At 62.9% G+C, this 54,146-nt stretch carries 58 protein-coding genes, 1 tRNA gene and 2 pseudogenes (2 of these 61 only partly in view); 16 read left to right on the plus strand and 45 right to left on the minus strand.

The genetic code is table 11. The annotated features are described in order from the left end of the window. The 3 genes in view from AC1D02_RS08910 to AC1D02_RS08920 are tightly spaced (each overlapping or abutting the next) and all read right to left on the minus strand, a layout consistent with a single transcriptional unit that may run on beyond the window. Positions 1 to 453, minus strand: partial view of an MBL fold metallo-hydrolase gene (locus AC1D02_RS08910; protein ID WP_477315850.1) — the 5' end (the start) only. It extends 459 nt beyond the left edge of the window; only the first 453 of its 912 coding nucleotides appear in the window; its start codon is at positions 451 to 453; the stop codon falls past the left edge of the window. Next, positions 450 to 893 (minus strand): hypothetical protein, encoded by a 444-nt coding sequence (locus AC1D02_RS08915; RefSeq protein WP_477315852.1) that lies wholly within the window; start codon positions 891 to 893, stop codon positions 450 to 452. Before AC1D02_RS08915 ends, AC1D02_RS08910 begins: the two co-directional genes overlap by 4 nt. Beyond that, positions 894 to 1,064, minus strand: a complete 171-nt coding sequence (locus AC1D02_RS08920; RefSeq protein ID WP_477315854.1) for a DUF1289 domain-containing protein — start codon at positions 1,062 to 1,064, stop codon at positions 894 to 896. 144 nt (positions 1,065 to 1,208) lie between these two features. Between AC1D02_RS08920 and AC1D02_RS08925 the strand changes: the two genes are divergently transcribed. Then, positions 1,209 to 1,613, plus strand: coding sequence for a CopG family transcriptional regulator (locus AC1D02_RS08925; RefSeq protein ID WP_477315856.1), 405 nt, complete (start codon positions 1,209 to 1,211; stop codon positions 1,611 to 1,613). A 23-nt stretch (positions 1,614 to 1,636) separates the two neighbouring features. Further along, positions 1,637 to 2,854 carry an extracellular catalytic domain type 1 short-chain-length polyhydroxyalkanoate depolymerase gene (locus AC1D02_RS08930; protein WP_477315858.1) on the plus strand — a complete coding sequence of 406 codons (1,218 nt, stop codon included), beginning with the start codon at positions 1,637 to 1,639 and terminating at the stop codon, positions 2,852 to 2,854. Positions 2,855 to 2,990: 136 nt separating this feature from the next. Here AC1D02_RS08930 and AC1D02_RS08935 read toward each other — a convergent pair whose 3' ends face one another. Genes AC1D02_RS08935 through AC1D02_RS08950 form a run of 4 tightly spaced genes read right to left on the minus strand, consistent with a single transcriptional unit; the run spans position 2,991 to position 4,220 of the window. After that, complete coding sequence (locus AC1D02_RS08935; RefSeq protein ID WP_477315860.1) at positions 2,991 to 3,257, minus strand: SemiSWEET transporter; 267 nt, start codon at positions 3,255 to 3,257, stop codon at positions 2,991 to 2,993. Then, a complete protein-coding gene (locus AC1D02_RS08940; protein WP_477315862.1) occupies positions 3,254 to 3,529 on the minus strand; it encodes a cysteine-rich CWC family protein in 276 nt (91 codons plus the stop codon). The genes AC1D02_RS08935 and AC1D02_RS08940 overlap by 4 nt, the downstream gene beginning before the upstream one ends. After that, a complete protein-coding gene (locus tag AC1D02_RS08945) occupies positions 3,448 to 3,645 on the minus strand; it encodes a zf-HC2 domain-containing protein (protein ID WP_477315864.1) in 198 nt (65 codons plus the stop codon). The genes AC1D02_RS08940 and AC1D02_RS08945 overlap by 82 nt, the downstream gene beginning before the upstream one ends. Positions 3,646 to 3,656: 11 nt before the next feature. Continuing rightward, complete coding sequence (locus AC1D02_RS08950) at positions 3,657 to 4,220, minus strand: sigma-70 family RNA polymerase sigma factor (RefSeq protein ID WP_477315866.1); 564 nt, start codon at positions 4,218 to 4,220, stop codon at positions 3,657 to 3,659. Between the two features lie 113 nt (positions 4,221 to 4,333). On the opposite strand from AC1D02_RS08950, the gene argB reads away from it, so the two are divergent. Together argB and AC1D02_RS08960 are read left to right on the plus strand one after the other, a co-directional pair. After that, complete coding sequence (gene argB / locus AC1D02_RS08955; protein WP_305507212.1) at positions 4,334 to 5,260, plus strand: acetylglutamate kinase; 927 nt, start codon at positions 4,334 to 4,336, stop codon at positions 5,258 to 5,260. Positions 5,261 to 5,295: 35 nt separating this feature from the next. Continuing rightward, positions 5,296 to 5,370 (plus strand) — tRNA-Thr (locus tag AC1D02_RS08960). 22 nt (positions 5,371 to 5,392) lie between these two features. On the opposite strand, the gene AC1D02_RS08965 is transcribed toward AC1D02_RS08960, so the two are convergent. Continuing rightward, positions 5,393 to 6,262 carry a TraB/GumN family protein gene (locus AC1D02_RS08965; RefSeq protein ID WP_477315868.1) on the minus strand — a complete coding sequence of 290 codons (870 nt, stop codon included), beginning with the start codon at positions 6,260 to 6,262 and terminating at the stop codon, positions 5,393 to 5,395. Between the two features lie 34 nt (positions 6,263 to 6,296). Here AC1D02_RS08965 and AC1D02_RS08970 point away from each other — a divergent pair, with 34 nt between their 5' ends. From AC1D02_RS08970 to pabB, 3 genes are all read left to right on the plus strand, one after another. Continuing rightward, the gene (locus tag AC1D02_RS08970) at positions 6,297 to 7,025 is read left to right on the plus strand and encodes a pyrimidine 5'-nucleotidase (RefSeq protein ID WP_477315870.1); all 729 of its coding nucleotides are present in this window, start codon (positions 6,297 to 6,299) and stop codon (positions 7,023 to 7,025) included. A gap of 32 nt (positions 7,026 to 7,057) precedes the next feature. After that, positions 7,058 to 7,636 (plus strand): nucleoid occlusion factor SlmA, encoded by a 579-nt coding sequence (gene slmA, locus AC1D02_RS08975; RefSeq protein ID WP_477315872.1) that lies wholly within the window; start codon positions 7,058 to 7,060, stop codon positions 7,634 to 7,636. A gap of 107 nt (positions 7,637 to 7,743) precedes the next feature. After that, positions 7,744 to 9,561, plus strand: coding sequence for an aminodeoxychorismate synthase component I (gene pabB / locus AC1D02_RS08980; RefSeq protein ID WP_477315874.1), 1,818 nt, complete (start codon positions 7,744 to 7,746; stop codon positions 9,559 to 9,561). Between the two features lie 26 nt (positions 9,562 to 9,587). On the opposite strand, the gene AC1D02_RS08985 is transcribed toward pabB, so the two are convergent. Continuing rightward, a complete protein-coding gene (locus AC1D02_RS08985) occupies positions 9,588 to 10,178 on the minus strand; it encodes a glutathione peroxidase (protein ID WP_477315876.1) in 591 nt (196 codons plus the stop codon). Between the two features lie 130 nt (positions 10,179 to 10,308). On the opposite strand from AC1D02_RS08985, the gene AC1D02_RS08990 reads away from it, so the two are divergent. Further along, positions 10,309 to 11,664 (plus strand): HD-GYP domain-containing protein, encoded by a 1,356-nt coding sequence (locus tag AC1D02_RS08990; RefSeq protein ID WP_477315878.1) that lies wholly within the window; start codon positions 10,309 to 10,311, stop codon positions 11,662 to 11,664. A 98-nt stretch (positions 11,665 to 11,762) separates the two neighbouring features. Here the strand turns inward: AC1D02_RS08990 and AC1D02_RS08995 are convergent, their stop codons facing one another. The 4 genes from AC1D02_RS08995 to AC1D02_RS09010 all read right to left on the minus strand — a co-directional run bounded on the left by AC1D02_RS08995 (position 11,763) and on the right by AC1D02_RS09010 (position 15,884). Next, positions 11,763 to 12,593, minus strand: coding sequence for a PPK2 family polyphosphate kinase (locus AC1D02_RS08995; protein ID WP_477315880.1), 831 nt, complete (start codon positions 12,591 to 12,593; stop codon positions 11,763 to 11,765). Continuing rightward, a complete protein-coding gene (locus tag AC1D02_RS09000) occupies positions 12,590 to 13,021 on the minus strand; it encodes a CoA-binding protein (protein WP_477315882.1) in 432 nt (143 codons plus the stop codon). Before AC1D02_RS09000 ends, AC1D02_RS08995 begins: the two co-directional genes overlap by 4 nt. Positions 13,022 to 13,128: 107 nt before the next feature. Beyond that, positions 13,129 to 14,808: a serine hydrolase gene (locus AC1D02_RS09005; protein WP_477315884.1), complete on the minus strand. Its 1,680-nt coding sequence runs from the start codon at positions 14,806 to 14,808 to the stop codon at positions 13,129 to 13,131. Between the two features lie 41 nt (positions 14,809 to 14,849). Continuing rightward, positions 14,850 to 15,884, minus strand: a complete 1,035-nt coding sequence (locus AC1D02_RS09010; RefSeq protein ID WP_477315886.1) for a S41 family peptidase — start codon at positions 15,882 to 15,884, stop codon at positions 14,850 to 14,852. 175 nt (positions 15,885 to 16,059) lie between these two features. Here AC1D02_RS09010 and AC1D02_RS09015 point away from each other — a divergent pair, with 175 nt between their 5' ends. Continuing rightward, positions 16,060 to 16,674: a peptidoglycan recognition protein family protein gene (locus AC1D02_RS09015; RefSeq protein WP_477315888.1), complete on the plus strand. Its 615-nt coding sequence runs from the start codon at positions 16,060 to 16,062 to the stop codon at positions 16,672 to 16,674. A 106-nt stretch (positions 16,675 to 16,780) separates the two neighbouring features. Here AC1D02_RS09015 and AC1D02_RS09020 read toward each other — a convergent pair whose 3' ends face one another. The 14 genes from AC1D02_RS09020 to AC1D02_RS09085 all read right to left on the minus strand — a co-directional run bounded on the left by AC1D02_RS09020 (position 16,781) and on the right by AC1D02_RS09085 (position 29,419). Next, complete coding sequence (locus AC1D02_RS09020; RefSeq protein WP_477315890.1) at positions 16,781 to 17,203, minus strand: F0F1 ATP synthase subunit epsilon; 423 nt, start codon at positions 17,201 to 17,203, stop codon at positions 16,781 to 16,783. Positions 17,204 to 17,233: 30 nt separating this feature from the next. Continuing rightward, entirely contained in the window at positions 17,234 to 18,634 is a 1,401-nt protein-coding gene (atpD, locus tag AC1D02_RS09025) for a F0F1 ATP synthase subunit beta (RefSeq protein ID WP_477315892.1), read from the minus strand. Positions 18,635 to 18,666: 32 nt separating this feature from the next. Beyond that, on the minus strand, positions 18,667 to 19,542 hold the full coding sequence (gene atpG, locus AC1D02_RS09030) for a F0F1 ATP synthase subunit gamma (protein ID WP_477315894.1): 876 nt from the start codon (positions 19,540 to 19,542) through the stop codon (positions 18,667 to 18,669). A 59-nt stretch (positions 19,543 to 19,601) separates the two neighbouring features. Then, positions 19,602 to 21,143, minus strand: a complete 1,542-nt coding sequence (atpA, locus tag AC1D02_RS09035; protein ID WP_477315896.1) for a F0F1 ATP synthase subunit alpha — start codon at positions 21,141 to 21,143, stop codon at positions 19,602 to 19,604. A gap of 62 nt (positions 21,144 to 21,205) precedes the next feature. Beyond that, positions 21,206 to 21,739: a F0F1 ATP synthase subunit delta gene (locus AC1D02_RS09040; RefSeq protein WP_477315898.1), complete on the minus strand. Its 534-nt coding sequence runs from the start codon at positions 21,737 to 21,739 to the stop codon at positions 21,206 to 21,208. Positions 21,740 to 21,741: 2 nt separating this feature from the next. Beyond that, entirely contained in the window at positions 21,742 to 22,212 is a 471-nt protein-coding gene (locus AC1D02_RS09045; RefSeq protein WP_477315900.1) for a F0F1 ATP synthase subunit B, read from the minus strand. Positions 22,213 to 22,284: 72 nt separating this feature from the next. Beyond that, the gene (atpE, locus tag AC1D02_RS09050) at positions 22,285 to 22,527 is read right to left on the minus strand and encodes a F0F1 ATP synthase subunit C (RefSeq protein ID WP_305507232.1); all 243 of its coding nucleotides are present in this window, start codon (positions 22,525 to 22,527) and stop codon (positions 22,285 to 22,287) included. A gap of 69 nt (positions 22,528 to 22,596) precedes the next feature. After that, positions 22,597 to 23,481: a F0F1 ATP synthase subunit A gene (gene atpB, locus AC1D02_RS09055; protein WP_477315902.1), complete on the minus strand. Its 885-nt coding sequence runs from the start codon at positions 23,479 to 23,481 to the stop codon at positions 22,597 to 22,599. 2 nt (positions 23,482 to 23,483) lie between these two features. Continuing rightward, positions 23,484 to 23,822, minus strand: coding sequence for an ATP synthase subunit I (locus AC1D02_RS09060; RefSeq protein ID WP_477315904.1), 339 nt, complete (start codon positions 23,820 to 23,822; stop codon positions 23,484 to 23,486). A gap of 282 nt (positions 23,823 to 24,104) precedes the next feature. Continuing rightward, positions 24,105 to 24,989, minus strand: coding sequence for a ParB/RepB/Spo0J family partition protein (locus tag AC1D02_RS09065; protein WP_477315906.1), 885 nt, complete (start codon positions 24,987 to 24,989; stop codon positions 24,105 to 24,107). A gap of 30 nt (positions 24,990 to 25,019) precedes the next feature. Continuing rightward, positions 25,020 to 25,790 (minus strand): ParA family protein, encoded by a 771-nt coding sequence (locus AC1D02_RS09070; RefSeq protein ID WP_477315908.1) that lies wholly within the window; start codon positions 25,788 to 25,790, stop codon positions 25,020 to 25,022. A gap of 114 nt (positions 25,791 to 25,904) precedes the next feature. After that, a complete protein-coding gene (gene rsmG / locus AC1D02_RS09075; RefSeq protein WP_477315910.1) occupies positions 25,905 to 26,561 on the minus strand; it encodes a 16S rRNA (guanine(527)-N(7))-methyltransferase RsmG in 657 nt (218 codons plus the stop codon). Next, positions 26,558 to 28,489, minus strand: coding sequence for a tRNA uridine-5-carboxymethylaminomethyl(34) synthesis enzyme MnmG (gene mnmG, locus AC1D02_RS09080; RefSeq protein WP_477315912.1), 1,932 nt, complete (start codon positions 28,487 to 28,489; stop codon positions 26,558 to 26,560). The genes rsmG and mnmG overlap by 4 nt, the downstream gene beginning before the upstream one ends. A 159-nt stretch (positions 28,490 to 28,648) precedes the next feature. Beyond that, the gene (locus AC1D02_RS09085) at positions 28,649 to 29,419 is read right to left on the minus strand and encodes a sulfite exporter TauE/SafE family protein (protein ID WP_477315914.1); all 771 of its coding nucleotides are present in this window, start codon (positions 29,417 to 29,419) and stop codon (positions 28,649 to 28,651) included. Between the two features lie 105 nt (positions 29,420 to 29,524). Here AC1D02_RS09085 and AC1D02_RS09090 point away from each other — a divergent pair, with 105 nt between their 5' ends. Further along, the gene (locus AC1D02_RS09090) at positions 29,525 to 30,682 is read left to right on the plus strand and encodes an iron-containing alcohol dehydrogenase (RefSeq protein ID WP_477315916.1); all 1,158 of its coding nucleotides are present in this window, start codon (positions 29,525 to 29,527) and stop codon (positions 30,680 to 30,682) included. 171 nt (positions 30,683 to 30,853) lie between these two features. Here the strand turns inward: AC1D02_RS09090 and AC1D02_RS09095 are convergent, their stop codons facing one another. The 8 genes from AC1D02_RS09095 to AC1D02_RS09130 form a co-directional block, all read right to left on the minus strand. Further along, complete coding sequence (locus tag AC1D02_RS09095) at positions 30,854 to 30,958, minus strand: DUF1272 domain-containing protein (protein ID WP_477315918.1); 105 nt, start codon at positions 30,956 to 30,958, stop codon at positions 30,854 to 30,856. A 170-nt stretch (positions 30,959 to 31,128) separates the two neighbouring features. Further along, the gene (locus AC1D02_RS09100) at positions 31,129 to 32,112 is read right to left on the minus strand and encodes a branched-chain amino acid ABC transporter permease (RefSeq protein WP_477315920.1); all 984 of its coding nucleotides are present in this window, start codon (positions 32,110 to 32,112) and stop codon (positions 31,129 to 31,131) included. Between the two features lie 21 nt (positions 32,113 to 32,133). After that, positions 32,134 to 33,018, minus strand: coding sequence for a branched-chain amino acid ABC transporter permease (locus tag AC1D02_RS09105; protein WP_477315922.1), 885 nt, complete (start codon positions 33,016 to 33,018; stop codon positions 32,134 to 32,136). Positions 33,019 to 33,215: 197 nt separating this feature from the next. Further along, positions 33,216 to 34,424, minus strand: coding sequence for an ABC transporter substrate-binding protein (locus AC1D02_RS09110; protein ID WP_477315924.1), 1,209 nt, complete (start codon positions 34,422 to 34,424; stop codon positions 33,216 to 33,218). A 45-nt stretch (positions 34,425 to 34,469) separates the two neighbouring features. After that, entirely contained in the window at positions 34,470 to 35,177 is a 708-nt protein-coding gene (locus tag AC1D02_RS09115) for an ABC transporter ATP-binding protein (protein ID WP_477315926.1), read from the minus strand. Further along, positions 35,177 to 35,947 carry an ABC transporter ATP-binding protein gene (locus AC1D02_RS09120; RefSeq protein ID WP_477315928.1) on the minus strand — a complete coding sequence of 257 codons (771 nt, stop codon included), beginning with the start codon at positions 35,945 to 35,947 and terminating at the stop codon, positions 35,177 to 35,179. Before AC1D02_RS09120 ends, AC1D02_RS09115 begins: the two co-directional genes overlap by 1 nt. A 97-nt stretch (positions 35,948 to 36,044) precedes the next feature. Next, positions 36,045 to 37,682, minus strand: a complete 1,638-nt coding sequence (locus AC1D02_RS09125; RefSeq protein WP_477315930.1) for a GMC family oxidoreductase — start codon at positions 37,680 to 37,682, stop codon at positions 36,045 to 36,047. A gap of 12 nt (positions 37,683 to 37,694) precedes the next feature. Further along, positions 37,695 to 38,732, minus strand: coding sequence for an NAD(P)H-dependent flavin oxidoreductase (locus tag AC1D02_RS09130; protein ID WP_477315932.1), 1,038 nt, complete (start codon positions 38,730 to 38,732; stop codon positions 37,695 to 37,697). 687 nt (positions 38,733 to 39,419) lie between these two features. On the opposite strand from AC1D02_RS09130, the gene AC1D02_RS09135 reads away from it, so the two are divergent. Continuing rightward, a complete protein-coding gene (locus AC1D02_RS09135; protein WP_477315934.1) occupies positions 39,420 to 40,202 on the plus strand; it encodes a 5'-methylthioadenosine/adenosylhomocysteine nucleosidase in 783 nt (260 codons plus the stop codon). 91 nt (positions 40,203 to 40,293) lie between these two features. Here the strand turns inward: AC1D02_RS09135 and ald are convergent, their stop codons facing one another. Together ald and putA are read right to left on the minus strand one after the other, a co-directional pair. Further along, on the minus strand, positions 40,294 to 41,409 hold the full coding sequence (gene ald / locus AC1D02_RS09140; RefSeq protein WP_477315936.1) for an alanine dehydrogenase: 1,116 nt from the start codon (positions 41,407 to 41,409) through the stop codon (positions 40,294 to 40,296). A 36-nt stretch (positions 41,410 to 41,445) separates the two neighbouring features. Further along, the gene (gene putA, locus AC1D02_RS09145) at positions 41,446 to 45,093 is read right to left on the minus strand and encodes a trifunctional transcriptional regulator/proline dehydrogenase/L-glutamate gamma-semialdehyde dehydrogenase (protein ID WP_477315938.1); all 3,648 of its coding nucleotides are present in this window, start codon (positions 45,091 to 45,093) and stop codon (positions 41,446 to 41,448) included. Positions 45,094 to 45,313: 220 nt separating this feature from the next. Here putA and AC1D02_RS09150 point away from each other — a divergent pair, with 220 nt between their 5' ends. Continuing rightward, a complete protein-coding gene (locus AC1D02_RS09150; protein ID WP_305507256.1) occupies positions 45,314 to 45,769 on the plus strand; it encodes an Lrp/AsnC ligand binding domain-containing protein in 456 nt (151 codons plus the stop codon). Between the two features lie 510 nt (positions 45,770 to 46,279). After that, positions 46,280 to 46,945, plus strand: a complete 666-nt coding sequence (locus AC1D02_RS09155; protein WP_477315941.1) for a PEP-CTERM sorting domain-containing protein — start codon at positions 46,280 to 46,282, stop codon at positions 46,943 to 46,945. A 250-nt stretch (positions 46,946 to 47,195) separates the two neighbouring features. Here AC1D02_RS09155 and AC1D02_RS09160 read toward each other — a convergent pair. Continuing rightward, positions 47,196 to 47,333 (minus strand): annotated as a pseudogene (locus AC1D02_RS09160) (LysR family transcriptional regulator); the annotation flags it as partial. Between AC1D02_RS09160 and AC1D02_RS09165 the strand changes: the two are divergent. Beyond that, positions 47,331 to 47,426: pseudogene (locus tag AC1D02_RS09165) on the plus strand (ArsR family transcriptional regulator); the annotation flags it as partial. The pseudogenes AC1D02_RS09160 and AC1D02_RS09165 sit on opposite strands and share 3 nt — an antisense overlap. 43 nt (positions 47,427 to 47,469) lie before the next feature. Here the strand turns inward: AC1D02_RS09165 and AC1D02_RS09170 are convergent. Both AC1D02_RS09170 and AC1D02_RS09175 read right to left on the minus strand, forming a co-directional pair. Next, positions 47,470 to 47,901: a hypothetical protein gene (locus tag AC1D02_RS09170; protein WP_477315943.1), complete on the minus strand. Its 432-nt coding sequence runs from the start codon at positions 47,899 to 47,901 to the stop codon at positions 47,470 to 47,472. A gap of 188 nt (positions 47,902 to 48,089) precedes the next feature. Next, the gene (locus tag AC1D02_RS09175) at positions 48,090 to 49,034 is read right to left on the minus strand and encodes a LysR family transcriptional regulator (protein ID WP_477315945.1); all 945 of its coding nucleotides are present in this window, start codon (positions 49,032 to 49,034) and stop codon (positions 48,090 to 48,092) included. A 193-nt stretch (positions 49,035 to 49,227) separates the two neighbouring features. On the opposite strand from AC1D02_RS09175, the gene AC1D02_RS09180 reads away from it, so the two are divergent. Further along, positions 49,228 to 49,467, plus strand: coding sequence for a hypothetical protein (locus AC1D02_RS09180; protein ID WP_477315947.1), 240 nt, complete (start codon positions 49,228 to 49,230; stop codon positions 49,465 to 49,467). 145 nt (positions 49,468 to 49,612) lie between these two features. Here AC1D02_RS09180 and AC1D02_RS09185 read toward each other — a convergent pair whose 3' ends face one another. The 5 genes from AC1D02_RS09185 to AC1D02_RS09205 form a co-directional block, all read right to left on the minus strand. Beyond that, a complete protein-coding gene (locus AC1D02_RS09185) occupies positions 49,613 to 50,203 on the minus strand; it encodes a chalcone isomerase family protein (RefSeq protein ID WP_477315949.1) in 591 nt (196 codons plus the stop codon). An 88-nt stretch (positions 50,204 to 50,291) separates the two neighbouring features. Next, entirely contained in the window at positions 50,292 to 50,546 is a 255-nt protein-coding gene (locus AC1D02_RS09190; RefSeq protein ID WP_477315951.1) for a YfhL family 4Fe-4S dicluster ferredoxin, read from the minus strand. A 12-nt stretch (positions 50,547 to 50,558) separates the two neighbouring features. Further along, positions 50,559 to 51,059, minus strand: coding sequence for a pantetheine-phosphate adenylyltransferase (gene coaD, locus AC1D02_RS09195; RefSeq protein WP_305507264.1), 501 nt, complete (start codon positions 51,057 to 51,059; stop codon positions 50,559 to 50,561). A 134-nt stretch (positions 51,060 to 51,193) separates the two neighbouring features. Beyond that, entirely contained in the window at positions 51,194 to 51,826 is a 633-nt protein-coding gene (gene rsmD, locus AC1D02_RS09200) for a 16S rRNA (guanine(966)-N(2))-methyltransferase RsmD (protein WP_477315953.1), read from the minus strand. Between the two features lie 22 nt (positions 51,827 to 51,848). After that, positions 51,849 to 52,748, minus strand: coding sequence for a DUF6279 family lipoprotein (locus tag AC1D02_RS09205; protein WP_477315955.1), 900 nt, complete (start codon positions 52,746 to 52,748; stop codon positions 51,849 to 51,851). 26 nt (positions 52,749 to 52,774) lie between these two features. Here AC1D02_RS09205 and glmU point away from each other — a divergent pair, with 26 nt between their 5' ends. Next, positions 52,775 to 54,146 carry the 5' portion of a bifunctional UDP-N-acetylglucosamine diphosphorylase/glucosamine-1-phosphate N-acetyltransferase GlmU gene (glmU, locus tag AC1D02_RS09210; protein WP_477315957.1) on the plus strand. 5 nt of this gene lie beyond the right edge of the window, so 1,372 of the gene's 1,377 nt are visible here — the first part of the coding sequence; the start codon lies at positions 52,775 to 52,777; its stop codon lies off the right edge, out of view.

Below are 54,146 nucleotides of genomic sequence, written 5' to 3' on the forward strand. Positions count from 1 at the left end.
CTCGGCGCACCAGAAGATCAGCGAGCGCGGATCGTGGCCGGGCGCGGCGAGCGCCTGCCAGCGCAGGTCGCCCAATATCAGTTCATCGCCGGGCGCGATGGTGCGCTCGAAGCCGAAGCGGGCGCATTGCTGGCCGGTGGCCTGGTAGCTGAGGGCATCCTCTTCCCAGGCTCGCACCGCATCGGCTTCGGCGTGCGGGATCGCGGTGACGCAGCCGTAGTGCGCCTGCAGCGCCGCGTTGCCGCCGCAGTGATCCGAATGCAGGTGGGTGTTGACCAGCAGGTCGAGCTTGCGCCCGCCCAGCGCGTGGCGCACCAGCGCCAGCGTCTGCGGCGCATGCGTGACGTAGCCGCTGTCGACCAGCGCGGTCTCGTCGCGGCCGACGAACAGGATGTTGTTGGCGGAGAGCCAGCCGCGCTCGAAGACGCGCATCGAAGGCGGCAGCTGGCTCATTTCTTCATCTGGAAGGCGATCGAGATCTTCGCGAATTCCACCAGCAGGTCGCGCGAGCCGCCGTTGAAGGTGGTGAAGGAGTTACCCGTCCTGACGATCATCCGCGGCGGGAACAGCCAGCTCATATACGGGATGCCGATCATCTTCGCGCCACGCACTTCGGACCACGCGACCTGCTTGTCCATCACCCAGCTCTGGCGGATGCCGGCGGCGTCGATGGTGGTGCGCGAGCGCAGGAACCAGTAATAACTGAGCAGCAGCAGCGATGTCGCGCCGACCAGCAGCACCTTCACGCCGAAGCCGTAGCCGAACAAGGGGAAGCGCAGCGCAACGCTGGCGCCGTACCCGAGCAGCACCACCGTGATGAAGGTGGCGATGATCTTGAAGCCGCCGCCGTAGGCCGGGCCGGCGACCGGGACGGCCGGTTGGTAAAACTGCATCTAGCGGAACTCCATGTTGGCTTCGCGGCGGCGGATTTCGGCCCACACCGCGCGTTTGTAATCGTCGCCGGCGCCGCCCCACTTCACGATCTCGTCGATCGTGCGCAGGCAGCCGCGGCACAGGCCCGTGTCGGGCGCCATCTCGCACAGGCTGATGCAAGGCGATGGCACGGGGGTTTGTTGTTCTGGCAATTCTGAATTCATGGTCGCCAGATTAGCGCATTCAATCGAATCGCGCTTGACCTGAGATATTACCAGCGTAGAATACCATCCACACAGATGGTCAATGGATGCCACAAGGATGATATGGGGACAATGGACGATTTCAAACCGAAACAAGATTCGGAAAAAATTACGATTAATCTCGGCCTGATCGATTTGGGTCAAATCGACTTGCTGGTGAACGAGGGCTTTTATTCGAACCGGACGGACTTGATCCGCACCGCGATTCGAAACCAGCTCAACACCCATGCCGATGTGGTGAGGCAGACCGTGGCGCGCAAGAGTCTCGTGCTGGGGATGCATCACTACACCAAAGCGGACCTGGAAACCGCGCTCGCCGCCGGCGAGAAGCTGCACATCCAGGTGCTCGGCTTGGCAAATATCGCCAGCGACGTGACGGCCGAACTGGCCGTGGCGACGATCGAATCGATTTACGTGCTTGGCTCTCTACACGCCAGCAAGGCGGTAAAGGCAGCACTGGCCGGACGCATTCTTTGATGCGACGACAATAAGGAACACTAATGAAACTGAACGACAAACTTTTTGCCGGCATGCGCCTGGCAACCCGCACCCTGCTGGCGCAGGGACCGGCCGTAGCGACGTCGGCGATTCAGAAGGTGTTGAAAGGCGGCGCCGCCAAGGCCGCGAGCAAAGCCCCGACTATGCGGGACATCAATCCGCCGCCGGCTTCGAGCAAGGCTGCGGCGCCACCTCCACCTCCTCCACCGCAGGCGGCCACGCCCGACGTCGCGGCGATGATGCGCGACCTGGTGCCGGAGATGATGGCGAACCTGGACCGCGCCGGCGGCGCTGGCGTCGCGGCATTCAAGATGCCGAACTTCGAGATGCCCTCGTTCGACCTGGCGGGCGCGATGGGCGGACGGGCGCCGGCCGAAGCGCTGCCGGGCCAATTCATCGACGGCAGCCATACCAACGCGGCCGGCACGCGCAGCTACAAGCTGTATGTCCCGAGCAGCTACACCGGCAAGCACGCAGTGCCGCTGGTGGTCATGCTGCACGGCTGCACCCAGGATCCGGTCGATTTCGCCAGCGGCACGCAGATGAACCACCTGGCCGAGGAAATGGGCTGCCTGGTGGTGTATCCGGCGCAGTCGCAGCAGGCCAATGCGCAGCGCTGCTGGAACTGGTTCTCCGCGGTCGACCAGACCCGCGATCAAGGCGAACCGTCGATCATCGCCGGCATCACGCGCGACGTGATGGCCAGCCACCAGGTCGACGACAGCCAGGTGTATGTGGCGGGCCTGTCGGCCGGCGGCGCGATGGCGACCATCATGGGCACGCTGTACCCGGAGCTGTATGCGGCGGTCGGCGTGCATTCGGGGCTGCCGTTCGCGTCGGCCCACGATTTGCCGTCGGCGCTGGCGGCCATGAAGGGCCGGTTCGGCAAGCCGCAGGCGCCTGGGACGGCGATTCCGATCATCGTGTTTCACGGCGACCGCGATACGACGGTGCATCCGGCCAATGGCGATGAATTGATCGCGCGCGGGAAGCACCAGGCGGCGAAGAAGGTGGAAGTCGAGCCGGGCAAGGTGCCGGACGGGCATGCGTACACGCGCACGGTGCACAAGCATCCGGATGGGACGCCGCACGCGGAGCAGTGGCTGATTCACGGCGCGGGCCATGCGTGGTCGGGCGGCAGCGCGCGCGGCAGCTACACCGATGGCAAGGGGCCGGATGCGAGCCGCGAGATGATGCGATTCTTCCAGACCAAGCGCTAACCCGCCGTCGTTCCCGCCACTGGCGGAAACGACTTGCAGCGAAGGCTGGAACCATACTGAGTCTTCAGACTGAGAAAGCTTGCGTAGTCAAGTATATTCAGCATGGGTTCCAGCCTTCGCTGGAACGACAACCGGTTTATTTGCGGCTCTCGAAGTACCACTTCATGCCGAGGATGCTCATCGCGAGCATCAACGTGACACCGTTGGCCAGCACGATCGGCCAGGCGCCCAGCGACAGCCCATACACGAACCACAGCGCGATGCCGATGATGAAGGTCAGGTACATCCCCGTCGATATGCCCGGCGCCCCGCGCTGGCGCCACACCATCAGCACTTGCGGCACGAACGAAACAGTAGTCAGCGTGGCCGCCGCAAAGCCGATGTAGTCGATATTAAAGTTCATTCATGATCCGGTGAGTCGCGCCGTTCTCGTTCGAGTTCGGCGATGTGTTGTTTGAGGCAGGCCGGGCACCAGCATGCAGCGGGCTGCCCGGGCACAGGAATCGCGGCCGGCAGTTCGGTGCACCAGCACGGGTGGTCGCCGCCGTCGGCCATCGCGCAGCCGAACGTGGCGCCGCAACGCGCGCAGGTGCTCACCGCGGCGGCCCGTGCCGCATCGCGCGGCGCAGCAGGTTCATCTGGCCGCTGAAGCGCGTGCAGGCCACGCACACCCACAGGTGCAAGCGCACGCGGGTGCGCTCGACCAGCGACAAGTCGCGGTCCAGTCCTTCCGACACCAGCCGGTGCACTTCGCGGCAGGTCGGCTTCCAGCCGGTTGGTTCCTTTTCCATTGTCTTTCCGTTCACGTGGCGCCGCCGAACCAGTTCAGGTCCAGGCATTCGCGCAGGCGCAACCTCGCACGGTACAGGATCACCCACACATTAGACGCGCTGACCGACAATTCCTTACATATTTCGTCGGTGTCGAACTCGAGCCATTCGCGCATCATGAATACCCGCGCGGCCTGCGCCGGCAGCTTGTCCAGGCAGGCTTCGAGCACGCGGAAGAAATCCTTCTGCGCCAGCGCGCCGTCCGGGTCGCCCCAGTCGCGCGGCATCTCGCGGGTGTGGCCGTCGGCGGCGAACAGCGCGTCGACCAGCTCCTCGCCCGCGTCGTCCACATCGAACTGGCGCTCGCGCCCGCCCTGGCGCATCAAGTCGATGATCTTGAATTTCAAGATGCCCGTCACGTAGGTGCGCAGCGACGAGTCGCCGCGGAAGGCATGGGGCTTTTCCAGCACCGCGACCAGCGCGTCCTGCACCGCATCCTCGGCCTGCGCTTCGTTACGAAGTTGCAACTGTGCGAACCTCACAAGTTGGGGCCGCAGCGCTTCCAGCTGTGCGTGGAGTGTGAGGGTGGCGCTCATATCCGGCTTACATTAGCGGATCGGGAATTAAAATACAACAAGATCGCCATATAATGGCCCCAGTCCCGGCTCGCTTGCCTGTAAAATCTCGTCAAATTAAATTTGGACCCGCCATGACCGCTGCCCTTCCTCCTCTCACCACCGAACAGCAAAACGACCTCGCTGCGGTTTCGCCGCAGATCAAGGCGCAAATCCTGGCCGAAGCGCTGCCGTACATCCGCAATTTCCATGGCAAGACCATCGTCATCAAATACGGCGGCAATGCAATGACCGACGAGCGCCTGAAGCACGGCTTCGCGCGCGACGTGATTCTGCTGAAACTGGTGGGCATGAATCCGGTCGTGGTGCACGGCGGCGGACCGCAGATCGACAACGCGCTGAAAAAAATCGGCAAGCAGGGCACCTTCGTGCAGGGCATGCGCATCACCGACGAAGAGACCATGGAAGTGGTCGAGTGGGTGCTGGGCGGCGAAGTCCAGCAGGATATCGTCATGCTGATCAATCACTACGGCGGCCAGGCTGTCGGACTGACCGGCAAGGACGGCGGCTTGATCCGCGCGCGCCGCATGTCGATGCCGGACCGCGAGAAGCCGGGCGAATTCCTCGACATCGGCTTCGTCGGCGAGATCGACGCGATCAACCCGGCGGTGGTCAAGGCGCTGCAGGACGACGCCTTCATTCCGATCATCTCGCCGATCGGCTTCGGCCAGGATGGCCAGGCGTACAACATCAACGCCGACGTCGTCGCCGGCAAGATCGCGGAAATCCTGAAAGCCGAAAAGCTGATCATGATGACCAACATCGCCGGCGTGCAGGACAAGAAGGGCAACCTCGTGACCGACCTGTCGGCGCGCGAGATCGACGAGATGTTCGCCGACGGGACCATCTCCGGCGGCATGCTGCCTAAAATTTCATCGGCGCTGGACGCTGCCAAGTCGGGCGTGAACACGGTTCACATCATCGACGGCCGCATCGAGCACTCCTTGCTGCTGGAAGTCTTGACCGAACAGGCTTTTGGCACTATGATCCGGTCGCACTAAATAATTTTGGCGGGTTCTCCCGCCATTATTTTTCAGCCCTTTTAGCTCAGTGGTAGAGCACTCCCTTGGTAAGGGAGAGGCCACGTGTTCAATCCACGTAAAGGGCACCACTTCCCGCAGCACCCTCCCCCTTCAGTACACCCGCTCGACGTCGATTCCGCGCGCGCGCAGCAGTTCCGGCACGCCTCGCTTGCCCAGCAGGTGCAGAACGCCGATCGCCGCGACCGCCTTGTCTTCCTTCGCCAGCAGCAGCTGCAGCTTGTCGGCCAGCGCGCCGTTGCGCCCGTCGAGCAGCACCTCGCGCATGAAGCGGCCCGAGAAGGTGTTGTCGGTTTCGACACTGCGCGCCAGCGCTTCCAGCGCCGGCTGGTCGGCATGGCTCCACGCCGCCGCCAGCTGGCGTGCCTCGCCGGCGCTCTTGCCCGATTCGATCATCGCCACGGTCTCCTCCAGGAAGCGCCACTGCTCTTTTTCGGGCAAGCTGTCGAACAGCGCCATCTGCGCTTCGAGCGATTCCAGTTCGACCACTTTCGCCTTGCCGGCGCGCGCCATCTTCGCCAGTTCGGAGTCCACCGCGAGGTCGGCGCGGTAGCCAAGCTTGCCGAATTCGTGCAGCCCCAGGATGGTCGCGATCATCCACGGCTTGAGCGGCGCGACGGAGGCGGGGTCGATGCCATCCTTCCTGAGGATCTTCGCCAGACGCTTGGCCAGCGCCGGCGGCGCCACGCTGCCTTCACGCGCCAGTCCGTATTTCTGCATCGCGCGCGCGGCCGCTGCGGGTTCGATCGCGGGATCGATCTCCAGCGCCAGCGTCGGCGTCGCGGCGACGGCATCGGCGATGCGCGCTTCGAGCGGATAAAACTCGGGCAGGCCGGCGTGCATGGTGCCAAACAGGTACATCGAATGCCCGCCTGCGCTCACCTTGAACAGCGCGCCGCGGTCGGCCGCCGACGCGGCCAGGCAGAACAGACCGAGGAAGACCACTATAATCAGACGACGCATTAGATTTTCTCCCATCGATACACTGAAGCTGCCCGTGCCGAATATTACCCGTTCCCCCCTCGTGTGGCTGTTCGATCTCGACAACACGCTGCATGACGCATCGCATGCGATCTTCCCGATGATCAGCGCGAACATGAACACCTACATCGCGCGGGTGCTGGGCGACGGCGTTACGCCGGCAACCGCGGAGCAGGTCAACGCCGCGCGCCTGGGCTACTGGAAGCGCTACGGCGCCACCTTGCTCGGCATGATCCGGCACCACCAGGTCAGCCCGGCCGACTTCCTGCGCGAGACCCACGACCTGGCCGGCCTGCGCGAGATGATCCGCGCCGAACGCGGGCTGGCACGCATGCTGCGCGCGCTCCCGGGCCGCAAGATCCTGCTGACCAATGCGCCGCAGCGCTATTCGCGCGACGTGATGCGCCATCTCGGGCTGCAGCGCCACTTCTCGCACCACGTGGCGATCGAAGACATGCACGTGCACGGCCAGCTGCGGCCCAAGCCGTCGAAGCTGATGCTGCGCCGCCTGCTGCGCCGGCATGGCGTCGCGGCGCACCGCTGCGTGCTGGTCGAAGATACGCTGGCCAACCTGCGCACCGCCAGCCAGCTTGGCGTGCGCACGGTGTGGATCACCCAGTACCTGCGCATGAGCGACCCGATCGGCACGGCGCCGCTGCCGCGCATGCTAAAACGCCCCGCTTACGTCGATGTCAAAGTAAAATCTGTACGTCAGCTGCCCGCCCGCCTGCACCGGCTGCGCTGAACCGCGTTCCAACCAACCTTCATCGGGATCACATGGCAAGCACCAAGCCGGGCCAGCGCAAACTGCAAATCCTCCAGGCCCTGGCCGGGATGCTCGAACAGCCGAAAGGCGACAAGATCACCACGGCGGCGCTGGCGGCGCGGCTCGAGGTGTCGGAGGCGGCGCTGTATCGCCACTTCGCCAGCAAGGCGCAGATGTTCGAAGGGCTGATCGAATTCATCGAGTCGAGCGTGTTTGGCCTGATCAACCAGATCTCCGAACGCGAGGAAAGCGGCGTCGGGCAGGCCCACGCGATCCTGCAGATGCTGCTCGGTTTCGGCGCGAACAACCCGGGCATGACGCGGGTGCTGATCGGCGACGCGCTGGTGGGCGAGGACGACCGCCTGCAGCTGCGCATGAACCAGTTCTACGACAAGGTCGAACTGGCGTGCAAGCAGTCGCTGCGCCTGGCGGTCACGCAGGGCCACGGCACCGAGGCCGACGTGGCCGCGCGCGCCAGCCTGCTGGTGAGCTACGTGGTCGGACGCTGGCACCGTTTCGCCAAGAGCGGCTTCAAGCTGAATCCGACCGAGGGCACCGCCCTGCAAATCTCGCTGCTGCTGGCAGCGTAAAGTTTGTCGTTCCACCGTAGGCTGGAACCCATGCTGAACACGAATGCCAGCGCAGTATAGGTTCCAGCCTTCGCTGGAACGACAAGCAAAAACCTAGACGTTGCATCATGAATTTCGATCACTGTTTCGCCCTGCTTGACGACGCCAGCGCCGCTGATCCGGCCGCGGCGCGCTCGCGCCTGTACACCGGACTGGCCAACATCCTCGAATGCAGCGACGCAGCTTCCTGGCAACAGGTGCTCGATCAGATGCAGGAAGCGCTGGCGCACGGCCTGTACGCGGTGCCGCTGCTCACGTACGAACTTGGCGGCCGCCTGCTCGGCATCGATGCGCACCCGGTCCCCGGCGCGCTGGCGCGCGTGCTGCTGTTCAAGCGCTGCGAGCACCTGTCGGCGCAGCAGGTGCATGACTGGCTGCAGGAGCGCGCAGGCGAAGGCCCGGCCGGCATCGCCGGCGTGCGCGCCAACGTAGATGAAGCCACTTTCACGGCGGCGCTGAACCGCATCCACGAGCTGATCTCCGCCGGCGACACCTATCAGGTCAATTACACCTACCGCCTGCGCTTCGACGCGTTCGGCAGCGTGCACGCGCTGTACGCCCGCCTGCGCGCGCGCCAGCCGGTGCCGTATGGCGCGCTGGTGGCGCTGCCGGACGGCGGCGCCCTGCTCTCGCTGTCGCCCGAACTGTTCATCCGCCACGCCGGCGGCGAGCTGATGGCGCGGCCGATGAAGGGCACGGCGCCTGCCGCGGCGGACGACGCGGAGAATGCGCGCCGCGCAGGCGCGCTGGCCGCCGACACCAAGAACCGCGCCGAAAACCTGATGATCGTCGACCTGCTGCGCAACGACCTGGGACGGGTTGCGCAGACCGGCAGCGTGGAAGTGTCGGCGCTGTTCGACGTGCAGCGCTACAGCAGCGTGCTGCAGATGACGTCGACGGTGAAGGCGCAATTGCGCGGCGATGCAACGCTGGCCGAAATCTTCACGGCGCTGTACCCGTGCGGCTCGATCACCGGCGCCCCCAAACGGCGCACGATGGAGATCATCCGCGAAATCGAGCCGGCGCCGCGCGGCATCTACACCGGCGCGATCGGCTGGTTCGATCCGCCGGCGGCGGGCCAGGCGTTCGGCGACTTCTGCATGTCGGTGCCGATCCGCACCCTGACCTTGCAGCCGGAAGCCGGCGGCGTGCGCGCGGGCGAGATGGGCGTGGGCGCCGGCATCGTGTACGACAGCGACCCGGTCGAGGAATACGCCGAGTGCCAGCTGAAGGCGCGCTTCCTCACCGGCCTGGCCAACGAGTTCGAGATTTTCGAGACGATGCGCGCCGACCACGACGACGGCGTGCGCCATCCCGATCTTCACCTGGCGCGGATGGCCGCGTCGGCGCGCTACTTCGGCTTTCCGTTCGACGAACAGGCGGCGACCGCCGCACTGGACGCGGCCTGCGCCGGCTTCCAGCCCGGACTGCGCTACCGCCTGCGGCTTGCGCTCGGCCAGGCCGGCCAGTTTACGGTGCTGTCGGGGCCCCTGACCGCGCTGTCAGAGCCGGTAGGCCTGCTGGTGGCGGACGAGGCGGTGCGCGCCGACGACCTGTTTGCGCGCCACAAGACCAGCATCCGTTCGCGTTACGACGCGGCGTGGCGCGAGGCGGAGGCCGAGGGCGGCTTCGACACCCTGTTTTTCAACGAGCGCGGCGAGCTTGCCGAAGGCGGCCGGTCGAACGTGTTCGTGCGCGTGAACGGGCGCTGGCTGACGCCGCCGCTGGCGTGCGGCGTGCTGCCCGGCGTGATGCGGTCGGTGCTGCTGGAGGCGCCGGCGTGGAAGGCCAGCGAATCCGTCATCACGCGCGCGATGCTGGAAAGCGCCGAGGACATCATGGTGTGCAACGCGCTGCGCGGGCCGCTGCGCGCTTACCTGATGTAGCCGAAAACGGTCAGGTCGCTGCCGCGTCAGGAGCCGAGCGCGGCTTCGATCTTGCTGACCAGCTGCTTGTCTTCCGGCGTCACTTTGCTCGGGAAGTATTCGATCACGTTGCCCTTGCGGTCGATCAGGTACTTGGTGAAGTTCCACTTCGGCTCTTTGCCGGTGGCCTTGATCAGGCTGGCGTGCAGCGGATTGGCTTCGGCGCCCTTCACCGACGACTTGGCGAACATCGGGAACTTCACGCCGTAGGTGTTGTAGCAGAAGTCGGCGATTTCCTTCGAGCTGCCCGGTTCCTGCTTGCCGAAGTCGTTCGACGGGAAGCCGAGCACCACCAGGCCTTGCTTGCTGTACTTGGCGTACAGCTTCTCCAGGCCTTCGTACTGGTTGGTGAAGCCGCAGTAGCTGGCCGTGTTCACCACCAGCACCACCTTGCCGGAATATTGGCACAGGTCCTGCGGCGCCTCGTCCTGCAGGCGGTTGAACGATTGATGCAGGATGGCCGGGCAGCTCGCCGCGGCCGGCGCGACGGCGGGCGCCTGCGCAAAAGCGACGGCGGGCGCGCCCGACAGCATGACGGCGGCGAGGGACAGCGCGGCAATGGCGGAGGTCTTGAACATGTTCTTTTCCATACGGTGGGGTTGGCGGGAGTTCATTCTATGTCAATTTCGCCCGCCGTTCTTGTTGCGCACTCACATGATGCTATAAGGCAACTTTGGTAGAATACAGTTTTCCTCCAAAGCGCCTCCAATGTCGTCCGTCCGCTTGGCCACCGCCGTCAACAAACACCTGCTGCGCAAGCTGGCGCAGCTGGCCCGGACGCGGCGCATCACGGCGACCCAGGATATTGTCGACGTGCATGGCGCGGTGCTGGCGGCGAACGGCGTGCATCTGCAGGCCGAGCATTTCGACGCGCTGGCCGGCCGCAAGCTGAAGAAGACCATCGAATCGTCGCTGCGGGTCGAGAATGCGGTCGACACCGGCCTGGTGGTGCGGACGGCCACGCGCATCATCGACACCAGCGTGCCGGTCAGACGCATCCTGCGCGCGGCCGGCGCCACGGCGCCGCTGGAGCTGTTGGCCGCGATGACATTCAACGATCCGATGCGCATGCTGCTGACGCTGGTGGACCACGAGAGCCCGCAGGCACTCGAGCACGCCGTCAGCGTCAGCCTGCTGTCGCTGGCGATGGCCGCCACACTGGGCCTGCCGGCCGCCGAGCAGCGCGCCGCGGGCCTGGCCGGACTGCTGCACGATATCGGCGAGCTGTACATCGCGCCGGCCTGGCTGGAGCCGGGCAAGCGCCTCGCGCCCCACGAGTGGGCGCAACTGGTGGTCCATCCGCGCCTCGGCCAGATGCTGGTCGCCGAGCTGGCCGATTATCCGCCCTCGGTGGCGCGCGCGATCGCCGAGCACCATGAACGCTGCGACGGCACTGGCTATCCGCGCCGGACGCCAGGCAAGCGCATCAGCGCGGCCGGACAGGCGGTGCTGGTGGCCGAGATGATCGCAGGCGTGCTGGGCAAGGACCATCCGCTCGAACGCGCCGAACTGGCGCTCAAGATCGTGCCGGGCGAGCATGCGCGCGAGCTGGTGTCGGCCATTTCCGGCGCGCTGCGCCAGGACGTGCGCCATGCGCCCGCCGCACAAGAAGAACTCAACGGGGTCGAGGGGCCGCAGCGGCTGCACCGCCGCATCGCCGCCGCGCTCGACCTGGGAGAGGAAGTGCTGGCAGGCCCGGGCGCCAAGTCGCCGCACTCGGTGGACATGCTGGGCCAGATGCTGGCGCGCATCGAATCGATCCAGCGCGCCTTCATCAGCACCGGGCTGAGCCACGACATCGGCCTGATCGACGACGGCGTGCTGCTGTTCGAAAAATCGGTGGCTACGCGCGAGATCCAGTGGCGCCTGCGCGACATCGCGCGCGACCTGGCGCTGCATTCGGCCGGCTCGCCGGACGAGAAGGCGCTGTTCGCCGGATTGATCGGGCTGCTCGACGACGACTCGGACGGCCCGCTGGCGCACGAGGCCAAGGATGCGCCGATGCCGAAGCTGTCGGCGCGCCTGCCGGCGTCGTTTGCCGGCAGTCTTGCCTACGTCAGCTAGCCTGTCGTACCAGCGCAGGCTGGTACCCATGCTGAGCAAGCAGTGTCGCTGGAGCGAATTCACCATAGGCTCCCGCCTTCGCAGGAAGACCAGCCTTGCTACTCCACCTTCAGCTTGGCCAAGGCCGGGTCGGCCTTCGGGAACGACAGGTTCAAGTCCTGCAGCACTTCCAGCAGCAAAGTCGAAATCAGCAGGTTGCGGTGGGTCTTGGAGTTGGCAGGAATCACGTACCACGGCGCGTGGTCGGTGTCGGTCGCCGCGATCGCCCTCTGGTAGGCGTTTTGGTACTCGTCCCATTTCTTGCGCTGCACCAGGTCGTTCGGATCGAATTTCCATTGCTTGTCCGGATCATCCAGTCGCTCCTGCAGGCGCTGCCGCTGCTCCTCCTTCGAAATGTGCAGGAACACTTTGACGATCAAGGTGCCCGATTCGGCCAGCATGCGCTCGAAGTCGAGAATCTGCTGGTAGCGCCGCTTGCATTCCTTGTCGTCGATGATGCCCTGCACCACGGTGACCAGCACGTCCTCGTAATGGCTGCGGTTGAAGATGGTGATCTCGCCCCAGCCGGGAACGTAGGGATGGATGCGCCACAGGAAATCGTGCGCCAGTTCGGCCTGGGTCGGCGCCTTGAAGCCGACCGCGTTCAGGCCCATCGGGTTGATGCGGCTGAACAGCGCGCGGATGGTGCCGTCCTTGCCGGAGGTGTCCATGCCTTGCAGCACCAGCAGCAGCTTGTGCTTGCGCTGCGCGTACAGCATCTCCTGCAGCACGGCGATCTTGTCGGTCAGCTGCTCGGTCAGTTCGCGCTCGTCCTGCTTGATCTCGCTTTTGGAGTCGCCGTTGCCGTCGTCGCGCAAGGGCTTGTCGTCGGCGTCTTCCTCGCGGACCTTGAAGTTCTTGCCTGCGCGCAGGCGTTCGCGTGTTTTCATGATGGCTCCGCTGTATCGCTCAGTTTGAGGTGCTCGAGTTTCATGCAGTGGTTCATCACCACGTCGAGGCCGGCCGCGCCGGCGAGGTCGGCCGCTTCCTGGTTCTCGATGCCGAGCTGCATCCACAGGCAGCCGGCGCCAATCGCGACGGCGTCGCGTGCGATGGGCAGGATGTCCTCGGACTTGCGGAAGCATTCGACGACGTCGATGCGCGTGCCGGCCAGCGCAGTGGCGGCCGAGCGCAAATCGGGATAGACCGTCTCGCCGAGGATCTGGCGGCCGGCGTAGGACGGATTAACCGGGACGATGCGGTAGCCGTGGCGCTGCAAGTAAGTGGCCACTTCCAGGCTGGGGCGCTCGGGCTTTGAAGACAGGCCGACGACGGCGATGGTGCGGGCTTGCTGCAGAATCTGGGGAATCGATTTCATGACGGCGAGTTTCTGCGATGTGGGGAAGTCCCAAGCGTAGCAGTTCGTCAAGAAATGGGGCGCGACGCTGAGAGGAAGACCGGGACGCCGAGTCCCCATCGTGCCGATCAGTTGAGCTTCTTGCCGGGCATGTTGCGGCCGTTCTGGCTCAGCACCAGCTGCGGCGAGCCGTCGTCGGCCTTGCCGAAGCGCACCTGCGCATCGACCTCGCGCACGAAAAACAGCGTGTCGCTCATGGCGAACAGTTCGAACGCCGGCTGGCCCTGCGCTTGGCCGTACAGCCGGTCGCCATCGCGCGAAATGTTGATCACCATCTGCGGCGTCACCTGGTAGCGCCCGATGTAGCCGTCCAGCACCGCCGGCGCCACCTTGACCATCTGCGGATCCGCCGGCACCGCCCCTACCCGCGGCTGCACGTTGACCGTGTCGCCGCTGTACTGCGTCAGCCCGGTTACGGCGCCGGTCGCGTCGCGCTCGAACTCGAAATAATCGTGCAGCTTCGGAATGAACACGCCTTTGGCCGAATACGGCAGCACTTCCATGCTGCTGCGGCCGCTGCGCTGCATGATCAGCTTGCCGCCATCGACGCGGAAAATGCGCGTCTCCTTGTCGTTGATCTTGTAGGCGCCAGTGAATGCTTCCAGCGCCTTCGGATCGAGCTGGATCGCCGAAAACTGCGGGAACGGCTTGCCGATCGCGTGGGCCGCGGCCTTTTCCGCAATCACGTCCGGCGTCATCAGGCCAGAATCCGAATTGCTCAGGACCGCAACGTAGACATGCTCGCTCGGGACGCGCATCGCGAAGGTCTTGAAGCCGTTGATGCTGCCGCCGTGGTGGATGGTCGGCACGCCGCGCAGCGTGCCGGTCTGCCAGCCGTAGCCGTAATTGGTCGGCGCGCCGCCAGGAATGATGGCGGGCGTGAACGCCTGCTGCCAGCTGGCCGCTTTCAGCAGCTTGCCGGACGACACCGCCGCGTCCCAGCGCGCCAGGTCGTCGACCGTCGAGACCAGGGCACCGGCCGCGTATGGCTGGGTCATGCTGACCACGAGATTCGGCCCGAACTGCTTGCCGGAGGCGGTGTAGCCGGCCGCTTTGGGCGCCGTGCCAGGCTCATAGCCCTCGTAGGCGGTGTTATCCATGTGGAGGGGAACGAAAATACGCTGCTCGATGAAGCGCGCGTACGGCATGCCCGACACTTTCTCGATGATCGCGCCCAGCAGGAAGTAGCCGGAATTGTTGTATTTCCACTTCGAGCCCGGCTCGAAATCGAGCGGATCGTTCTTGAACGAGTCGATCATCTCGGTCACGGTCATGTCCTTGCCGATGTTCTCGATGAAGCTGCGCTTGCTGGTGTAGCTGACGATGCCGGACGTGTGGTTCAGCAGGTGCTCGATGGTGATTTTCTTGCCGTTGGTCGGGTAGCCCGGCAGGTATTTGCCGATCTCGTCGGACACCGACAGCTTTCCTTCCTCGGCGAGCATCAGGATCGCGGTGGAGGTGAACTGCTTGGTGATCGAGCCGAGGCGCAGCACGGTGTCGGGCGTCAGCGGCACGCGTTTCGCCGTGTTGGCCATGCCGTAGGCCTTGCGGAACACCGTCTTGCCGTCCTTGGTGACGATCACGGTGACGCCCGGCTCGTCGGCCTTGAAGTAAGGCGCGATGCCGGCGTCGATGCGGGCGGCCAGCGACTGGTCGACGACGGCCGCGGCCGGCGCGGCCTGGGCGGCGCAGTACGGTGTTTGCAACAGGATCAGTGCGGCGATGCAGGTGCTGGTGAGTTTGAACATGGACTGCTCCTTCAGGGTTGTCTGTCTGTTTTTGAAACGAATCACCTGCCGCCGGCCGCCGCGAGCTTCTCCTTGGCCATTTTTTGCGCCACCGCCAGGGCGTCGGCCGCGGTTACCTGCACGTGCGGCGTCACACCTGTGTGCTCCCAGTTGGTTTTGGTGATCGGGTTGATGGCGCGGCCGCCCGGTATGAACGCGCTGAAATACGGGGTCAGTTGGCGGCTGCCGCCGGGATTGGCGCCGCCGCCGGTGGTTTCGCCGATCAGGGTTGCGCGCTGGAGCACCTTGAGGTTGTTGCTGAACTCTTCGCCGCCGGAAAAGGTCTTCGCGCTGGTCAGCACATACACCGGCTTGCGCTGGCCGAACTTCTTGCCCGGCACGTCGGTGCGGGTCCAGAACTCCTCGGTGCGGTCGCCCTCGCGCCAGTACAGGTCGTTGAGATGAGTGCGCGCGTCGAACAGGTAGCTGCTCAGCAAGGCGACGCCGGCTGGGTCGCCGCCGCCATTGCGGCGCAGGTCGAAGATCAGGGCATCGCAATCGGCCAGCTGCGTCATCGCGTCGGCGAACGCCTGTTCGGTATATTTCGCGGGGGCGAAGCCGCGCACCTCCAGGTATCCGATATTGCCGGGCAACTTTTCGACGGCGCCCAGTCCGTAGTTCACCTCTTTCATGCGCGCCAGCATGCGCGCCTCGTCGGGCTGAGGGCCGGCCTTATCGCCGGCTGGCTCGGGCGGCATCGGCGTCTCGCTGGCGCGTACGCGCAGGTGGAGGTCGTTGGCGACGGCGCGCACGTCGGCGGTCAGCGCCTCCGCCAAGTCCTGCGCGCGCACCAGGGCGTCATAGCCGCCGCGCTGCTGCTTGGCGCGCAGTGCGACCTCGACCTTGGCGGCGACGTCCGGAAACACATAGTAGGCATTCATCTGGCGCGCCAGCGCATCGATGACCTGGGCGCGCGCGGCGGCGTCCATCGCCGGCGCATGGGCGGCGGCATCGGCGGCCGGCGCGTCCTGGGCGAAAATGGCCGGCGCCAGCACCAGGCTCAGCGTGGCGATGCAGATTGCGGAAAGTTTGAACACGGGCGTCTCCTTCGAATGGATGGGGAAGAGCCTGACTATAGATGAGTCTTTTTTGTAAATATTAAAAATGCGACAGGATGCGCTTTTGGCGGGTTTAATGGCCAAAATGCGGGGAGCAATGGCGGCGGCGGCCGAAACGTGAAAAGATAGCGGCCTCTGACAGGAGCCTTACCCAATGACACCGATTTCCCATCTCTCCCGCGCGCTGTTCGGCGCCCTGCTGCTTCCCGCCGTCGCCTTCGCGGCGCCGACCCTGGCCGAGGTCCAGCAGCGCATCGTGCCGGTCGCAGCGTGGGGCGGCACGCCGGCCGATCCGGCGCTGGCGCGCAAGCAGGACATCACCCACATCACGCTGCATCACCAGGGCGAGCCGTTCCCGCAGGGGAAGGACCCGGTCGCCTACCTGCGCAACCTGCAAACCTGGTCGCGCGCCACCAAGCACTGGCTCGATATTCCGTACCACTACATCATCGACCTGGACGGCAAGATCTACGAAGGCCGCAAGCTGGAGTATGCGGGCGACACCAACACGGAATACGACCCCAAGGGCCATGCGCTGATCGAGGTGGTGGGCAATTTCGAGGAAGTGCAGCCGAACCAGAAGCAGCTCGATGCCGTGGTCGACCTGATGGCGCTGCTGGCTAAGAAGTATGACGTGTCGATCGACAAGATCGCCGGACACAAGGATTTTTCGGCGCAGACGGTGTGCCCGGGCGTCAACCTGTACGCCTACCTGCAAAGCGGTTACTTCCGTCAGAAGGTGGCGCTGCGGCTGGCCCAGAGCCGCTGACGAAGGACTGGGGTCAGGTCCGACGGACCTGACCCCGGGGTTGACGCGCACGCCCCAAAACGAAAAAAGGCAGCCGAAGCTGCCTTTCTTTTTGCGTGCGCGACAATTACTTCTTGTGGCGCAGCTTGGCGATCGCGGCCAGCTGAGCGATGGCGGTTGCCAGCTCAGCCTGCGCTTTCGCGTAGTCGATCTTCGAGTCCTTGTTGACCATCAGCTCTTCGGCCATCTTCTTGGCTTCCAGCGCTTTTGCTTCGTCAAGGTCATGCCCGCGAATCGCGGTATCGGCCAGGACCGTCACCGCGTTCGGCTGCACTTCCAGGAGGCCGCCCGCGACGAAGACGAACTCTTCTTCTTCGCGGCCGACTACCTTGATCCGTACAGCACCCGGCTTGATGCGCGTGATCAGCGGGGTGTGCTTGGGATAAATCCCCAGCTCACCCGCTTCACCCGGCAACGCGACGAACTCGGCTTCGCCCGAAAAAATCAGGGCTTCGGCCGATACAACGTCAACGTGAATAGTGTTTGCCATGTGTTGTCCTATCGCTGTGAAGGAGCCGAATTAACCGAGCTTCTTGGCTTTTTCGATTGCTTCTTCGATCGTGCCAACCATGTAGAACGCTTGCTCCGGCAGGTGGTCCAGCTCGCCCGACGCGATCATCTTGAAGCCCTTGATCGTGTCTTTCAGCGAAACGTACTTGCCTGGCGAACCGGTAAACACTTCAGCGACGTGGAATGGCTGCGACAGGAAACGCTGCATCTTACGTGCACGTGCGACCAGCAGCTTGTCTTCAGGAGCCAGCTCGTCCATGCCCAGAATCGCGATGATGTCGCGCAGTTCCTTGTAGCGCTGCAGGGTACCCTGGACAGCGCGCGCGGTGTCGTAGTGTTCCTGGCCGACGACCAATGGATCCAGCTGGCGCGAGGTCGAGTCGAGCGGATCGACCGCAGGGTAGATACCCAGCGAGGCGATGTCACGCGACAGGGCAACGGTCGAGTCCAGGTGAGCGAAGGTGGTTGCTGGCGATGGATCGGTGTAATCGTCCGCTGGCACGTACACGGCCTGGATCGAGGTGATCGAACCGGTCTTGGTCGAGGTGATGCGCTCTTGCAGGCGGCCCATCTCTTCGGCCAGGGTAGGCTGGTAACCCACTGCGGAAGGCATACGGCCCAGCAGTGCGGATACTTCGGTACCGGCCAGCGTGAAGCGGTAGATGTTGTCCACGAAGAACAGAACGTCTTTGCCTTCGTCACGGAACGATTCGGCGATCGTCAGGCCGGTCAGCGCGACGCGCAGACGGTTACCTGGCGGCTCGTTCATCTGGCCGTAGACCATCGACACTTTCGAATTCTCCGGGTTCTCGAGGTCGACCACTTTGGCATCGGCCATCTCGTGGTAGAAGTCGTTACCTTCGCGGGTACGCTCACCGACGCCGGCAAACACGGACACGCCCGAGTGTGCCTTGGCGATGTTGTTGATCAGTTCCATCATGTTGACGGTCTTGCCCACGCCGGCGCCGCCGAACAGGCCGACTTTACCGCCCTTGGCGAACGGGCACACCAGGTCGATCACCTTGATGCCGGTTTCCAGCAGGTCTTGCGACGGCGACAGTTCGTCGTACGCAGGAGCGACGCGGTGGATCGATGCGGTCTGCTCGTGCGACACAGGGCCGCACTCGTCGATCGGATTGCCCAGCACGTCCAGAATGCGGCCCAGCGTTGCTTTGCCGACCGGTACCATGATTGGCTTGCCGGTGTTCTGGATTGCCATGCCGCGACGCAGACCGTCGGAGCTACCCAGCGCAATGGTACGGACAATGCCGTCGCCCAGCTGCTGTTGTACTTCCAGGGTCAGTTCGGAGCCTGCCATTTTCAGTGCGTCGAAGACTTTCGGCATTGCATTGCGTGGGAACTCAACGTCCACCACAGCGCCGATACACTGAACGATTTTGCCATCAGCCATGTTCGTTCCTTCAATATTTAATTAATTCGGGTTTAGACCGCTGCCGCACCGGCGACGATCTCGGAGAGTTCTTTGGTAATCGCTGCCTGGCGGGTCTTGTTGTAGACCAGTTTCAGCTCGCCAATGACGCTACCGGCATTGTCGCTTGCCGCTTTCATCGCGACCATTCGCGCCGACTGCTCGGATGCGAGGTTTTCAGCGACCGCCTGGTACACCAGCGCTTCTACATAGCGCACCAGCAGTTCATCGATCACGGTTTGCGCTTCCGGCTCGTAGATGTAGTCCCAAGAGTGATTACCCTTGTCGCCTTCGAGCTTGTCGGCCGACAGCGGCAGCAACTGCTCCACCATTGGCTCCTGCTTCATCGTGTTAATGAACTTGGTGTAGCACAGGTAGACGGCGTCGAGCTTGCCTTCCTGGTACTCGTCGAGCATGACCTTGACCGGTCCGATCAACTTTTCCAGGTGCGGCGTGTCGCCGATCTGGATCGCATGCGACACGACCCGGATCCCTACCCGATTCAAAAAACCCAAACCCTTGTTGCCAATGGCAACCGCTTCAATCTTGTTGCCAGCTGCTTCCAGCTCGCGCGTTTTCTGCGTCATCATCCGCAGCACGTTGGTGTTCATGCCGCCGCACAGACCCTTGTCGGTCGTGACGACGATGAAGCCAACTGCCTTCGCCTCGCCGCCCTTGGCTTGCGCCATGAACGGGTGGGTGTATTCCGGATTCGCAGAGGCCAGGTTGGCGGCGATGTTCCGAATCTTGTCACTGTAGGGACGGGCGGCCCGCATACGATCCTGCGCCTTGCGCATTTTCGATGCGGCGACCATTTCCATCGCCTTGGTGATCTTCTTCGTATTCTCTACGCTCTTGATCTTGCCTCGAATCTCTTTGCCTGATGCCATGAGTCCTTACTCCTTTTGCGCTATCCGGCGCCGCCGACTACTCAGCGCCGGAAAACCAATTAATATGCGCCGGATTTCTTGAAGTCAGCAACCGCGGCAGCCATGGCAGCTTCGCCATCCTTGTCCAGTTGCTTGGTCTCTTCGATCTTGGCCAGGAGGGCAGCTTGCTTGGTCTTCATGTAGCCGTGCAGGCCGGCTTCGAAGGCCAGAACCTTGTTGACGGCGACGTCGTCGAAGAAGCCCTTGTTCACGGCGAACAGCGACACGGCCATCAGCGAGATCGACAGCGGCGAGTACTGAGCCTGCTTGAGCAGTTCGGTGACGCGCGCGCCACGGTCGAGCTGCTTGCGGGTCGACTCGTCCAGGTCCGAAGCAAACTGCGCGAACGCCGCCAGTTCACGGTACTGGGCAAGGTCGGTACGGATACCGCCGGACAGGTTCTTGATGACCTTGGTCTGGGCGGCGCCACCGACGCGCGACACCGAAATACCGGCGTTAATCGCAGGACGGATACCCGAGTTGAACAGCGAGGTGTCCAGGAAGATCTGGCCGTCGGTAATCGAGATCACGTTGGTCGGAACGAAGGCGGAGACGTCGCCAGCCTGGGTTTCGATGATCGGCAGTGCGGTCAGCGAACCGGTCTTGCCGGTCACGGCGCCGTTGGTGAACTTCTCGACGTAGTCCGGGTTCACGCGTGCTGCGCGCTCGAGCAGGCGGCTGTGCAGGTAGAACACGTCGCCAGGGTAGGCTTCGCGGCCTGGTGGACGGCGCAGCAGCAGCGAAATCTGGCGGTAAGCGACGGCTTGCTTCGACAGGTCGTCGTAGACGATCAGTGCGTCTTCGCCGCGGTCGCGGAAGTATTCGCCCATGGCGCAACCCGAGTACGGACTGATGTACTGCATCGCTGCCGACTCGGAAGCCGATGCGGCGACGACGATGGTGTATTCCATCGCGCCGTGCGTCTCGAGCGAGCGCACGATGTTCTTGATGGTCGATGCCTTCTGGCCGATCGCGACGTAGATACACGTCATGTTCTGGCCCTTCTGGTTGATGATCGCATCGATCGCGACAGCCGATTTACCGGTCTGGCGGTCGCCGATGATCAGTTCGCGCTGGCCGCGGCCGATAGGTACCATCGAGTCGATCGACTTCAGGCCGGTCTGCATAGGCTGCGACACGGACTGGCGGGCGATCACGCCCGGGGCGATCTTTTCGATCGGCGCGGTCATCTGCGCGTTGACAGGACCCTTGCCGTCGATCGGCTGGCCCAGCGCGTTGACCACGCGGCCCTTCAGTTCAGGACCGATCGGCACTTCCAGGATGCGGCCGGTGGTCTTGACGGTGTCGCCTTCCGAGATGTGCTCGTAAGCACCCAGAATCACGGCGCCGACCGAGTCGCGCTCGAGGTTCATCGCCAGGCCGAAGGTGTTGCCCGGGAATTCCAGCATCTCGCCCTGCATCACGTCCGACAGACCATGGATACGGCAGATACCGTCGGCCACGGAGATAACCGTGCCTTGATTACGAACTTCAGCGGAACCTTCGAGGCCCTGGATCCGGCTCTTGATCAGTTCGCTGATTTCAGATGGGTTAAGTTGCATGCTAACTCCTAATAGTTTCTTGATGCGTAGGGCAAGAGGCGAGGCGCCGGTGTGTGCGAGCGTTACGACGCCAGCGCAACATTCATCTGTTGCAGCTTGGCGCGTACCGAGGTATCGAGCACTTCATCACCGACGACCACGCGCACACCACCGATCAGCGATGGATCCACTGTCACCGTTGGGTTGAGCTTGCGGCCAAATTTCTTTTCCAGCGTGGCGACCAGGTCGCTGACCTGGGCGCTCGACATGTCGAACGCGCTGATGATGCTGGCGTCGGCGGCGCCTTCCTGGGCGTTTTTCAGCACAGCGAATTGCGCGGCGATCTCCGGCAGCAGCGATACGCGGCGGTTTTCGATCAGCATGGCGATGAAGTTTTTGGCTTCAGCGCCCAGCGGCGACTTGACCAGCGACGCGAACGTGTCGTTGACCTGGGCCGGCGTCACGTTCGGATTGCGGGCGAAAGCCTGCACATCCGCATTGACGCCGATGTTGCCCAGTTCGGACACGAGACCGGACCACGCTGCCATGTCGCCGGTTTGGGCGACGCGGAACAGCGCTTCGGCGTAGGGACGGGCGACGGTTGCGAGTTCTGCCATGATTACAGCTCGGTAGCCAGTTGCGACAGCAGGTCGGCGTGGGCCGATGCGTTCACTTCGCGCTTGAGGATCTGCTCGGCGCCCTTGACGGCGAGGCCGGCAACTTGCGCGCGCAGTTCTTCGCGGGCCTTGGTCACTTGCTGCTCGGCGTCGGCCTTGGCTTGCGCAATGATGCGCGCCGCTTCGGCGTTGGCGTTGGCCTTGATCTCGTCGGCCACCATCTGTGCGCGCTTCTCGGCGTCGGCGATGCGTTTCTGGCCTTCGTCGCGGGCGCCGGCCAGTTCGGCGGCGACACGCTTCTCGGCGGCAGCCATGGCCAGTTTGCCCTGGTCGGCGGCGGCGAGGCCTTCAGCGATTTTTTTCGCACGTGCATCGAGCGCGCCCATGATCGGCGGCCACACGAATTTGGCGATCGAAAATGCCAGGATCAGGAAGACGATCGCCTGGACAAACATTGTCGAATTTAAGTTCACAGCATTTTCCTTCTCAGAATGACGTATGCCGGGCCCGCGCAAGCGCAAAGCCCGGCCCTTGAGAACTACCGCTTACGCAGGGAATGGGCTGGAGAACGCAAACATCATCGCGATACCAACGCCGATCAGGAACGCAGCGTCGATCAGACCAGCCAGCAGGAACATCTTGGTCTGCAGGGTGTTCATCAGTTCTGGCTGACGTGCCGAAGCTTCGATGAACTTACCGCCCATGATGCCGATACCGATACATGCACCGATAGCACCCAAACCAATGATCAAGCCGCAAGCCAGTGCTACGAAAGCGATGTTAGTCATCAAAAACTCCTTAAATAATCAAAAAAAGTAAAACGTTAAGATAAAAAAACTAGGACCTACAATTAAAACTTAATGCCCTTCATGCGCCTGGCCGATGTACACCAGCGTCAGCATCATGAAAATGAACGCTTGCAGCGGCACGATCAGCAGGTGGAACAGCGCCCAGCCCGTGCCCAGCAAGACCTGCAGGCCGGCCAGCGCGACGCTCTGGGTAGTGAAACCGACCCAGGTGGCGCCAAGCAGGGCGATCAGCAGGAACAGCAATTCGCCGGCAAACATGTTGCCGAAAAGTCGCATCGACAGCGAAACGGTCTTGGCCGCGTATTCGATCAGGTTCAGGCCGAAGTTGAAAATCCACAGCGCCGGGTGCTTGCCGAACGGCGCGGTGAACAGCTCGTGCACGAAGCCGCCGCCGCCCTTGATCTTGACGCCGTAGTAAATCATGCAGGCGAATACCACCAGGCCCATGCCGAAGGTGCCGTTCAGGTCGGCGGTCGGTACCACGCGGAAGAAGGGCTCGTGGCCCTCGGCGTTATGGATGCCCATGGAGCGGAAGATCGAGGCGAACAGGTCGACCGGCAGGAAGTCCATCGAATTCATCAGGATGACCCAGACCAGCACGGTCAACGCCAGCGGGGCGATGAAGCTGCGGTCGCCGTGGACGATGGCTTTCGACTGGTCCTCGACCAGCTCGACCAGCGATTCGATCGCGGCCTGGAAGCGGGTCGGCACGCCGGACGTGGCGCGCGTTGCGGCCATGCGCAGCAGGGCGAAGGCCAGCACGGCCATCAGCACGGACCACAGGATGGTGTCGTAGTTGATGACGTGGAAATCGATGATGCCGGGTTGGGGCGCCGAGCGCAGGTGCCCCAGGTGGTGGGTGATGTATTGCCCTGCAGTGAGCGTATGCTCGGCTGCCGGGTGTGCTGCTGCCGCCACGGTTTCAGTAGTCATGTCTAGCGCCTAAACAATAAGATGATGTAACTTTTCAGTGCCACGATGAAGCCGCAAATCAGTGCGAGCCAGTTCAAATCGCGGTACAGCCATGCGGTCGCGCCAAGCAGCGCCACCGTCAATGCAATCTTGATAAATTCACCGATCATGAACGTCATCGGGTTCGCCCCGCCCGGTTTGCGGGCATTGGCGAACAGGCGCAATGCAAACAGACCGTTGGGAACGACACAGCAAAACCCGCCCAGCATTGCAGAAAACATCGCAGGCCAGCCCGCCAGTAGCCAGGCGATGGCGCCGGCGACTACTGTTGCCATCAATTGCAGGGAAACTATGCGCAACATTTTTTGTTCTTTTTTCAGCGTCGAAAAGCTGCGTTGCGTGTGGCGGAATTGCGTGAATCAGCGGGATTATAAGGTTTATGCACATACGCGTCAAACGTTGACGCACTTGAAAGATGCGTAAAACACCTCAAATACCACGGTTGAACCGTTGCGGTGCGAACAAGATTGGGCAATGTTCCGGAAAGGCACAATCTTGCCCGGGGTCAATGACGCGGAGCAGCAGAATGGGGTTGGGGAAATGAAAATGGGGTCTGGTCCTGCGGACCTGGCCCCGTTTTGAACTTAAGCGCGCAGGCGGGCGAGGACGCCGTCGAGAATGTCGAGGTCGGCAAAGTCGATGATCATCTGCCCGCGGCCCTTCGTGCCCATCTTGAACAGCACCGGCGTGGCCAGCTTGTCGGACAGCTCTTCTTCCAGGCGCGTGATGTCGCCCGACTTCTCTTTGTTGCGCGGCGTCGGCGGATTCACCGCTTCCTCCATCGTGCGGGTCACCAGCTTCTCGGTCTCGCGCACCGACAGCCGTTTCGCAACGACCTGGCTCGCCAGGCTGATCTGGGTGGCCGCATCGACTGCCAGCAGCGCGCGCGCGTGGCCCATGTCGATGTCGCCGGCCATCAGCATGGTTTGCACCGGTTGCGCCAGGTTCATCAGGCGCAGCAGGTTCGACACCGCCGAACGCGAACGCCCGACCGCGTGCGCGGCCTGCTCGTGGGTGAAATGGAAATCGTCGATCAGGCGATGAATGCCCTGCGCCTCTTCCAGCGGATTCAAATCTTCGCGCTGGATGTTTTCGATCAGCGCCATCGCCGCGGCGGCCTGGTCGTCGACTTCGCGCACCAGCACCGGGATGGTCTCGAGGCCCGCCAGCTGCGCCGCGCGGAAGCGGCGCTCGCCGGCAATGATCTCGTAGCGCATCACGCTGCCGTCGTTGCCGACCGGGCGCACCAGCACCGGCTGCATGATGCCCTGGCTCTTGATCGACGCCGCCAGTTCGTTCAGCGCGCCTTCGTCCATGCGTGTGCGCGGCTGGTACTTACCGGCCTGCAGCTGCGACACCGGCAGCGAGGACGGCGAGCCGGCGTCGGCCGGCTGCTGGGTGAAATCGCCATCGCCGCCGAGCAGCGCTTCGAGGCCGCGGCCGAGGCCCTTGAGTTTTTTGGTCGCCATGATTCGTGTTTCTCTCTTACATTCTGTGGATTACATTGATTTGATGCGGTCGACCATCTCGGCGCCGAAGGCCACGTACGCCTGCGCGCCTTTCGAGGACGGGTCGAACACCACGCCAGGCACGCCGTACGACGGCGCCTCCGCCAGGCGCACGTTGCGCGGGATGATGGTCTTGAATACCTTGTCGCCGAAGTGCTGCTCGAGCTGCGCCGACACCTGCTGCGACAGCGTCATGCGGGGATCGAACATCACCCGCAGCAGTCCGATGATCTTCAAATCGTGATTCAGGTTCGCGTGCACCTTCTTGATCGTGTTAACCAGGTCGGACAGGCCTTCGAGCGCGTAGTACTCGCACTGCATCGGAATGATCACGCCGTGCGCGGCGCACAGGCCGTTCAGCGTCAGCATCGACAGCGCGGGCGGGCAGTCGACCAGGATGAAGTCGTACTCCGCGTCGACCACGGCCAGCGCGTCCTTCAGGCGCCGCTCGCGCTGCTCCAGTTCGACCATCTCGACTTCGGCGCCGGCCAGCTCGCGGTTCGACGGCAGCACGTCGAAGCGGCCCGACTCGGAACGCTGGCGCGCCGTGTCGACATCGGCCTCGCCCAGCAGCACTTCATACGTCGACGCCTTCAGGCCGGCCTTGTTGATGCCGGCGCCCATCGTCGCATTGCCCTGCGGGTCGAGGTCGACCAGCAGCACCCGTTGATCCAGCTTCGCCAGCCCCGCCGCCAGGTTGACGCTGGTAGTGGTCTTGCCTACTCCGCCCTTCTGGTTTGCTACGCAAAAAATTTTGGCCATGTATGTTCTTATAGTCGACGCAAGAAAATCGATTTATACCATTTATACTATCAAAATCGTATTAACGATTTATTCGGTATATCTGGTATAAACCATTTATACGGTTTATATGATTTATCCGGTTTGGCCGGACCGATCGATGAATACCAGGTGCCGCTCCGCATTTAGCCCCGGCACCTGCAAAGGCCGCAATTCGCTTACTTTCCACTCGCCTGGCAGCCGCTCCTGCTCGTCCGGCGGCGCCACCCCTTTGAGGGCGATGAATTTCCCGCCCTCGGCCAGGTGATGCCCCGACCAGTTGACGAAATCGGACAGGTCGGCGAAGGCGCGCGAAGTGATCACGTCGAACTGCTGCGGCACCTGCACTTCCTGTACCTTGGCCGTGTACACCGTGACGTTGGCCAGGCCCAGTTCGGCCTTCACTTGCTTGAGGAATGCAGTTTTCTTGTGCACCGTGTCGATCAGCGACACCTTCATGCCCGGCCTGGCGATGGCCAGCACGATGCCCGGCAAGCCGCCCCCTGCCCCGACGTCGAGCACGTTCCGCGCGCCGTCGAAGGCCGGCACCGCGGCCAGCGAATCGAGCAGGTGGTGCGTGACCATCTGCATCGGGTCGCGCACCGAGGTCAGGTTATAGACTGAATTCCACTTGAACAGCAGCGCCAAGTAATCGAGCAGCTGTTCGTGCTGTTTCTCATCCAGGTCCAGCTTTAAATCTTTGATGCCGTCTGCTAATGCTTTTGAAAGGACTGCGCGGTCGAAAAACTTCATTGAGCCAGCTCCTCGTTGAGGGTGGTAAATCCTTTGGCACCGCGTTTCTTCAAATGTACCAGCAAAAGCGAGATCGCGGCAGGTGTCACCCCGGAAATTCTTGATGCCTGGCCCAATGTTTCCGGACGCTGCTTGTCGAGCTTCTGGCGCACTTCGATCGACAGGGCGCCGATGTCGAGGTAGTTGAAGTCGGCCGGCAGCTTCAGGTTTTCGTAGTGATCGTGGCGTTGGACCTCTTTCGCCTGGCGGTCGATGTATCCGGCATACTTCAGCTGGATCTCGATCTGCTCGCGCACGGCGGCGTCAATGACGCCCGGGCCGGCCAGCGCCTGGCCATCGACGCCGGTCATTCCCATCAGCTTGTCGTACTCCACGCCCGGGCGGCGCAGCAGGTCGGCGAGCGAATATTCGCGCTCGATGGCCTGGCCGATCACGCGCTCGGATTCCGCAGCGGCGAGGATGCGCGGATTCACCCAAGTCGAGCGCAGGCGTTCCAGTTCGCGCGCAACGGCCTCGCGCTTGGCCTCGAACGCAGCCCACTGGGCATCGCCCACCACGCCCAGTTCGCGGCCGATTTCGGTCAGGCGCATGTCGGCATTGTCTTCACGCAGGCTCAGGCGGAACTCCGCGCGGCTGGTGAACATGCGGTAGGGCTCGGCCACGCCCTGGGTGGTCAGGTCGTCGACCAGCACGCCCAGGTAGGCCTCGGAGCGGCCCGGTACCCAGGCGTCGCGGCCCTGGGTCAGGCGCGCCGCGTTGATTCCGGCGAGCATGCCCTGCGCCGCCGCTTCCTCGTAGCCGGTGGTGCCGTTGATCTGGCCGGCGAAGAACAGGCCGCCGATCGCCTTGGTTTCCAGCGATGTTTTCAGGCCGCGCGGGTCGAAATAATCGTATTCGATGGCGTAGCCGGGACGCAGGATGAAAGCGTTCTCCATGCCCTTCATCGAGCGCACCAGGTCGATCTGGACGTCGAACGGCAGGCTGGTCGAGATCCCGTTCGGGTAGAACTCGTGGGTGGTCAGGCCTTCCGGCTCGAGGAAAATCTGGTGCGAGTCCTTGCCGGCGAAGCGGTGGATCTTGTCTTCGATCGATGGGCAATAGCGCGGCCCCACCCCTTCGATGACGCCGGTGTACATCGGGCTGCGGTCGAGGCCGGCACGGATGATGTCATGGGTGCACGCGTTGGTGTGCGTCATCCAGCAAGGGATCTGCTTCGGATGCATCGCGGCGTTACCCATCACCGAGAACACCGGCACCGGGTCGAGGTCGCCCGGCTGCTCGCTCATGACCGAGAAATCGATCGAGCGGCCGTCGATGCGCGGCGGCGTGCCGGTCTTCAGACGGCCCTGCCCCAGCTTCAGCTCCTTCAGGCGCGCCGACAGCGAGATCGCAGGCGGGTCGCCCGCGCGGCCGGCCGAGTGCGACTGCAGGCCGACGTGGATCTTTCCGTCGAGGAAAGTTCCGGCCGTCAGCACCACGGCGCGCGCGCGGAACTTGAGGCCGATCTGGGTGACGGCGCCGACCACGCGGTCGCCTTCGATCATCAGGTCGTCCACCGCCTGCTGGAACAGCCACAGGTTCGGCTGGTTTTCCAGGCGAGCACGGATCGCCGCCTTGTACAGGATGCGGTCGGCCTGGGCCCGCGTGGCGCGCACGGCAGGACCCTTGGACGAGTTGAGGATACGGAACTGGATGCCCGCCTCGTCCGTTGCAATCGCCATCGCCCCGCCCATCGCATCGACTTCCTTGACCAGGTGGCCCTTGCCGATGCCGCCGATCGACGGGTTGCAGGACATCTGGCCCAGCGTCTCAATGTTATGCGTGAGCAACAAAGTCTTCTGACCCATACGGGCAGAAGCGAGGGCGGCTTCGGTGCCGGCGTGACCGCCGCCGACGACGATCACGTCGAATTCAGTTGGAAATAGCATGTTGGAAGCGTAAAGCGAGGGAGTGTGAGGCCAGATTATAGAGTCTTTTTGCCTCGACGACTCTTTCGCCGCCAGATTAGCGATACGGGGAACAACGATGTTCCACGTGGAACAATCGAAAACCGCGTGGCGGCGATTGTTTCACGTGGAACAAATGGGTCACAACGACCAGCGCTTTATGGCGTCGAAGCCCGTTTTGAGGATCAATAGAGTGACGACAACGAGGAACAATTTGCGCACGAATACGCTGCCGTGACGGATCGCCAGCCACGTTCCGCACAGCGAACCGGCGACCTGGCACACCGCCATCAGCAAGCCGAGTTGCCATAACAGATGGCCGCTGTAACCGAACCACATCAGCGCCGAGATGTTGCAGGCGACGTTGACGACCTTTGCCGCAGCCGACGCGCTGAGGAAATCGAAGCCGAAGAAGCGCACGAACAGGAACATCAGGAAACTGCCGGTGCCGGGGCCGAAGAAACCGTCGTAGAAACCGATGCACGCCCCCATCCCCACCGCCACCAGTTTCTCGGTCATGCCGCTGTGGACCGGCGCATGAACGGCGCCGAAGTCCTTTTTGCGGAAGGTGTAGATCGCGACGGCAAGAAGGACCAGCGGCAGCAGCGAACGGACAAAGTCTCCCGGCACCCTTGTCACCGTCCAGGCGCCGGCGAAGGACAGCGCAAAAGCGGCAAGGGCTGCGGGGGCGGCGGCGCTCCAGGCAACCTTGACGCGGCGCGCGTAATTGACCGCGGCAGCGCTGGTGCCGAACACGCCGGCAAGCTTGCTGGTGCCGAGCAAGGTCGCCGGAACCTCTTTAGGGAACACCGAGAACAACACCGGGATCTGGATCAGACCGCCCCCACCCACCACCGCATCGACCAGGCCAGCCAGGAATGCGGCGCCGCCCAGCAACAGAAAATCGACCATCACCATCCTTGAAAAGAATCCATCCGATATTGTACGGAAGAAACAGAGCAACCGCAGCCGGCCTTGGTGTAAGCTTGACGTATCGACCACTGGACCTTCCCGACCATGAATCCGTTTAACTTCAGCACCGTCCCTCATCTTATTTCCGCACCCGGCGCGGCGGCCCAGCTGGGCCAGCATGTGCGCTCGCACTTCCCGTCCGCCCGGCGCGCGATGATCGTCACCGATCCCGGGTTCCTGCGCACCGGCCTGGTGGACGCGCCGAAGCATGACCTCGAGCAGCAGAACCTGCTGGCGCTGGTGTATTCCGACGTCGTGGCGGATCCGCCGGAACAGGTGGTGCTCAATGCGGTGGAATTCGCGCGCCAGCATGCGGTCGACATCGTCATCGGCATCGGCGGCGGCAGCTCGATGGACGTGGCCAAGCTGATCGCCGTGCTGGCCGGCAGCGAGCAATCGATCGGGCAAATCTACGGGATCGGCAACGTCACCGGCAAGCGCCTGCCGCTGGTGCAGGTGCCGACCACCGCGGGCACCGGATCGGAAGTGACCAACATCGCGATCGTGACGACCGGCGAGACCACCAAGATGGGAGTGGTCGCGCCGCAGCTGTACGCCGACCTGGCGATCCTCGACGCCGAACTGACATTGGGCCTGCCGCCGATGGTGACTGCTGCCACCGGCATCGACGCGATGGTGCATGCGATCGAAGCGTTCACCAGCAAGCACAAAAAGAACCCGATGTCGGATATGCTGGCGCGCCACGCGCTGTCGCTGCTGTCGGGCAATCTGCTGAAAGCCTGCGAAAACGGCGGCGATCTGGAAGCGCGCCAAGCCATGCTGCTCGGCGCCTATTTTGCCGGCCAGGCTTTCTCGAACTCGCCGGTGGCGGCGGTGCACGCGCTGGCGTATCCGATCGGCGGCATTTTCCACGTGCCGCACGGGCTGTCGAATTCGCTGGTGCTGCCGCATGTGCTGCGGTTCAACATGCCGGAAGCGATGGAGCATTACGCCGAGATGGCCGGTATCGTCGCCCCGCATGTCGGAGGCAGTTCGGAAGCGCGTGCGGAAGCATTGATTGTTGCGATGCAGCAAATCGCCAAGATGACGGGGATCGAAACGACGCTGCAGCAGGTAGGGATCTCTGAGGCGGACCTGGACCGCCTGGCGGACGACGCGATGAAGCAGACTCGCCTGCTCGGCAACAACCCGCGCGAGATGACACGCGAGCATGCGCGGGCAATTTACGCCGCGGCGCTGTAGCTCGCGCCGCGGTCAACTTCGGGGTCAGCGACTCAAAAAGGACCACTGGCCCTTCTCCACAGCTTAAACACAAGCTGTACACCCGCTGTGCACAGCGTTATCCACAAGGTTATTCAGCGCGCCCCTGGCGGCGCATCCCTCAACGCCGCCAGCAGCGGCGCGAACTCCGACTTATCCACCGGTTTTTAAGTGAGTGGGCCGAATTGGTCGCGGAACGAAATTCCCTCCACAGTTTGGACACACGTTATGCACAATGTTGTCCACACAATCAGGCATGCCGTACTATCGCTATCTTAAGAACCGTCATTCCTGCGGAGGCAGGAATCCCTGCAGAGCCGATCCAGCACGGCTTCCTGCCTTCGCAAAAACGACACCCTAATCCGATAGCAATTTCCATAGAAAAACGCCCCAGGAGCGTTTTAATGCGTCCTGGGGCGTCTTTGAAGTCAGGCGACTTTCTTTCTTCGGCTGGCGGCAGCGATTGCCGCGCCGATCTCGCCGACGATCCCTCGCCGGAACAGCAGCACGCAGGCAATGAAGATCAGGCCCGTGACCATGCCGACCGACTCGCCCAGGGTCGAGAACCACTCGATGTGCGTCGTGGCCGCCAGGAAGGTGCCCAGGTCGCCCAGCTTGTTCTCCAGCGCGATGATGATGAAGGCGCCCAGGATCGGGCCGACCAGCGTGCCCATGCCGCCTACCAGCGTCATCAGGATCACCAGGCCGGACATGCTCCAGTGCACGTCGGTGAGGGTCTCGAAGCCCAGCACCAGCGTCTTGGTGGCGCCCGCCAGGCCGGCCAGCGCGGCCGACAGCACGAAAGCGGTCAGCTTGTAGCGGTCGACGTCGTAGCCGAGCGAAATGGCGCGCGGCTCGTTTTCCTTGATGGCCTTGAGCACCTGGCCGAACGGCGAGTGCACCGTGCGTACGATCAGCGCGAAGCCGGCAATCGCGATCGCCAGCACGACGAAGTACAGCGTGGTGTCATTGGCCAGGTCGATCACGCCGAACAGCTTGCCGCGCGGGACGCCCTGCAAGCCATCTTCGCCGTGCGTGAACGGCGAACGCAGCATGGCGAAATACACCATCTGCGCCAGCGCCAGCGTGATCATCGAAAAGTAGATGCCCTGGCGGCGGATCGCCAGCAGGCCCATCACCAGGCCGATCGCGGCAGCCGCGGCCACGCCCAGCAGGATGCCCAGCTCGACCGGCAAGCCGAGCGCCGACAAGGCGTAGCCGGTGATGTAGCCGGCGCTGCCGAAGAAGGCAGCGTGGCCGAACGACAGCAGGCCCGTGTAGCCGATCAGCAGGTTGAAGGCGCAGGCGAACAGCCCGAAGCACATCAACTTCATCAGGAACACGGGATAGCCGATAAACGGGGCGGCCAGCGCAATGGCGAAGGCGATCAGGTAGCCGATTTTTTTGTTCAAAATATGCTCCGTTATGAAATATTATTTCTCTTTGCCGAACAAGCCGGCAGGACGGATCATCAGCACGATCACCATCACGACGAACACCACCACTTCCGACCCCTCGGGATAGAACACCCGGGTGAAGCCCTCGATGATGCCCAGGCCCAGGCCGGTCAGGATCGAACCCATGATCGAACCCATGCCGCCGATCACGACCACGGCGAACACGACGATGATCAGGTGCGAGCCCATCAGTGGCGTGACGTTGATGATCGGCGCCGCCAGCACGCCCGCGAAGCCGGCCAGCGCGACGCCGAAGCCGTAGGTCAAGGTGACCATCAGCGGCACGTTGATGCCGAACGCCTCGACCAGTTTCGGGTTCTCGGTGCCGGCGCGCAGGTAGGAGCCGAGCTTGGTTTTTTCGATCACAAACCAGGTCGCCAGGCAGACGCTGAGCGAGGCCACCACGACGAAGGCGCGGTAGTTCGGCATCATCATGAAGCCGAGGTTGGTCGCGCCAGAGAGCAGTTCGGGCACGTCGATCGACTGGCCGGACACCCCGAAGAAGGAGCGGAACACGCCTTCGAGCAGCAGGGTGATGCCGAAGGTGAGCAGCAAACCGTACAGGTGGTCGAGCTTGTAGAGCCAGCGCAGCATCGACTTTTCGACCAGGATGCCAAAGATGCCGACGACCAGCGGGGCGATCACCAGCATCGCCCAGTACGGCAGGCCGAAGGTGGTGACGCCGATAAACGCGAGGAAGGCGCCCATCATGTACAGGGCGCCGTGCGAGAAATTGATGACATTGAGCAGGCCGAAGATGACGGCCAGGCCAAGCGAGAGCATCGCGTAGAACGAGCCATTGACCAGTCCCAGCAGAAGCTGGCTCATCATGGCTGGGAGAGGAACGCCGAAAATTTCCATGGCATCACAGTACAAAAAGGACTAATAAAAAAGGCCATGTCGAGGGACACGCGCCGCGGACCAAAGGCTGGGGTCGGGTCCGCCGGACCTGACCCCGGGTTTGTCGGCGCCGCATGAACTTGCCGCGGCATCGACATCCCCATTACAAAAGAAGCGGGTACGCGACCCGCTTCGTCATGCAAAAACAACCAGCTAGATTACTTCCAGAGCGCGCACTTGCTCTCGGCCTTGGTGGCGTAAGCCTGGGCGCCAGGGATGGTCGCGACGACCTTGTAGTAATCCCATGGATACTTCGACTCCGACTGTTCCTTCACCTGCATCAGGTACATGTCGTGGACCATGCGGCCGTCCGGACGAATCACGCCGCCCTTGGCGAACATGTCGTTGATCGGGGTCTTCTTCATGTGCGCCATGATCTTGTCGGCGTCGTCGGTGCCGGTGGCCTTGACCGCCGCCAGGTAGTTCATGGTGGCCGAGTAGTCGGCCGCCTGCAGCATCGAAGGCTCTTTCTTCATCTTGGCGAAGTAGCGCTTCGACCAGGCGCGGGTTTCCGCGTTCTGGTCCCAGTACCAGCCGTCGGTCAGGTACATGCCGTGGGTCAGCTTCAGGCCCAGCGAGTGCACGTCGTTAATGAACATCAGCAGGCCGGCCAGCTTCATGGTCTTGGTGATGCCGAACTCGTTGGCCGCCTTGATGGTGTTGATGGTGTCGCCGCCGGCGTTGGCCAGGCCCAGGATCTGTGCCTTCGAATTCTGCGCCTGCAGCAGGAAGGACGAGAAGTCCGACGCCGCCAGCGGGTGCTTCGAGCTGCCCAGCACGGTGCCGCCTGCCGGCTTGATGACGTCGGTGGTGTCCTTCTCGAGCGACTGGCCGAACGCGTAGTCGGCGGTCAGGAAGTACCACGACTTGCCGCCCTGCTTGACGATGGTCGAGCCGGTGCCGCGCGCCAGCGCGATGGTGTCGTAAGCATAGTGGATCGTGTACGGGGTGCACTCTTCATTGGTCAGGCGGGCCGAACCGGCGCCGATCGAGATGAAGACTTTTTTCTTTTCCGCGGCGATCTTGGCCATTGCCAGGTTGGTGCCGGAGTTGGTGCCGCCGATCAGCATGTCGACGCCTTCGCGGTCGAACCACTCGCGCGCCTTGCTGGCGGCGATGTCGGCCTTGTTCTGGTGGTCGGCCACGACGAATTCGACTTTCTTGCCGTTGACCATGCCGCCCATGTCGGCGATCGCCATCTTGACCGCTTCGGCGCCGCCGTTGCCGTCGATGTCCGAATAGGTGCCGGACAGGTCGGTGATCAGGCCGATCTTGATGACGTCGCCCGACACTTGCGCCTGGGCGGAAAAGGACAACCCGAGGGCGCACACGGCGCTGGCTGCGAGGGCAATTGCTTTCAGTTTCATTTTGTCTCCGTGAAGGATAGTTATTTGTGGATCAACGAATGCACATTACACGCCGAGAAGTTCGGTCAAAACCGGCATCTTGGCGTTCAACTCAGACGAAGCGAAGGTCTCGACGATCTGACCGTGCTCCACCACGTAAAACCGATCCGCCAGCGGTGCGGCGAAGCGGAAATTCTGTTCCACCATGACGATGGTGTAGCCCTTGGCCTTGAGCGTCGTGATCATGCGGGCCAGGCCCTGCACGATGACCGGCGCCAGGCCTTCGGAAATTTCGTCCAGCAGCAGCAGGCGCGCGCCGGTGCGCAGGATCCGCGCCACCGCCAGCATCTGCTGCTCGCCCCCCGACAGCCGGGTGCCCTGGCTGTTGCGGCGCTCGTACAGGTTGGGGAACATCTGGTAGATCTCCTGCACCGACATGCCCTTTTCCGCGCCGTTCAGTTGCGGCGGCAGCATCAGGTTTTCCTCGGTCGACAGCGACGAAAAGATGCCGCGCTCTTCCGGGCAGTAGCCGATGCCGAGGTGGGCGATCTTGTGGGTCGGCATGCCGATCGACTCGACGCCGTTGACCTTGATCGAGCCGCTGCGCTTGCCGGTCAGGCCCATGATCGCGCGCAGGGTGGTGGTGCGGCCGGCGCCGTTGCGCCCGAGCAGGGTGACGACTTCGCCCTGGTTCACCGTCAGGTTGACGTTGTGCAGGATGTGCGATTCGCCGTACCAGGCTTGCAGGTTGGTGATTTCGAGTGCGGCGGCCATCAATGCGCTCCTTCCAGGTCGGCGTTGACGGTGCCCATGTAGGCTTCCATGACTTGCGGGTTTTGCGATACTTCGGCGTAGCTGCCTTCGGCCAGCATGGCCCCGCGCTGCAGCACCGAAATCTTGTCGCAGATGCCGGCGACCACGCTCATATTGTGTTCGACCATCAGGATGGTGCGGCCGACCGAGACCTTCTTGATCAGCTCGGTGACGCGGTGCACGTCCTCGTGGCCCATGCCCTGGGTCGGCTCGTCGAGCAGCATCAGCTCGGGATCCATCGCCAGCGTGGTGGCGATCTCGAGCGCACGCTTGCGGCCGTAGGGCATGTCGACGGTGACGGTGTCGGCGAATTCGGTCAGGTCCACTTCGGCCAGCAATTCCATGGCGCGCGCGTCCAGTTCCGACAGCGAGCGCTCACTCTTCCAGAAATGGTAGGACGTGCCGAGCTGCCGCTGCAGGCCGATGCGCACGTTCTGCAGCACGGTCAGGTGCGGGAACACGGCCGAAATCTGGAACGAACGGATGATGCCCATGCGCGCGATCTGCGCCGGCTGGGCCGCCGTGATGTCCTTGCCGTTGAACAGGATCTGGCCCGAGGTCGGGACCAGGAACTTGGTCAGCAGGTTGAAGCAGGTCGTCTTGCCGGCGCCGTTCGGGCCGATCAGCGCGTGGATATGGCCGCGCTGGACGCTCAGGTTCACGTCATTGACCGCGGTGAAACCCTTGAACTCTTTGGTAAGGTTCCTGGTCTCTAAGATGACTTCCGCCATTGAGTCTCCCAAATATTTTTATAATTACTAAGATGTAATTTTCTTACGATAATACACACAATAAAATTTCGTCACAATACGGTATAACTACCATTGGCTATGCACTTATTCGGTGCGAAGCGGCGGTGATGAGGCCGGCGGCCTTTTCGGCGATCATCAGGGTCGGCGAATTCGTGTTGCCGGACGTGATGTTCGGCATCACCGATGCATCGATAACGCGTAACCCTGCGACACCGATGACACGCAGCTCGCTGTCGACCACCGCCATCGGATCGTCCGCCTTGCCCATCTTGCAGGTCCCGACCGGATGGAAAATGGTGGTGCCGATCTGCCCGGCCGCTTCAGCCAGCTCCTCCTCCGTGCGGAAATGCACGCCCGGCTTGAACTCCTCCGGCGCGTATTTGGCCATCGCCGGCGCCGCGACGATCTTGCGCGTCAGGGTCAGCGCATCGGCCGCGGTCTTGCGGTCTTCCGGCGTGCTCAGGTAGTTGGGCGTGATTTTCGGCGCGGCGTAGCTGTCCTTGCTGGCGATCCGCACGTGGCCGCGCGAAGTCGGGCGCAGGTTGCACACGCTGGCGGTGAACGCCGAGAACGGATGCAGCGGATCGCCGAACTTCTCCAGCGACAGCGGCTGGACGTGGTATTGCAGGTTGGCCGATGGCTGCGACGGGTCGGACTTGGCGAACGCGCCCAGCTGCGATGGCGCCATCGACATCGGGCCGCTCTGCATCAGGGTGTACTCGATGCCGATTTTCATCTTGCCGAACCAGCCGGCGGCGCTGGTGTTGAGCGTTTTCGCGTTGTTGACCTTGTAAATCATGCGCAGTTGCAGGTGATCCTGCAGGTTTTCGCCGACGCCGGGGCGGTCGGCCAGCGGCGCGATGCCGTGGCTGTGCAGCGCCGCGGCCGGGCCGATGCCCGACAGCTGCAGGATCTGCGGCGAACCGATCGAACCGGCCGCCAGCAAGGTTTCGCGCCTGGCGTCGGCGCGCCAGGCCTTTCCGCCGCCGGTGAACTCGACGCCGCGGCAAACCGGCCCCTGCTCGGTCTGCTCAATAATCAGGCGCTCGACGTGGCAGCCGGTCATGATGGTCAGGTTCGGGCGCCCGGCGATCGGCCGAAGGAAGGCTTTGGCCGTATTCCAGCGGATGCCGCGTTTCTGGTTGACCTCGAAATAGGCGCAGCCTTCGTTGTCGCCGCGGTTGAAATCGTCGACTTTCGGGATGCCCACCTGGTCCGCCGCCTCGCGGAAGGAATCGAGAATCTGCCAGGACAGGCGCTGCTTTTCGACGCGCCATTCGCCGCCGCTGCCGTGGCTCGCGCTGGCGCCGCCGTGGTGGTCTTCGCTTTTCATGAACAGCGGCAGCACCTTGTCCCAGGCCCAGGAATCGTCGCCCGTTAGCTCGGCCCAGCGGTCGTAGTCGCCGGACTGGCCGCGCATGTAGATCATGCCGTTGATCGACGAACTGCCGCCCAGCACTTTGCCGCGCGGATAAATCAGAGAGCGTCCGCCCAGGCCGGCATCCGGCTCGGTCTTGAACAGCCAGTCGGTGCGCGGATTGCCGATGCAGTGCAGATAGCCGACCGGAATGTGAATCCACAGGTAATCGTCCTTGCCGCCCGCTTCGATCAGCAGGACGTTGACGTTCTTGTTGCGGGTCAGGCGGTTCGCCAGCAGGCAGCCCGAGGTACCCGCTCCCACGATGATGTAGTCGTAATCTCCCGCCGATTCCAATCAAGGCTCCTTTCAGGTTGGACGCATCTCCGCCACCAGGGTCTGCATCAGCTGCGCCACCGACAGCGCGCGCGAGCGCCCCACTTCGGCGCCGGCCCACATCGACATCAGCTCGATGTCGCCGCGCTCGGCTGCAGCAGCACGAATACCGGCGGTTAATGCATTTTGGACAGGATACGCTGGAACTTGCGACTCGACACTCTCCATTTGTTGCATGAAGCGATTTTCGACGCCGCGGGCGAGCCGGCCGGAGAAGGCCCGGGTCAGCCGGGTGCGCAAATGGGCGCCCGACAGCAGGTGCTGCTTGTAGGCTGGATGGATGCCCGACTCGTCCGTGACCAGGAAGGCGGTACCCATCTGCACCGCGCTGGCGCCGAGTGCGAGCGCATCCTTGATATCGACGCCGGTCATGATGCCGCCGGCGGCGATCACGGGAATCTGCACGGCGTCCGACACCCAGGACCACAATTCGCGGGCAGGAAGCGTCGCGTCTTCCTGCGGGCCGAGGAAAGTTCCGCGATGGCCGCCCGCCTCCACGCCGGACGCGACCACCGCGTCGGCGCCCACGTTTTCCCAGGCCAGCGCCTCGTCGACGGTGGTGACGGTGCCGACCACGGCGATGCCGGCCGAGTGCAGCCGCTCGACCTGGCTTTCGGTCAGGATGTCGAAGGTGAAACTGGCGACTGCCGGCTTAAGTGCCACCAGCTCGTCGAACTGGGCCTCGAAGTCCTGGCACCATTGCTTGGGCACAGCCAGTTCGGACCAGCCGAGCGTTTGCCAGACCGGGCGCAGCAGCTCGATTCCGTGCCGGACTTCGGCCTCGGTCGGATGCGGCGTCGGCTGGACGAAGAAATTCATCAGGAAAGGCCGGTCGGTCAGGGAGCGGATCTGGCCGACCTGCTCGCGGATCGCTGCCGGGGACAGCAGGGAACCAGGAAAACTGCCGAGGCCGCCGGCATTCGAGACCCCAGCCACCAGCGCCGGCGTGCACGAACCGCCTGCCATCGGGCCCTGGATGATGGGGAATTCCATCAGCGACAACACATCCATACAGCCTCCTGTGGATAAGTCTATGAATATCCACAGGTACCGTTTGTGGATAAACGTCATTTTATTCACACCCCAATTTTTGTCCAGAATTGCTACCAGTCACATACAGACTCGTTAACAAGTTTGTACAGCTCGCAAGTTGTTGTTTACGTGGAATTTTTAGGGCTTATCCACAGAAAACATGGCGCGTTAACAACTACTACTAACCTTGTATACATACTTATATAAGTAAACAAGCAAACGAAAGTTCGCGCGTCGAAGAACCCCGAAACCCGCTTCGTTCAAAAAGGAGGACGTCGAAAAACCGATTTTTTTGCAAGCTTGTTTGAATTTCAAAAAAATTGGTTTACGCCAACATGCAAAAAACGACGCAAAAAAGTCTGCACGTCCTAAAGGTCATAACCAGCACCTGTGGATAAGGTCTTGGATATCCACAGCATCGTTTGTGCAGAACCGCTCTCTTTTTCCACAGCCAAATTTTTATCCAACAACGATCCCAACTGGATACAATCCTTTTCAGGCTACTTGTAAATGCTGTAAAACGTTGAGCCTGTTGATAAAAACCGACTTATCCACAAAAAATTCGTCGTTTACTATCTACTACTATATTTGTATACATACCTTTATATAAAACAGTAAACCAGCGCGAACAGCGGGGACAACCCCGCAAACCGTCTTCCAGGAAGCATGAACCATCACAAAATCAAGCGCTTAGGCATCATCAGCGCCCTTCATGAAGAACAGGAAGGGCTCGTGCAGGCCATGGAAGGGCTCGCCACGGCCACGCACGGCATGCGTGACTACGCCACCGGCCGCTTGTGGGGAATCGACGCTGTGTGCGTCCTGTCGCGTATTGGGAAGGTCGCCGCAGCGATGACGGCGACCATGCTTGTGGAGAAGTTCGGAGTTACCCACATCCTGTTTACCGGTGTAGCGGGCTCTGCAGGCCCCCTGGTGGCTGTTGGCGACATTGTCGTGGCCGAGTCCCTGGTTCAGCACGATATGGACGCCAGCCCCCTGTTCCCGCGGTTTGAGGTGCCATTGACTGGGCTGGCGCACTTCGCATCCGACGCCAGCCTGTCGGCGCACTTGGCTGGCGCCGCGCACGACTTCGTTGCCGGCGACTTCCTGGATGTGATCGAACAGGAGGAACGGCAGGTTTTTCGACTGCAGCGTCCAAGCGTGCACCGCGGCCTGATTGCCAGTGGCGACCAGTTTGTCAGCAGCCGTGATCACATCGGGCGTTTGGGAAATTCCCATCCGGGTTTGCTGGCGGTCGAAATGGAGGGGGCGGCGGTGGCCCAGGTGTGTTTCGAGCTCGGCGTGCCGTTTGCCGTGATCCGGACCATTTCGGACAACGCCAACGAAGACGCCGCGCACGACTTCATGCGATTCGTGAAATCCGTCGCTGCGCGCTACGCCTTCCATATCGTCAGGCGTTTTTGCCAGCAGGGCCAGCCCAGCGCATAGAGCCACTTGCAAAAGCGGCGCCAGCTGAATTGTCGGCGCAAGAAAAAAACGGCCCACCGAAGTGGGCCAAGTTTCCAGCTTGTTCCTGGAATTACCCCAGCATCGAGTCCGCAGGCACGTAGTCGTACTTCAGTGCCTCCGCCACGGCTTGGTAAGTGACCTTTCCTTCGCACACGTTCAGGCCGTTCTTCAGGTGCGCATCGTCGCGCATCGCCTGGCGCCAGCCTTTGGTCGCCAGGGCAACCGCGTGGCCGATGGTGGCGTTGTTCAGCGCGAAGGTCGAGGTGCGCGCGACCGCGCCCGGCATGTTCGCCACGCAGTAGTGCACCACGCCATCGACGACGTAGGTCGGCTCGGCATGGGTCGTCGCATGCGAGGTTTCGAAGCAGCCGCCCTGGTCGATCGCGACGTCGACGACCACCGCGCCCGGCTTCATCTTCGAGATCATGTCGCGCGTGACCAGCTTCGGCGCCGCGGCGCCAGGCACCAGCACGCCGCCGATCACCAGGTCGGCCGACAGCACCGCCTCCTCGATCGAATGCGCGTTGGAATACTGGGTCGAGATGCGATTGCCGAAAATCAGGTCGAGCTGGCGCAGGCGCTCCATGCTCTTGTCGAGCACGGTGACGCGCGCGCCTGTGCCGACCGCCATCTGCAAGGCATTGGTGCCGACCACGCCGGCGCCGATGATCACGATGTGACCGGCGGCCACGCCCGGCACGCCGCCCAGCAACAAGCCCATGCCGCCCTTCGATTTCTCGAGGTGGGCGGCGCCGGCCTGGATCGCCATGCGCCCCGCCACTTCGCTCATTGGCGCAAGCAGCGGCAGGCCGCCGCCGGCGCCGGTGATGGTTTCGTAGGCGATGCAGACCGCGCCCGAACGCACCAGCGCGGCGGTCTGTTCAGGATCCGGCGCCAGGTGCAGGTAGGTGTAGAGCACCTGGCCAGGGCGCAGCATCGCGCACTCCACCGGCTGCGGTTCCTTGACCTTCACGATCATCTCGGCACGCGCAAAGATTTCCTTTGCGGTATCGACGATGGCCGCGCCGGCCGCAACGTACTGTTCATCGGGCAAGCCGATCTCGAGGCCGGCACTTTTCTGCACCAGCACCTGATGGCCGCGCGAGGTGAGTTCCCTGACACTCGGCGGCGTGAGGCCCACCCGGAACTCGTTGTTTTTAATCTCTTTCGGAACTCCTACAATCATCTCTTCCTCCAAGTTGTACAACGGACTGCTCCATCATTACAAACCCAGCGTCATGAGGCTTGCGTTACCGCCAGCCGCGGTCGTGTTGACACACAGCGCGCGTTCCGCCACCAGACGCCACAACGGGATCGCACCCTCTTCGGTGGTGTCGATCATGCTGATAATTGCTCCGTCCCGGGCAGCGAGCACCGGGCGCAGATTGTTCGAAGTGGACGCGTCGACCAGCGCCACCTGGAACGGATACTTGCATTCGTCGATGCTGCCGATCACCTGGACGCGGTCGCGCACCTCCGCCGGCAGGCCTTCCGGCACCAGCTTGCCGGAGCGGTCCAGCACCACCGCGCGGTTGCCGGTGGCCAGCACCGCCGCCAGTTGATTGAGCAGCACGCCGATCGACGACGCCGCGCACAGCACGACCCCGCGCGACGCGAAGGCCAGCGTGTTGCGCTCGCCCGTAGGTCCCGGCAGCGCCAGCGTGGCGCCCACCAGCGTGGTGCGCATGTACTGGTCGGCCAGCGTCAGCACGCGTTCCTGGCCATGGGTGTTCGCCCAGGCCAGCAGCGAGTCGAGGCCCGGCGTTGCCTGGCGTTCGTGGCGCAGCAGCGGCGGCGCCGCGCGCTGCAGGCGCTTCAGGTACAGCGGGCCGCCCGCTTTCGGGCCCGTGCCGGATTTGCCCTCGCCGCCAAACGGCTGCACGCCGACCACGGCGCCGACGATGTTGCGGTTGACGTAGATGTTGCCGACGTGCGCACGCGAAGCGATGTAATCGATAGTCTCGTCGATGCGCGAGTGAACGCCCAGCGTCAGGCCGAAGCCGCTTTCGTTGATCGAGTCGATCAGCTCCGGCAGGTCGGCGCGCTTGTAGCGGATGATGTGCAGGACGGGGCCGAATACCTCATGCGTCAGCTCCGACAGCGAGCCGATTTCCATCACCGTCGGCGGCACGAAGGTGCCGTGCGCAGTCAGGCCGGCCGGCAGTTCCAGCGCGAAGTGCGACTTGGCGTTCTTCTTCGTGCGTTCGATGTGCGCCAGCAGGTTGTCGCGCGCCTCGGCATCGATCACCGGGCCGATGTCCGTGGACAGGCGGTCCGGCACGCCGACGCGCAGTTCCTGCATCGCGCCCTTCAGCATGCGGATCGTCTTGTCGGCGATTTCCTCCTGCAGGAACAGCACCCGCAGCGCCGAGCAGCGCTGGCCGGCGCTGTCGAACGCGGAGCTCAGGGCGTCCTGCACCACCTGCTCCGGCAGCGCCGACGAATCGACGATCAGCGCATTCTGGCCGCCGGTTTCGGCGATCAGCGGCAGCTCGTTGTTCTCGGCCAGCGAGCGTTTCGCCAGCGTCTTGTTGATCAACTGCGCCACTTCGGTCGAGCCGGTGAAGATCACGCCGCGCACGCGCGCGTCGCCGGTCAGCGCGGCGCCGACCACTTCGCCGCGGCCCGGCAGGAACTGCAGCGCGCCTTTCGGGATGCCGGCCTGGTGGAACAGTTCGACCGCGCGGTGCGCGATCAGCGGGGTTTGTTCGGCCGGCTTGGCCAGCACCACGTTACCCGCGGCCAGCGCCGCGGCGACCTGGCCGGTGAAGATCGCCAGCGGGAAGTTCCATGGGCTGATGCAGGTGACCGGACCGAGCGCCAGCACGTTCTGCGTGCTGTGCACCTGCTGCGCGTAGTAGCGCAGGAAGTCGACCGCTTCGCGCACTTCGGCAATCGCGTTCGGCAGCGACTTGCCGGCTTCGCGCACGGCCAGCGACATCAGCTCCTGGCAGTTTTCCTCGAACAGGTCGGCGACGCGCGCGATCGTATCGGCGCGCAGCGAAGGCGCCGTGGTCTGCCAGTCCATCGCGTACGCGGCGGCGGCGGACAGCGCGGTTTCCACATCGGCGGAAGTCGCTTCCCGCACCTGGCCGACCACGTCCAGGTGGTTGGCGGGATTCTTGATCGGCTGCGTGGCCGACGGGCTGATGGCGCCATCGATCAGCGGTGCGGCTTCGTACGTCCGCGGCTGCGCCAGCACGGAGGACAGCTGCGCAAGCACGTCTTCATTGGTCAGGTCGATGCCGGACGAATTCTTGCGCTCGTCGCCAAACAGCTTCACCGGCAGCGCGATGCCCGGATGCGGCTGGGCGCCCTGCGCGCGCGCCGCGTCGAACGGATCGGCGATCAACGAATCGATCGACACGTTCTGGTCGACGATCTGGTTGACGAAGGACGAGTTGGCGCCGTTTTCCAGCAGGCGGCGCACCAGGTACGCCAGCAGCGTTTCGTGCGAACCGACCGGCGCGTAGATGCGGCAGGCCTTGTCGAGGTTTTCCTTGCCGACGACCTGGTCGTACAGCGTCTCGCCCATGCCATGCAGGCACTGGAATTCGTAATTGGTGATGCCGTCGGCCTTCGCCCAGGTGTAGATCACCGACAGCGAATGCGCGTTGTGCGTGGCGAACTGCGGATACAGCGTGTCGGCGGCCGACAGCAGCTTGCGCGCGCAGGTCAGGTAGGACACGTCGGTGTAGACCTTGCGCGTGTAGACCGGGAAGCCGGGCATGCCGTCGACTTGCGCGCGCTTGATCTCGGCGTCCCAATACGCGCCCTTCACCAGCCGCACCATGAACTTGCGGCCGCTGCGCTTTGCCAGGTCGACCAGGAAGTCGATCACGAACGGGCAGCGCTTCTGGTATGCCTGCACCACGAAGCCGATGCCGTCGAAGCCGGCCAGCGCGGGATCGAAGGCCATCGCCTCCATCATGTCGAGCGAGATCTCGAGGCGGTCGGCTTCCTCGGCGTCGATGTTGATGCCGATGTTGTACTGCTTCGCCAGCAGCACCAGGGTGCGCACGCGCGGCAGCAGTTCTTCCATCACGCGCTTGTGCTGCGCGCGGCTGTAGCGCGGGTGCAGCGCCGACAGCTTGATCGAGATGCCCGGGCCGTCGTTGATGCCGCGGCCGTTGGACGCCTTGCCGATTGCGTGAATCGCGGTCTCGTAGGACTTGTAATAGGCCAGCGCATCGTGCTCGGTCAGCGCCGCTTCGCCCAGCATGTCGTACGAATAGCGGTAGCCGCGCGCTTCATTCGGGCGGCTGTTCTTGAGCGCCTCGTCGATGGTCTGGCCGGTGACGAACTGGTTGCCCAGCATGCGCATCGCCAGGTCCACGCCCTTGCGGATCAGCGGCTCGCCGCCTTTGCCGATCAATTTGGTCAGCGCCGAGCCAAGGCCCGCTTCGCTGCTGGTGCCCACCAGCTTGCCGGTGATGAGCAGGCCCCAGGTGGCCGCGTTGACGAACAGCGACGGCGACTCGCCCAGGTGCTTGCGCCAGTCGCCCTTGCTGATCTTGTCGGCGATGAGGCGGTCGGCGGTCTGGCTGTCCGGGATGCGCAGCAGCGCTTCGGCCAGGCACATCAGCGCCACGCCCTCTTCCGACGACAGCGAGAATTCATGCATCAGCGCGTCCACGCCCGAGGCGCGAGTGCGTTTCAGGCGCACCTGCTCGACCAGGCGGTGCGCCAGCGGCGCCGCGTCGGCATTGGCGCGCGCGCCCTGCGCCAGCAGCCACTCGACCGCCTCGGTCTCGTCGCGCCGGTAGGCCGCGGTGATGGCCGAACGCAGCGCGCTCTGTTGGGGTTTGACTTCGGCCAGCAGGGCGGAAAACGGGGCGGAGGAGGTGGCCGGGAACGCGGCAGTTTGCATAAATGACTCTTTGATGGAAAATAGCTAACAAACACAGCCGCGCAGCACCAAACGCCGTCCCTGGTCAGCTAAGGACGGCGCGATCGGCTGCGCGAAAAAATTGATTCGATTGTAGTGGGATTTCTTCTGGATTAATTCTGGTATTAAGGAATACTAGCAATAGATAGTTTTTGGTGAGACAATTTCACCAAATAATATTTATCTTGGGAGATAGCCTGACATGCTGGACAAGATTAGCAAGAAAATCCTCGCCGAATTGCAAAATGACGGCCGCATCAGCAATGTCGAACTGGCCGCACGGGTCAACCTGTCGCCGGCCGCCTGCCTGGAGCGGGTGCGCAAGCTGCACGAGTCAGGCTACATCATGGGCTACACGGCACAGCTCAATCCCCAATTGCTCGACGTCTCGCTGCTGGTGTTCATCGAGGTCGTGCTCGACCGCACCACGCCGGAAGTGTTCGACGCCTTCAAGAACAGCGTGCAGCTGATCCCCGAAGTGCTCGAGTGCCACATGGTGGCCGGCGGCTTCGACTACCTGGTCAAGGCGCGCGTGAAGGACATGGCAGCATACCGCGAATTCCTCGGCAAGACGCTGCTGCAGAAGGGCGTGCGCGAGACGCATACGTACGCGGTGATGGAAGAGGTCAAGAACACCACCAAGCTGCCGATTCGGTAGACAACAAAAGGGACAGCTCGGTCGCACCAGCGCAGCGGTTGCAGATCTTCGTGCTCGTCTCGGTGATCGTTTTCGGGCTGATCCGGCGTTTTGCCTCGCCCAAGCGGCAAGTGCGGCCCCAGACTTCCGATGCGGGATGTGCTGGCGGCCGCTTTCCGTCGACAGGCCGGCTGGTATTGATGGGTGTACTGCGACGCTTCCTTATCTGATGTTGGCGCTGCTGTCGTCCCCCGCGATCCACGTGGCGTTTTCGCTGCTGTTCGACTGGCATGCTTACATGCCGTTCCTGCAAGTCCCTCGCCGGCTTCTTTCCTCTGACTGAGCGAAAGTTTCCGGCAGCGCGCGCAATTGATTGTCGGAAAATCTTACATAGTCTGTGCCCTATCGCACTTAGTGACGACTAACGCACTGATTACACAATCATAAATTGTGTGGCATGAATGTTGCTTTTGCTATTTTTGCTATAAAAATCGGGGCAATTACGTCACAACATACTAGGGAGACCGGGAAATGGGCAAGCTTCATGCATTACTGGCATTCGCCGCAATTGTCGTATCGTCTGCCGCAATCAGCGCAGAAACTTATGGTTCGATCAATGTTCCTCCGGGCGTGTACTTCGGTGCGGGGAACCCGAACGGCAACTTTAATATCTCGACGGGGAACAACCTCGAATTGGCACTGCGCGCCAAGAATCGCACTCCGGTCGGTCCGGTGCTGATCGATGGCTCCACCGGCGTGTACAGCGTGCCGGCGGGATTCTGCAACGTTGGCTGCGGCACTCCAAAAGCCAAGTGGAACTATGAATTTTCGATTCATACACTCGATGGAAGTGCCCTGACGGGCTATTCATTCCTGCTTGGCGTAGATCACGATGCGACTGCCGGCACCAATTTCTATTACGTCGATCCGCTCTCCTACTGGCCCGACAACGCGACGGACGGCCTGGCGGGCGTTCAGAATTCCGAAAATTTTACGTTTGGGAACACGCCGGGCGGCGCCATCAATGCGAACGCGACTGGCCTGTATGACTTCATCTTATTGGCGTTCAACAGCCGGCAAGAGCTCATCGGTCAGGTCGACATGACAGTGCAAGTGCCAGAGCCAGGTTCGTTAGCACTATTGGGACTGGGTTTGGCCGGGCTGGCAGCGGTGGGCCGGCGCAAGCTCAAATCCTGACCGCGACAGCGCAGGAATACGCCAGCGGTCAGAGCGTCGCTGGCTTTTTCGACCCGGCGCTCTGCAAGCGCAATCGAAAAAAGGTTCCCAGACCGTACGGGAACCAACCTCAATAAGTGAGCGGTGAATAAGGTGGAGCTTGTTGTGCGACCGGCGTACTTTACCGAACCCACCGCTTTGGTGCTTTTATGCGAAAACACCTACGACATATGTGCCCTGTCGGTGGATGGTCGGGACCTTCCAGCCTCGACTACGCCTTGTGCGCTTCCGACGTCGTCAGGTCCATCGCCTGGAAGTGCTTGCGCAGCCACACGTGCGCCGGGCTGCGGGCGTCGCGCTCATGCCACAGCATGTCGATGTTCACCGCCGCCAGGTCGTACGGCAGCTCGGCAAGACACTGCTGCAGAAAGGCGTGCGCGAGACGCACACGTACGCGGTGATGGAAGAGGTCAAGAATACGACCAAGCTACCGATCCGGTAAATCACGCCGCGTGGGATAAAGCGCGTTTCAACAGGGGCGTCGGTCAGCTTTTGAGCAGCTCGACGTATCCCGCCACCGCATCACGCGCGCCCGGACCATCGATCAGCGAGCGCAGGATCGCCTCCAGCGCTTCGCACTCCCGCGTCAGATCCTGTTGATTGAGCTTCGCCGGCGGGTTCGCCACAAGGAAATCATGGAAATTATCTCTGGCCGCAGGCAGGTGAGGCGAGCTGTCCAATAATTGGATCAGTTCAGGGTAGGTGGTATGGAATCGTCGCAACGTGTTGCCGAGGCTTGCCCACTGCGGGGTAGCGTCGCAGCGCAACTGCGCGCCATAAGTTGCCTGGTATAGCCGGGACACGACCTTGGCCTTCTCCACCGGGCTGGCCGGCGTGCCCTGCGCCAACGCGGCCAGTGGGGTCGCCTGCAGCAACAACGCCAACCCAGTCAGTATGAAGTTTCGACCGATAAGCATACATTTCCCCACGACAGAAAAAACAAGCAATATTGCGATTTATATCCTTAATGCACTTTTTTGTCGAGCTGGTTATAACGGCCGCCGATGCAGCTCCGCCAGGTTGGCGCTGACCAGAGAATTTCCAAATTTCATGGTGGCGCTTGTTTCCAAACTAAGGTCTGACCCGCCGGGCGACCCCGAACGCGCTATACCTTGTGCGCTTCCGACGTCGTCAGGTCCATCGCCTGGAAGTGCTTGCGCAGCCATACGTGCGCCGGGCTGCGGGCGTCGCGCTCATGCCACAGCATGTCGATGTTCACCGGCGGCAGGTCGTACGGCAGCTCGCGCCACACCAGCGCGTCGGCATTGCCGGTCGAAGCGATCAGGTGCTTCGGCAGCACCGTGATCAGGTCCGAATTGGCCACCACCCGGCCGGCGGTGAAGAACTGATTCACGGTCAGGAGGATGCGCCGCTCGCGGCCCAGCTGCGCCAGCGCCTCGTCGGACAGGCCGTGCGCGCGGCCGGAAAAACTCACCAGCAGGTGGTTCGCCGCGCAGTAGCGGTCGAGCGTCAGTTCTTCCTTGGCCAGCGGATGGTCCTTGCGCATCACGCAGACGTAGCGCCCCGAATACAGGCGCTCATGGCGGATCGGTGAACTGGTGTCCGACGACAGCTGCGCCGCGACGCCCGGGAAGAAGCCGACGGCAAGGTCGACGTCGCCGCGCAGCAGCATCGGCCGCGGCTCGCGCGTGGTCAGCGGCACCATGCGCACATTCACCCCCGGCGCCTCGAGTTCGATCGCGCGCATCAGCGACGGCAGCCAGAACGCGGCGGTGGCGTCGGCCATGGCCATCCGGAAGGTGGCGTGGGTCTTGGAGACGTCGAAGGTTTCCGGCATCACCGCCGCTTCGAGGCCGGACAGGGCCGAGCGCACCGCCGGCCACAGCTGCTCGGCGCGCGGGGTCGGCTTGACGCCGTAGGCGGTGCGGATCAGCAGGTCGTCGCCCAGGCTCTCACGCAAGCGCTTGATCGCGTTCGACACCGCCGGCTGGGTCATCGCCAGGTGGCCGGCGGCGCGGGTCAGGTTCTGTTCGGTCATGACGGCGTCGAAAACGCGCAGGAGGTTGAGGTCTAGCGTCAGGAAGCTCATGGAATGGTCGGCAGATCGGTTCGGAAACTCAAATATACCCGAAATCCATTCACGATCAATATAATCGGTATCAGAAAACGGAATTAGATTTATATGTTGCGCTGCACTATAGTTCTGCCCAACAACTAATTCTTACTGGAATATCGTGTCTTTCTCCGCAAGCCTGTTTCAAACTTCCGCCAACGTCCCGGTCATGCCAGTGATCCGGGGCGTTATCGGCCTGTCGGCGTTCGCCGGCCTGGCCATGTTCTTCAAGCCACTGTTGACGGGTATCGCCCGCGCGCTGGTGCTGGTTGTGCGCCCCCGCCTGACCAAGGAAGAACTGCTCGCCCGTCGCCAACTGCGCGACGCGCGCCTGATGCAACGGATGATCAATTCGTCGCAGGGTCCGAGCCACGCCGCAGAACTGCGGGCGATGATGGCGCGCGGCTAAGCTGGCCACGCTCCAATCAAAAAGCGGCGCCGGGAAACCGGGCGCCGCTTTTTGCTTTTACGATGTCATTCACGAGCCGCGGCCCAAGGGCTGAGGTCAGGTCCGGCGGACCTGACCCCCTTCAACTAGTCCCCCTTCTGCTGGCTTAGCGGGCGGCGCCCAGCAGTTGCGGCTTCAGGCTGCTGTCGACCGGACGATCGCCCAGCCAAATGCGCAGCACCGCATTGTAGAAGCCGGCGTCGGGAATCGGCTCGCCCAGCTTCTTGCCATTCAGCTCGATCACCGTGCCGCTGGCCGGAATCCAGTCGATGTTCAGCCTGTCGCCCTTCTTAACGCCGGGAATGCTGCCGAACAGCTCGCCGAACTTGCTGATCTGGCTGACGTACTTGCTCTTTTCGCCGGCGTCGATGTTGTGGTCCAGCCCGGTCATGAAGGCCTGGCCGAAGTCTTCCGAGCTGATGTCGCGCATCATCACCAGCTGCATGCGGCGCGGGCCGTCGAGCTTGAGCACTTCCGGCACGGCGTTCTTCTTTTCGGTCAGGTACAGGCCGGCCGCGTAGACCTTGATGATGAATTTGGTGCGCAGGCCGGCGCCGTTCAGCACCAGGTCCTTGCCGGCCACCTTGGCCGACTCGTCGAACTTCACGCCGCTCACGTCCGTCGCCGAGGCGCTGAACGCGCAGGCCATCAGCAAGCCCGCGAGCAGGCCCTTGAAACCGAATTTTGTCGTTGCCATTGTGCTTGTCTCCGTGTTGTTATCAAGTGAACTTTTCACCGTGTGGTGAATATATCACTTGCTCGCCGAAAAGACGACGAATGGAGGCTCAGGCTTTGGCGGCGGTCAGGACGTGGTACTTGGCGAGCAGTTCTTCGCGGCTCTCGCGCCAGTCCGGATTGAAGGGGATGCAGCTGACCGGGCACACCTGCTGGCATTGCGGCTCATCGAAATGGCCGACGCACTCGGTGCACTTGTTGGGATCGATTTCGTAGATCTCCGCGCCCATGTAGATGGCTTCGTTCGGGCACTCGGGCTCGCACACGTCGCAGTTGATGCAGTCGTCGGTAATCAGTAAAGCCATTGCGCTTCTTCTTTATGCGGCCGGGGCGGCGTTGTTCTCGGCGATTTTCTTCATCAGCCAGCGCTCGACCGACGGGAACACGAACTTCGAGACGTCGCCGCCGAGGATCGCGATCTCGCGCACGATGGTGCCGGAGATGAACTGGTACTGGTCGGACGGCGTCAGGAACAGCGTTTCGACGTCAGGCAGCAGGTAGCGGTTCATGCCGGCCATCTGGAACTCGTATTCGAAGTCGGACACGGCGCGCAAGCCGCGCACGATGACGCGGGCGTCGTGCTTGCGCACGAAATCCTTGAGCAGGCCGGAGAAGCTCTCGACCTTCACGTTCGGGTAGTGGCCCAGCACCTCGTTGGCGATCTCGAGGCGTTCGTCGAGCGAGAAGAAGGGACGCTTGTTCTTGCTGTCGGCGACGCCGACGATCAGGCCATCGAACAGTCCGGACGCGCGGCGCACCAGATCTTCATGACCGCGGGTGAGCGGGTCAAAGGTTCCTGGATAAACGGCTACAACCATTGCGGCTCCCTCGTGTGATGCACCAATATAGAACGCGCATTATGCCTGAAAAATGGTCAACTGCCCCAGCGAAGGGGGAGTTTTGACCGCGCCGTCAACCCTTGGGGTCAGGTCCGCCGGACCTGACCCCGATTTTACGCTTGCGCCGCGCGCAGTCGCAGCAGGTAGTAGAACACGATGCCGGCCTTGTCCTCGCGCACCGGCTCCCACGGCGCCAGCCACTCGGGCGCCTCGTCGCCGAACGGCAGCGGCGTGCCCGATTCGGCGTACACCACCGCGTCAGGCGTCACCAGCCTGGTCACCAGCGGCAGCGACTTCTCCAGCAGCGACTGCTGATACGGCGGATCCAGGAACACCACGTCGAAACGCTGGCCGCGCAGCGCCATCGACTGGATCGCGCTCAAGGCGTCGGCGCGTAGCAGCGTCACGGCGTCGGCGTGCAGCTTATCCTTGACCGCCTCGAGCTGGCGGATCACCGGCGAATGCGTGTCGACCATCACGACCGACTGCGCGCCGCGGCTGGCCGCTTCGAAGCCGAGCGCGCCGCTGCCGGCGAACAGGTCGAGCACATTGGCGCCGCTCCAGTCGTTGTCGCGCAGGTGGTTGATCCAGTTGAAGACGGTTTCGCGGACGCGGTCCGGCGTCGGGCGCAGGCCGAGCGCGTCGAGCACCGGCAGCTGGGTGCGTTTCCATGCGCCGCCGATGATGCGGACGTGCTTGGGCGGAGGCGGCCGGTGGACCGGCACTTTGGCGGGCTTTTTTTGCATGGGCGGCACTATAGCATTCGCGCTAGCGCTGCGGGTCGTTGGCCAGCTTGCCGAAGTCCTCGATCCATCCCTGCATGCGCTTTTGCGCGTGGGCCTTCTGCTCCGGCGTGGCGATCCTCACCGCGGTCAGGATCATCTGGATGGTCTGGTCGGTGTAGGTGTCGAAAAAGGCCTTGCGCTCGGGCGCCTCGAACCGGTCGAACAATTCCTTGACCAGCTTGTGCAGCTCGCTGACCGTGGCGTCCTTGCTCAACTTCTCCTGCTGCACCTTGCGCAGCAGCGCGACGATGCGTTTCTGGCGCCGCACGCGTTCGTCGAGCCAGATATTGTTGTCGAGGATGCGCGCGTCGGACGCCTTGCGCAGCACCGCCTCCTGTTCGGAGCTGAAGCGGCCGAACCACAGGTCGAACTGCTCCATCGACTTCTTGAAGCGCGCCTTCTGCTGGTCCTCCTGGTCGCCGCGCATGAACTTGCGGCGGTAATCCTCATTATTCTTGGCGAACTTCTTCTCCAGCTGCGCGATCTGCTCCGGCTTGACCGAGCGCGCCAGGTCGGCGATTTCGGGCAGCGCCTTGTACGCCAGCAGCTCGGAGCGCGCCATGATGTCCTTGTAATCGGCCTTCAGGTCGGCCGCCGTGATGCCGGCGGCGAGCTGGCGCTGGCCGTTCGCCAGCAGCTGCGCGTAGTCGTGCAGCTGGGTCTTGCGGTGCCAGACGAACAGGTTGTCGATGTCCTTCTTGATCCAGCTGGACTGGTCGGAATCGAGGTCCAGATAGGTGTTCAGCCACCAGTACAACAGGTCGTCGCCGTGGTTGTAGGTGAAGCGGATCGTGCTGCAGCCGGCGGCCAGCGCCATGAGCGCGATCAGGAACAGCGTGCGCAGACGGCTCGCGACGGTGTGTTGCGTGTTAAACTTTTTCATCTATACAACTCTCTCAATTGATCACCATGAACGTTGTCATCCTCGCCGCCGGCATGGGCAAGCGGATGCAGTCCGCCCTGCCAAAAGTATTGCACCCCCTGGGAGGCAAGCCGCTGCTGCAACACGTGATCGATACCGCGCGTGAACTTTCACCAAGCAAATTATGCGTGATTTACGGTCACGGCGGCGCAGCGGTGCCTGAGCACGTCAAATTACAGAACAAAGGCGAGCACGCCGAGATCGACACCGCGCTGCAGGAGCCGCAACTGGGCACCGGCCACGCGGTGATGCAGGCGACGCCGCAACTGGACGACGAGGCGCCGACCCTGATCCTGTACGGCGACGTGCCGCTGACGTCGGCGGACTCGCTGCGCGCGCTGGTCGACGCGGCCGGCAACGACAAGCTGGGCATCCTCACGGTGGAGCAGGCCAACCCGTTCGGGCTGGGCCGCATCGTGCGCGAGAACGGCGCCATCGTGCGCATCGTCGAGGAGAAGGACGCCACCGAAGCCGAGCGCGCGATCCGCGAAATCAACAGCGGCATCATCGTCGCGCCGACGGTCAAGCTGAAAGAGTGGCTGGCCACGCTGGAGAACAAGAACGCGCAGGGCGAGTACTACCTGACCGACATCGTCGCGCGCGCGGTCGCGGACGGCGTGCCGGTGGTGTCGGCGCAGCCGTCGGCCGAGTGGGAAGTGGCGGGCGTGAACAGCAAGGTGCAGCTGGCCGAACTGGAACGCCAGCACCAGCTCAATCTGGCGAAGAAGCTGCTCGAGCAGGGCGTGACCTTGATGGATCCGGCGCGCATCGACATCCGCGGCACGCTGGTGTGCGGGCGCGATGTGACGATTGACGTCGGCTGCGTGTTCGAAGGCAAAGTGGAGCTGGCCGACGGCGTGTCGGTGGGCGCGCACAGCGTGATCGTCAATGCGACCATCGCGGCGGGCGCGCAGATCAAGCCGTTCTGCCACATCGAGAGCGCGCAGGTCGGGCCGAAATCGCAGATCGGGCCGTATGCGCGGCTGCGTCCGGGCGCCGAGCTTGGTGAGGATGTCCACATCGGTAACTTCGTCGAAGTGAAGAACAGCACCATCGCCGCGCACAGCAAGGCCAATCACCTGGCGTATGTCGGCGATTCGACGGTCGGCTCGCGCGTGAATATCGGCGCCGGCACGATCACCTGCAATTACGACGGGGTGAACAAGCACCGCACCGTGATCGAGGACGACGCCTTCATCGGCAGCGATTCGCAGCTGGTGGCGCCGGTGACGGTGGGCAAAGGCGCGACGCTGGGCGCCGGGACCACGCTGACCAAGGATGCGCCGGCCGGCAAACTGACGATTTCGCGCGCCAAGCAGATGACGATCGACAGCTGGCAGCGGCCGGTCAAAGTGAAGA

The organism is Massilia sp. P1_C10 (assembly GCF_056406475.1).

What these genes read in the sequence shown, in the direction of transcription:
- AC1D02_RS08915 (WP_477315852.1), bottom strand. Translation starts at nt 893, where the DNA reads ATGCAGTTTTACCAACCGGCCGTCCCGGTCGCCGGCCCGGCCTACGGC.
- AC1D02_RS08925 (WP_477315856.1), top strand. Translation starts at nt 1,209, where the DNA reads ATGGACGATTTCAAACCGAAACAAGATTCGGAAAAAATTACGATTAAT.
- AC1D02_RS08930 (WP_477315858.1), top strand. Translation starts at nt 1,637, where the DNA reads ATGAAACTGAACGACAAACTTTTTGCCGGCATGCGCCTGGCAACCCGC.
- AC1D02_RS08935 (WP_477315860.1), bottom strand. Translation starts at nt 3,257, where the DNA reads ATGAACTTTAATATCGACTACATCGGCTTTGCGGCGGCCACGCTGACT.
- AC1D02_RS08945 (WP_477315864.1), bottom strand. Translation starts at nt 3,645, where the DNA reads ATGGAAAAGGAACCAACCGGCTGGAAGCCGACCTGCCGCGAAGTGCAC.
- AC1D02_RS08950 (WP_477315866.1), bottom strand. Translation starts at nt 4,220, where the DNA reads ATGAGCGCCACCCTCACACTCCACGCACAGCTGGAAGCGCTGCGGCCC.
- argB (WP_305507212.1), top strand. Translation starts at nt 4,334, where the DNA reads ATGACCGCTGCCCTTCCTCCTCTCACCACCGAACAGCAAAACGACCTC.
- AC1D02_RS08965 (WP_477315868.1), bottom strand. Translation starts at nt 6,262, where the DNA reads ATGCGTCGTCTGATTATAGTGGTCTTCCTCGGTCTGTTCTGCCTGGCC.
- slmA (WP_477315872.1), top strand. Translation starts at nt 7,058, where the DNA reads ATGGCAAGCACCAAGCCGGGCCAGCGCAAACTGCAAATCCTCCAGGCC.
- pabB (WP_477315874.1), top strand. Translation starts at nt 7,744, where the DNA reads ATGAATTTCGATCACTGTTTCGCCCTGCTTGACGACGCCAGCGCCGCT.
- AC1D02_RS08985 (WP_477315876.1), bottom strand. Translation starts at nt 10,178, where the DNA reads ATGTTCAAGACCTCCGCCATTGCCGCGCTGTCCCTCGCCGCCGTCATG.
- AC1D02_RS08990 (WP_477315878.1), top strand. Translation starts at nt 10,309, where the DNA reads ATGTCGTCCGTCCGCTTGGCCACCGCCGTCAACAAACACCTGCTGCGC.
- AC1D02_RS08995 (WP_477315880.1), bottom strand. Translation starts at nt 12,593, where the DNA reads ATGAAAACACGCGAACGCCTGCGCGCAGGCAAGAACTTCAAGGTCCGC.
- AC1D02_RS09000 (WP_477315882.1), bottom strand. Translation starts at nt 13,021, where the DNA reads ATGAAATCGATTCCCCAGATTCTGCAGCAAGCCCGCACCATCGCCGTC.
- AC1D02_RS09005 (WP_477315884.1), bottom strand. Translation starts at nt 14,808, where the DNA reads ATGTTCAAACTCACCAGCACCTGCATCGCCGCACTGATCCTGTTGCAA.
- AC1D02_RS09015 (WP_477315888.1), top strand. Translation starts at nt 16,060, where the DNA reads ATGACACCGATTTCCCATCTCTCCCGCGCGCTGTTCGGCGCCCTGCTG.
- AC1D02_RS09020 (WP_477315890.1), bottom strand. Translation starts at nt 17,203, where the DNA reads ATGGCAAACACTATTCACGTTGACGTTGTATCGGCCGAAGCCCTGATT.
- atpD (WP_477315892.1), bottom strand. Translation starts at nt 18,634, where the DNA reads ATGGCTGATGGCAAAATCGTTCAGTGTATCGGCGCTGTGGTGGACGTT.
- atpG (WP_477315894.1), bottom strand. Translation starts at nt 19,542, where the DNA reads ATGGCATCAGGCAAAGAGATTCGAGGCAAGATCAAGAGCGTAGAGAAT.
- atpA (WP_477315896.1), bottom strand. Translation starts at nt 21,143, where the DNA reads ATGCAACTTAACCCATCTGAAATCAGCGAACTGATCAAGAGCCGGATC.
- AC1D02_RS09040 (WP_477315898.1), bottom strand. Translation starts at nt 21,739, where the DNA reads ATGGCAGAACTCGCAACCGTCGCCCGTCCCTACGCCGAAGCGCTGTTC.
- atpE (WP_305507232.1), bottom strand. Translation starts at nt 22,527, where the DNA reads ATGACTAACATCGCTTTCGTAGCACTGGCTTGCGGCTTGATCATTGGT.
- atpB (WP_477315902.1), bottom strand. Translation starts at nt 23,481, where the DNA reads ATGACTACTGAAACCGTGGCGGCAGCAGCACACCCGGCAGCCGAGCAT.
- AC1D02_RS09060 (WP_477315904.1), bottom strand. Translation starts at nt 23,822, where the DNA reads ATGTTGCGCATAGTTTCCCTGCAATTGATGGCAACAGTAGTCGCCGGC.
- AC1D02_RS09065 (WP_477315906.1), bottom strand. Translation starts at nt 24,989, where the DNA reads ATGGCGACCAAAAAACTCAAGGGCCTCGGCCGCGGCCTCGAAGCGCTG.
- AC1D02_RS09070 (WP_477315908.1), bottom strand. Translation starts at nt 25,790, where the DNA reads ATGGCCAAAATTTTTTGCGTAGCAAACCAGAAGGGCGGAGTAGGCAAG.
- rsmG (WP_477315910.1), bottom strand. Translation starts at nt 26,561, where the DNA reads ATGAAGTTTTTCGACCGCGCAGTCCTTTCAAAAGCATTAGCAGACGGC.
- mnmG (WP_477315912.1), bottom strand. Translation starts at nt 28,489, where the DNA reads ATGCTATTTCCAACTGAATTCGACGTGATCGTCGTCGGCGGCGGTCAC.
- AC1D02_RS09085 (WP_477315914.1), bottom strand. Translation starts at nt 29,419, where the DNA reads ATGGTCGATTTTCTGTTGCTGGGCGGCGCCGCATTCCTGGCTGGCCTG.
- AC1D02_RS09090 (WP_477315916.1), top strand. Translation starts at nt 29,525, where the DNA reads ATGAATCCGTTTAACTTCAGCACCGTCCCTCATCTTATTTCCGCACCC.
- AC1D02_RS09095 (WP_477315918.1), bottom strand. Translation starts at nt 30,958, where the DNA reads ATGCCTGATTGTGTGGACAACATTGTGCATAACGTGTGTCCAAACTGT.
- AC1D02_RS09105 (WP_477315922.1), bottom strand. Translation starts at nt 33,018, where the DNA reads ATGGAAATTTTCGGCGTTCCTCTCCCAGCCATGATGAGCCAGCTTCTG.
- AC1D02_RS09110 (WP_477315924.1), bottom strand. Translation starts at nt 34,424, where the DNA reads ATGAAACTGAAAGCAATTGCCCTCGCAGCCAGCGCCGTGTGCGCCCTC.
- AC1D02_RS09115 (WP_477315926.1), bottom strand. Translation starts at nt 35,177, where the DNA reads ATGGCCGCCGCACTCGAAATCACCAACCTGCAAGCCTGGTACGGCGAA.
- AC1D02_RS09120 (WP_477315928.1), bottom strand. Translation starts at nt 35,947, where the DNA reads ATGGCGGAAGTCATCTTAGAGACCAGGAACCTTACCAAAGAGTTCAAG.
- AC1D02_RS09130 (WP_477315932.1), bottom strand. Translation starts at nt 38,732, where the DNA reads ATGGATGTGTTGTCGCTGATGGAATTCCCCATCATCCAGGGCCCGATG.
- AC1D02_RS09135 (WP_477315934.1), top strand. Translation starts at nt 39,420, where the DNA reads ATGAACCATCACAAAATCAAGCGCTTAGGCATCATCAGCGCCCTTCAT.
- ald (WP_477315936.1), bottom strand. Translation starts at nt 41,409, where the DNA reads ATGATTGTAGGAGTTCCGAAAGAGATTAAAAACAACGAGTTCCGGGTG.
- putA (WP_477315938.1), bottom strand. Translation starts at nt 45,093, where the DNA reads ATGCAAACTGCCGCGTTCCCGGCCACCTCCTCCGCCCCGTTTTCCGCC.
- AC1D02_RS09150 (WP_305507256.1), top strand. Translation starts at nt 45,314, where the DNA reads ATGCTGGACAAGATTAGCAAGAAAATCCTCGCCGAATTGCAAAATGAC.
- AC1D02_RS09155 (WP_477315941.1), top strand. Translation starts at nt 46,280, where the DNA reads ATGGGCAAGCTTCATGCATTACTGGCATTCGCCGCAATTGTCGTATCG.
- AC1D02_RS09170 (WP_477315943.1), bottom strand. Translation starts at nt 47,901, where the DNA reads ATGCTTATCGGTCGAAACTTCATACTGACTGGGTTGGCGTTGTTGCTG.
- AC1D02_RS09175 (WP_477315945.1), bottom strand. Translation starts at nt 49,034, where the DNA reads ATGAGCTTCCTGACGCTAGACCTCAACCTCCTGCGCGTTTTCGACGCC.
- AC1D02_RS09180 (WP_477315947.1), top strand. Translation starts at nt 49,228, where the DNA reads ATGCCAGTGATCCGGGGCGTTATCGGCCTGTCGGCGTTCGCCGGCCTG.
- AC1D02_RS09185 (WP_477315949.1), bottom strand. Translation starts at nt 50,203, where the DNA reads ATGGCAACGACAAAATTCGGTTTCAAGGGCCTGCTCGCGGGCTTGCTG.
- AC1D02_RS09190 (WP_477315951.1), bottom strand. Translation starts at nt 50,546, where the DNA reads ATGGCTTTACTGATTACCGACGACTGCATCAACTGCGACGTGTGCGAG.
- coaD (WP_305507264.1), bottom strand. Translation starts at nt 51,059, where the DNA reads ATGGTTGTAGCCGTTTATCCAGGAACCTTTGACCCGCTCACCCGCGGT.
- rsmD (WP_477315953.1), bottom strand. Translation starts at nt 51,826, where the DNA reads ATGCAAAAAAAGCCCGCCAAAGTGCCGGTCCACCGGCCGCCTCCGCCC.
- AC1D02_RS09205 (WP_477315955.1), bottom strand. Translation starts at nt 52,748, where the DNA reads ATGAAAAAGTTTAACACGCAACACACCGTCGCGAGCCGTCTGCGCACG.